The following is a 57,225-nucleotide window of genomic DNA, read 5'->3' on the forward strand; positions in this document are numbered from 1 at the left end:
GCTTGAGGTCTTCGAGCAACGGATTTGGCTTTTTCATGGACGGGCTCTTTTATTATTGGCATCTGCCGATCCCGCCTTTGCCCGGCAACCCGGTGGTGCAGGAATGGCGGAATCAGTGATTAAGGCCCGTTCAGTATGGGTAATCCGGGGCAACTGAAAAATGCACCTTCCAGACCCAAGATTGTACTTTCCACGGTGCGACCTTCACTGCCATGGCGCGCTCGATCAAATCCGCCGGCACGGATGATCAAGACAGGCGCCAGCACCAGGGCTCTTAATAGGGCCATCGCGTGCAGTGTCTTGCGAAGGCGCTTGTCACGGCGTTTCTTTTCACTTTGTCAGGTTGCGTCATGATCAATATCGAAACGCCCACCTATTACACCGCCACCAAGAAATACAACCTCAGTTTCCCAACCCTGGAACAGGACGTGGAAGCCGACGTCGTGGTGATTGGCGGCGGTTTCTCCGGCATCAATACCGCGCTGGAACTCGCTGAAAAAGGCATTACCAATATCGTGGTGCTGGAGGCGCGTTACCTGGGGTTCGGCGGCACCGGGCGCAATGGCGGGCAGATCATGGCCGGCATCGGCCATGACCTGGAAAAAATCAAGAAGGATGTGGGAGAAGACGGGCTGCGGCAGGTCTTCGAGATCAGCGATCTGGGCGCGGACATCATCAAGGACCGCATCGCCAAGTACGACATCGATGCCGACTTCTGCCATGGCTACGGCTACATGGGCTTCAACGCTCGCCAGGAAAAAACCCTGCGGGCCTGGGAAAAAGACTTCAAGTCGATCAACAGCAAGCATGAGATCCGCTTTCTCGGCGGTTCCGACGTGCAGCAAATCATCGGGTCCAAGGCCTACAGCAGTGCATTGCTGCACATGGGCGGCGGGCACGTGCATTCGCTGAACCTGTTGCTGGGCGAAGCCAAGGCACTGGTCAGCCACGGCGTGCGGATTTTCGAGAACAGTCCGGCCCTGGAAGTCAGCTACGGCGAGCGCATCACCGTGCGCACCGGGCGTGGCTCGGTCAAGGCCAGCAAGCTGTTGTGGGCCTGCGACAGCTTCCTCAACAAACTGGAGCCGGAGCTGCATCGCTCGACCATCAATACCTATGCCTTCCAGATGATGACCGAGCCATTGTCGGAGGAGCTGATCCAGCGCATCAGCCCGATTCGCGGCGCCTACAGCGATATTCGCCCGGTGATCGACTACTACCGCGTCACCAATGAAAACCGCCTGCTGTTCGGTGCGGCGACGCCGTTGATAGAACACATCCCCCAGGACCTCAAGGCCTGGAATCGGCGCCTGATGCTGAAGATTTTCCCGTACCTCAAGGACGTGAAGATCGACCTGGCCTGGGGCGGCCCGATGGCGTGCAGCCCGAACCTGTTTCCGCAGATCGGCACCCTGCCCGGCCGCAGCAATGCGTTTTTCGTCCAGGGCTATTCAGGCTTTGGCGTCACCCCCAGCCACATCATCTGCAAGGTGCTGGCCGAAGGCATGAGCGAAGGCTCGGCGCGCTACGACCTGGTCAGCTCCGTCAGGCGTCCGACCATCATCGGCAAGGACGCCATCCGTCCACTACTGCTGACCGCCGGCAAGTCCTGGCACCAGCTGTCGGGTTACTGGAATGGCCGTCGCTGATGGCCATGATGCCAGTCAGTTAGGCGCTCCCACAGATCCCAGCGCCTTCACGGACCGGTACTAGACATACATACCCGCTGTTTTTTTCACTCATCAGGAGTCACTGCCATGCCCCTTATCAACCTCAAGAAAGACATCCAGCTGTCCGACCTGGACGCCTGGGGCACCGTCGCCGATCTCGGTTCGCAGATTCTCGAAGGCGAAGTCAAAGCCTTCGGCAAAATGACCTTCGGCGCCCCCACCGATGCGGTCAGCAGCGCCTACTTCGGCACGACCAAGGGCAAGTTCCGAATGGTTTATCCGTTCGCCGAACAGGCCACCGTGGTCACTGGCGAAGTGGTGCTGACCGATGAAGCCAGCGGCCAGAGCACCCGCTACAAGGCCGGCGACAGCTGGTTCGTGACCAAAGGTACGCCGGTATTGTGGGAAGTGGTCAGCGAAAGTTTTGTCAAACACTACTTCGCGGTAGTCTGACCGGACCCGGCTGCCGGATTCACCGGCAGCCCTCTTGGCGGAGGTTGCGAGCATGTACGTCATCCCCTCCCAGGACATCGCCGGCCATTGCCTGCACGCGTTCACCCAGCTCGTCCCCGCCAGTCGAGCAGCCTTCTATTGCGTCGACCGACAGTTGCAAGCCCATGACTTCAGCCTGCATGGCATGAGCGGCGAGATGCATCGCGACTATCTGGACAATTATCGCCAGTTCGACCCGTTGCAGCCGCGCAACTACGTTTCCAGCGACCTGGCCGTGGTGCCTCTTGGCCTGGCCATGGCCCGCCAGCCAATCCGTGACAGCCATCGCTACCGCCATTTTTTACAGCGCTACGACGTGGTGGATGTGGTGGAAGTCTTCGCCCATCGGGGCAGTCGGCCTCAAGCGGCTATTTCCTTGTTGCGCACCGCCGAGCAAGGCGTCTTCACCAGCGAGCAACTGACGCAGCTCGCAGCGCTGCAAGCGTTACTGCAACTGGCCGTCGCCAACCTGCCGCCGCAGGACGACTCGCTCAGTAGCCTGACCCCCAAGGAACGCCAGATAGCGTTGCTGCTGCGCCAGGGCGTCAGTAACAAAGAGTTGGCCCGAGAGCTGGACGTCGGCCTGCCCACGGTCAAGACGCATCTGATCAACCTGTTTCGCAAGACCGGCGTGAGCAATCGAACCGAGCTGGTCAGCAGCCTGTTCCTCTAAGCCATTGCCTGTGCCGGTTCAACCATTCGGTTGATGGGCCAGCCCCGCGCAAGGCGCCATGATCCGGGTGGTTATCTCATCCAACCGGAGTCTTGCAATGACCACACCTACAGACTGGATCACCGTCGGCGCCCTGGCCGACGGCTTTGCCCCTGAAGCGTTCATCCTGCCGAACCTGGCCGACCTGAACGGTAAGACCTTCACGCTGAATTTCGCCAATGGCTGGCAGATCGAACACCGTTTCGAACAGCAAACCCTGTCATGGAACGCAGCCGATGGTCATTCCAGCGGCACCGCGCCTTATCGGGCCACGTCGGTGCGGCCAGGCCTCTACCTGGTGGATTTCGTCAAGCACGAAGGCGCACAAGCCTGGTCGGTCAGCCTGGTACTTGATACCGCTCACGCGGCGTTCACCGCAGTGATCGGCAGCATGCCCGGGCAAGAACAAACTCGCGAAGGTCTGTACAGCCGCGCGCTGGTCGGCCAGCCACTGACGGGCGTGAAAGTGGAGTTCCTTCACGGCAGTCTCGACCGCCCCTGGCAGCAGGGCCTGTGCCCACATGCACCGACCACCGAACTGGTGGGCCTGCGCAACCTGTATCGCTACAGCCCCAGCGAAGTCTACGAACACATCTATCTCAACGACCGGTTCTATTCCTGGCAGTGCCTCAAGGGTGTCGAACAGGGCCTGTGCGATACCGACCGGTGTGACACCTACAAGATCGCCGATCAGTTGTACCTGTTCGTCTGGCGGGAAAAGATCATCCCGACCCTGGGCCTGGTGCTGATCGACATGCAGCAGCACCGCAGCGACGGCAAGATTTTCGGTTATGCCGGCGCGTCTTTCGATGAGTTTTCCAATTTCCCCGTCAGTTCCTACTGCCAGGTTCTCAACCGGACGGAATATCCCGATGCCTGAATTGCGCACCATCGTGATCACGGGCGCGGGCACTGGCATCGGTGCCGCCTGCGCCCGGTTGTATGCCGCTGACGGCGCCAACCTGGTGCTGATCGGCCGACGCCGCGAACCTCTGGCGCAACTGGCCGAGGAAATAGGCGGCCTGTTGCTGGTGGGCGATGCCGCGTGCCCGACGACCTGGGACGGCTTCGTCGCACAGATCCGCGAGCGTTATGGCCGGCTCGATGTGCTGCTGGCCTGCGCTGGCGGCATGGGCCTGGGCAGCGCCACCCAGACCAGCCCGCAGACCTGGGAAGCGGCCATGCGCAGCAATCTCGACAGCGCCTTCTACAGCGCCCGGGCGTGCCTGCCGCTGCTGCAGGAAAGCGCTGGCAACATTGTGCTGATCGCATCCATCGCGTCGTTGGCGGCAGGCCCGCAAGTTTGCGGCTATACCACCGCCAAGCACGCGCTGCTGGGGCTGAACCGCTCCCTGGCGCGCGATTACGGCCCGCGCGGGGTGCGGGTCAACGCCGTCTGCCCGGGCTGGGTGCGCACGCCGATGGCTGATGAGGAAATGCAGGTCTTGATGCAGTTTCACGGCGAAACGCTGCAGCAGGCCTACGACAGGGTCTGCGCGGACGTGCCATTGCGCAGGCCCGCCAGCGCACAGGAAATTGCCCATGTGTGTCGCTTCCTGGCCTCGGATCAAGCCTCGATCATCACTGGCGCGGCATTGGTGGCCGACGGTGGCTCCAGCATCGTAGACGTACCAACCCTGGCCTTCAGCCGGATGGAGGCCACCGATGCCTGATGACCTGGATTTCAGCGCAAAAACGGTGCTGGTCACGGGCGGTGCCCAGGGTATAGGCCGGGCCATCGTCGAAGCCTTCGCCTGGCGTAGGGGCCGTGTGGTGATCGCTGACCTGGACCTGGCACAGGCCGAGGTGGTGGCGAGCGAGTTGACCGCTGCAGGTTGTCAGGTGCAGGCCGTGGGCGTGGACCTGGCCGATGCAACGGCGATCAGTACGCTGATGGCTGATCTGGAGCAGCGTCTGGGGAGGCTGGATGTTCTGGTGCACAACGCCGGGTACTTTCCCCTGACACCCTTTGCCGGGATCACACCAGCGATGCTTGAGCGCACGCTGGCAGTCAACCTTTCGGCGCTGTTCTGGCTGACTCAGGGAGCATTGCCGATGTTCCGTCGGCAGGGCCAGGGCTGCGTGCTGGTGACCTCCTCGGTCACCGGCCCGCGGGTGGCTTATCCAGGGCTCAGTCACTATGCGGCGTCCAAGGCCGGAGTCAACGGGTTCATCCGCAATGCGGCACTGGAACTGGCGAGTGAGCATATCCGGGTCAACGGCGTCGAACCCGGGATGATCGCGACACCGGCCATGGCGAACCTGGGAGATGATGCGGTCAATCAAGACATCGCCCGTCGGGTACCGCTGGGACGCCTGGGCACCCCGTCCGACATCGCCGGCGCCATGCTCTTTCTGGCATCGGACCTGGCCGCGTATGTGACCGGACAAACCCTGGTGGTGGACGGCGGCTCGACCTTGCCCGAGGTTTGAGCGTGTGGGAGCGGTGCGTCGGCTGGCGATGATGTCGACGCAGCCGTCATCACCGGCAGCCCTGCTCCCACAGCCCCCATCCACTGTGGGAGCGAGCCTGCTCGCGATAGCCGTGGGTCAGCTTGAGCCGACCCTGAATGCGCCCACCACTCAAACCACCCCCTGTACCTGTTGCAGATGGCTGGCACGAAATTCCTTGGGCGATAGCTCGAACTGTTTCTTGAACGAACGGCTGAAATGGGCCGAATCGGTGAAGCCCCATTTGTAGGCGATCGAAGTGATGGATTCGTCCCGCAGGAACGGATTGGTCAGGTCATCGGCGCTGCGCTTGAGCCGGGCCCGCTGGATGTAGCGGCAGACGCTGTCATCCTGTTCTTCGAATAAACGGTACAGGTGGCGCACCGAAATGTTCAGACGACTGGCCAGGCCCACCGGGCTCAAGCCGGGCTGGGCCAGGGACTCGTCGATGACTTTCTGCACATAACTGCGCAAGTGACTGCCTTGCAACGCAACGCCGTCATCCTCCGATCCGGTGCCCTGCTCCAGGGCCGAACCGAGCAGCGAAACAAACGCATTCTGCAAGGCTTCGCCTTCTCCTGTGGCGCCCTCACCGTCGGGAGTGTCCTTGCACAGCTGATCCATCAAGACGTGCAACATGCGCCCACAAGCCTTGCGCGAGGAGATCTTGCCGAAGGTCCGGGTTTCCCCGCCCAGTTTCCTGGACACATCCTGGCGGGACAGAGACAACACCGCGTGTTCAATCAGGCCGAACGGGCTGATCTCGAGCGAGCCCACCGAATCCATCAATAGCAGTTCGCCGGGCGCCAGCTGGATGCTCAGGCCGTTCTGAGTAATGCGTGAATATCCACTGCGCTGACTGACCAGGAAGCAATCCTGGTCGTCATCGTGGTCGGGATTGGGCGAGTGACGCTTGATACAGCCAGCGTTGGTACGCAAGTTGGCGAGGGAAAGACCGCCACGGAAGAAATTCGACACCTCACCGATAAACAGCGCGCGATTAAAGGCCAGTTCCGTCTCGAAATGGCCGCAAGTCGCGCGCAGATCCCGGTTCCAGGTCTCCAGCCCGTCTTGCCCAACCTGATGCATGCTCATGGCGCTCTCCGCAGTGGCTTATTGTTTTTGTACGGCAATAGTTAACATGTTATCTATATGCACGCAACAAGTACCTGATCGCCAGAGCAGTAGCACAATTGATGCCAGGGCAAAGCCCACAAATCAGAGTGTTCCCAGCACCCTTTGCAAGCCGCTCAAGACCGCCCACAAGGCAATCCGTTGCTCGCGGCTCAAAGCAATGTAGCGCCGAAAGGCCGGCATCCGATTCACCACCTCACTGCCGCCCATGTGCTCCAGCCGCACGCACCACTGGTGGTCTTGCAGATCGATGCGCAGGCGTTTGAAGTCTAGCGGCATGAGGGCTTGGTACAGCGCCGGATCGCCCTCTATCGCCGTCTTCAAACGAGCCGACAGCTGATTGTCCCCTTCCTTGAGCCGACAACGAATACCCTGGCGACGCACGGCCCCGCCATGGTGCAGTTCCACGCGTGCCGTGCCCTCTCTCGACGCAGGCACGCGCAGCACGAACTCGGTCATCACCAGGTGCATCAACAACTGCGACTCGGTGCGCTCGACGATCTCCACCTGCAAGCAACCATCATCGGTGACGGCCATCGCCGTCACCGGGCCGGACATCTCGAATCGCGCCAGCCCGAGGTTGCGCCGCAAGTGTTCCAGCGTCACCCCGGGACGATAACCGACCGGGGCGCGGTGGGCACTGAACAGCTCAGACAGTCTTCGCAGCACGTTCGTCAAACTCGCTGACAGGTTGCCCTGGCTCATGGGAAAACTCCTTGGCCAGCACGTCTTCCACCGACGCGGGCTTGAATGGATTGACCTTCTGCACCACCAGGGTCCAGAACAAGGCGTAGGCCGCAGTGCCACCGAGCATCACCGCGAATGGAACGTAAATGTCTGCCGGATTCATGCCTGGTGGAGTGATGAACCACATGCCGATGACGATGCCGACACTGGACAGGATCTGAGGCAGCGGGAAAAACGGTGAGCGATAGGCCCGTGGCAGATCCGGACGACGGATCCGCAGGCTGATCACCGACACGGTCACCAACAGGTAGGCAAAACTCCAGGCACACACTGCAGCCAGCACCAGATGCATGATGTTGTCGGTATTGCCGCCGAGCCACAACGCGTGCAGACAGGGAATCAGCATCGCCACAAGGATGCACAGCACGGGGGTCTTGAAACGCGGGTGCAGATAGGTGAAAAACCGCGGCAGCGCACCATCCACCGCCATGCCATACAGAATCCGCGGCACACCGGCCATCAGGGTGTTGATGGTCGCCGCTCCGGCAAACAGGAAGCCGATCCCCAGCCACATCGGACCGATATCGCCCATGACCTGCTCGGCGAATCGCGGAATCGCCATGGGCGTGTCCAGCAAGTGCACGCCGCTGGAGGCATCGAGCAGTACGTTTTCGACCTGGCGCTTCATCGCCGCGCCATAAATGAACATGCATGTGGCAACGCCGAACAACCCCAGCATCATGGCCCGCGGCATGGTCGTGGCCGAGCGCCGCAGGTCCGGCGCCAGTGGCGTGACGAACTCGCAACCGACAAACATGAACATGGCCATGCCCACCAGCGACAGCACCGTCACCAGATCGGTGCCCACCACGGATGCGCCAAACCACCCCTCCAGCTCCACCGCCGGAGCGGCGATCAAGCCCAATACGCCGAACACCATCAGGGTCGTCCACATGCCGAACGTGAGGATGATCTCGGCCCGGCCGAAGGCGCTGACACCAAACGCGTTCAGCACGCCGAAGACCACGACGAACCCCACGCCCAACAGCCAGGAGCCACCCGCCGATTCGGCCAGGGTGTTGAGGTGCTCGAAATTCACCAGGGCCATGACCCCGGCCAGGATCGTTTCCGCAGTCCCGGCGAACACATGGACAATCAGGTAGGCCGACAGCGTACCGGTGATTGCAAAAAAGCGTCCCATGCCACAGTTGATGTAGTCGTAGACCGAGCCGGTGGTGGGCAGGATCGAGGCGGCTTCGGCGAAGGTGGTCGCCTGGGCCAGCATCATGACCACGGCGATCAACATCGCCACGGCAAAGGCGCTGCCGCCAATACCGAAGCCCATGGTGGCGGTGAGAATCACCGGGCTTGCCATGATCAGGCCAATGGTGCTGGCCAACGCGGTGGGAAAGCCCACCGTACCCCGGTTCAAGTGCTCGGTGAGCCTGTCATTGATCGACATCGTGAAGATCCTCGAAAGCGGATTTTTAGTATGGATGCCACTGCCGTCCAGGAGCCGGCGCTCAAGCCTTCCCCAGCCAGTCCCTGATCGAAACGGCGTCGCGTGCAGGATCACTGTGCGCCGCCCTCGGCCCGAGCGTCTTGCCCGTGTCTGCCGCCGGTTTTGTTGCTGCCTGCCAGCGCTCGCGCCTTGGCGGGCTGGATCAATTATCTGGCAGGCAGGTAAAAGACTTCCCTGCCCCGGTCTCCCCTTAATGGGCGCTCTGATGTCCTATCACACTGGGGAAAACACCATGGAGCACACCCGCAATACACCTTTGCTGCGCAACGCCATCGGCCTTGGAATCGCCCTGCTGGTGGCTGATTCGTCGGCCCAGGCCTATGAGCTTTACACCGACGACGACACCACGGTTACCGGCAACTTCCTGGCGGTCTACGGGATGTTCAATAGTCGCAAGAACTATGACGGCACCCGCGGCGGCTCAAGTTGGCGTGAGGGTTTTATCAAGTATGGCCTGAGTATCGACCAGACACTCGGCGCCATGGGCAGCGTCTACGGGACGGCCAATCTGGTCAGCTCCGGCACCTGGGGCGACGGCGATGCCGCGGGCCTGAGCGACGGATCCGAACGCACCACCAAGTTCGATGAAGCGTTTGCCGGCTGGCGTTCAGGGGATCTGTTCCCGGCGCTGGGCAAGGACGGCGTCGACCTGTCCTACGGTCGCCAGGTCATTACCCTCGGCGATGGCTTCATCATCAATGACGACGGTCTGAATCTGGGCAAAGGCGTGGCCGACGGTGAGTTCAACCGCGGCGGCGCCTATTACCTGGCGGCCCGTCATGCCTTCGACAAGACCGCCGTGCTGCGCCTGGGCGGCCAGGAAGGCGTACACGGCAGCCTGATGTGGATCAAGTCCGACAACCGCGCCCAGGCCAATACCGAAATGGCCGCCGGTACCCTGCAATACAGCGCAGCACCAGGCACACTGGGGCTGACCTACATCCATGGCATCGACGTCGATGATCGCTACGCCAGCGAGTTCCAGAAGCAGCGCGAAGGCATGGACATCTACAGCCTGCGGGGCGCGGGGAATGCCGGCATCGACAATGCCCACTTTGCCTTCGAATATGCCTGGCAGGACAAGGACGCGGGCCCGGAGAAAGCCTGGTACACCGAAGCCGGCTACACCTTCGCTGAGCTGCCCTGGACCCCGGACCTGACCTATCGCTACAGCCGCTACTCCAAGGACTGGGACTCGATGTTCAACGGCACGAGTCGCGGCTATGGCACCTGGTTCCAGGGCGAAGTCACCGGCAACTATTCCGGGCCGTTCAACAGCAACACCGCTGTCCAGCACCTGGGGCTCAAGCTCAAGCCAACAGAGGCAGTGACTATCGGCGCGCTATTCTTCGACTACAAGACCCTGCACACCCGCGACACGCTGAATCTCGATGGACGGGAGCTGGACCTGTATGTGGAATGGGCCGTGAACGAACACCTGATCGTCACGCCACTGGTGGGTCTGTACAAGCCGGAAAAGGACGCGAGCAACGGCGGCAATCAAGTGAGTGGCAACGGCACCAATGTCTACAGCCAACTGGTGGTAGCGGTTCCATTCTGAAGCAACCGGGAGCTGCCCCGAAGGCAGCTCCCGGGCGGATTATTGTTTGTGCTGATGCAACATGGTCTGGATCTGATGAGTCGCCTGGCGAGTGCTTTCTGCCAGTTTGCGCACCTCATCGGCCACCACGGAAAAACCGCGTCCGACCTCGCCCGCCCTGGCCGCTTCAATGGCGGCGTTCAAGGCCAGCAGATTGGTCTGCTCGGCGATGCCCTTGATCACCCCCACCACGGTGGCAATCTGGGCGTAGGTCACCTGGTTCTGCTCCAGCATGCGCTGGTGGGTGGATTGGGCCGAGCGTTCATCGCTGATATCGCGCACCGCACCGATGACCCGAACCAGGCGTGCGTGCGAATCCCGTAACGCGCGACCACGCTCGCGACACCAGATGTAATCCCCGCTTTTATGGCGCATCCGGTATTCGAATACGTACTCGCCGCTGCCCTGGGAGCCAAGGATTTCCCGCTCGAAAATCGCCATGATCTTTGGCAGGTCGTCAGGGTGGGTGATGCTGACCTGGGCATCCCAGCCATCGGGTAACTCATCGGCGGTGTAGCCCAGCAGCGAGCGGAACTGACCGGAAAAACGCATGGCGCTGGCGGGGTGCTGCAGATCGCCATTGACCACCGTGATGTCCCAGCAGCCTTCGGTCAGGGTCGATTGCAGCAGCTCCCAGATGTGCGCTTGCTGCTGGAGTTGCTGCAACTGCTGGCGGTGTTCATCCAGGCGTGCTTCAAGCCGATGCTCGCGCTCCAGGGCCTGTTCCAACTGCTGGCGAGTCACCTCAAGTTCATGCTCACGTTGCCGGCCTCGCGCGCTCTGCTCGCTCACCTGTGCCTGGGCATTGTGCAGGTCTTCGCTTGCCTGCGTCATCTGCCGTGCGTGTTGCTCAAGACAGTCCCGCAGTGACGGATACACCTCCAGCATCGGGGCGTCGCCGCCCTCTCCGGCCAATGCGCGTTGTATTTGCGCGATCAACGCCAGCTTCTGTTTGTTGGTCTGGAGAAACATCGCCCGCCCCTTTGCCCGTCAGTCGAAACACTGATCTGAACGCAAACCGGTCGCGCTGGCTTGTACATGGCTGCAATGGCTTTTGCTCCTGGCTGCCAGCCCCTCCCGGAAACTGGCAGCCACAGACATACCCCGCGGCAGGCACAGTCAAGCCGCATCGGCCCCCAGGGATTAACCTCCAGACTTTCCCTTGCCCGCGATCAGGAAACCCTCATGAGCGATATTGCCCTGCTGCCTCAGGTCGAAGCTTTTCTCGCCCGACACCACGCGCTGTTCATCGACGGTCGTTATGTCCAAAGCCAAAGCGCGCAGACGCTGGACGTCGTCAACCCCGCCACCGGCCAGGTCATCGCACAGGTCAGCGAAGCCTCGCCAGGCGATATCGATGCGGCGGTGGAGTCGGCGCGGCGCGGATTCAAACAGTGGTCTGCGGCGGCACCGGCCGTGCGCGGTCACGTGCTGCTCAAGCTGGCGGACCTACTGGAGCGCCATCGCGAAGAACTGGCGCAGATCGAAACCTGCCAGTCGGGCAAGATCATCCAGATATCCCGCGCTTTCGAGGTCGACCAGGCCGCGCATTTTTTGCGTTATTACGCCGGCTGGGCCACCAAGATCAGCGGCCAGACCATCACCCCGTCGCTGCCCTCCTTCGCCGGTGAACGCTACACCGCGTTCACGCTGCGCGAACCGGTGGGCGTGGTGGTCGGCATCGTGCCGTGGAACTTCTCCACCATGATTGCCATCTGGAAACTCGCCTCGGCACTGGTGACCGGCTGCAGCATCATCATCAAACCCAGCGAGTTCACGCCGCTGACCATCCTGCGCATCGCCGAACTGGCCATGGACGCGGGCCTGCCACCGGGTGCCCTCAACGTGGTGACCGGCGGTGGTCAAGTAGGCAAAGGGTTGATCGAGCACCCTGGCACAAACAAGGTTTCGTTCACCGGTTCCGTGCCAACCGGCCTCGCCGTCGGCCAGAGCGCCATGGGCGCCGGGCTGACCCGTGCCACACTGGAACTGGGCGGCAAGAATGCGGCGGGTTTTCTGCCGGACGTGGCGGCGGACGTGGCGGTCAACGGCATCATCGAAGCGGGTTTTCTGCACTCAGGGCAAATCTGCGCGGCGGCCGAGCGGTTCTTTGTCCATCGTTCGCAGCTTGAACCGATCATGGACAAACTGGCCCAGCGCCTGAGCAAACTCAATATCGGCTCGCCCCTGGACGAAGCCACCGAGTTCGGCCCGGTCACCAACCGCCAGCATCAGCGCAAACTCGGCGAGTTCTTTGCCAAAGCCCGGGCACAAGACAACACCATCATTCACGGCGGCAAGTTGATCGACGGACCGGGCTGTTATGTCGAGCCGACCATCATCCTTGCCAACAGTCGCAGCGATACCTTGCTTCACGAAGAGACCTTCGGCCCGATCGCCACGTTCTTGCCTTACGACAGTGAAGAAGAGCTGCTGGAGCTGATGAACGACACGCCGTTCGGCCTGAGTGCCAGCCTCTGGACCAATGACCTGGGCAAGGCCCTGCGCATGGTGCCCGCCATCGAAGCCGGCACCGTATGGGTGAACATGCACACCCTGCTCGACCCGGCCGTGCCCTTTGGCGGCAGCAAGTCTTCGGGGATGGGCCGGGAGTTCGGCAGCGCCTTCATCGACGACTACACGGAACTCAAGTCCGTGATGATTCGCTACTGAGCCGCGACGTGGCGCTCACCCCAGGTAACGCTTGAACCACTCAAGGGTGCGCCCCCACGCCAGTTCGGCAGCCGCTTCGTCATAGCGCGGGGTCGAGTCGTTGTGGAAGCCATGGTTGACGCCCGGATAGATATAGGCCTGATAGGTCTTCTTCCCGGCCTTGAGCGCTGCTTCATAGGCCGGCCAGCCTTCGTTGATGCGGGTGTCGAGTTCGGCGTAGTGGATCAGCAACGGTGCTTTGATTCGCGGCACGTCCTCAGGTTTGGGCCCGCGCCCGTAGAATGGCACCGCCGCGCCGAGCTCGGGATACGCCACGGCGGCGGCATTGGCCACCCCGCCGCCGTAGCAGAAACCGGTGATGCCGACTTTCTTGCCGCCAATGGCGTCGTGTTTCATCAGAAACTCAACAGCAGCGAAAAAATCGTTCATCAGCTTCTCGGGATCAACCTGCTGCTGAAGCTCGCGCCCCTTGTCATCGTTACCCGGATACCCGCCCACCGAGGTCAGGCCGTCCGGCGCCAGCGCCACGAAACCGGCCTTGGCCACACGCCGGGCGACGTCCTCGATATAGGGGTTCAAGCCACGGTTCTCATGGGCGACCACCACACCGGGCACCGGGCCGCTAGCCTTGGCTGGCCGGACCAGATAGCCGCGCACCTGACCGTGACCCTTGGGCGAGGGATAAGTGATGTACTGCGCCACGATATCCGGGTCGGTGAAGTTCACCTGCATCGCTTGGGCATAGTTGGGGCTCAACGACGCCAGCAGTGCGCCGGCCGTCAGCCCGCCCACCGCAAACTGACTGGCCCGCTCCAGGAAGATCCTTCGGGATATCTGGCCGTGGGCGTAAAAATCGTAAAGCTCGAGCAGTTCGGGGGCAAAGTCCTTGGCGGTCAGGCGAGTCATGGTTTGATCCTCTTCGGGGATCGAAAAATCATAGACGAAAAAAAACGCCGCTCGATGAGCGGCGTTTTTTATTCACCAGACAACGTCCGGTTTACAGCGCCATGTCGGCCGCCGGGTTGCTTTGCGGGGCAGCGGCCGGCGCAGTCGGTGCAGGCGCGGTGCGCTGCTGGCCGATCGTTGGTGGCGTGTCCAGCTGCAGGACTTCGCTGGTGTAAGCCCACTCCTGAGCCACACGCTCAGGGCTTTCGTTGAGCTTGGTGCCGTAGCTTGGCACGATCTGATGCAGTTTTTCCTGCCAGGCCGGGGTGGCGACCTTGTCCTTGAAGACCTTCTCAAGCACCGTCAGCATGATCGGCGCAGCAGTCGAGGCACCTGGCGAAGCACCCAGCAGAGCGGCGATGCTGCCGTCCTGGGAGGCGACCACTTCAGTACCCAGTTTCAGGACGCCGCCCTTCTCTTCATCACGCTTGATGATCTGCACGCGCTGGCCGGCCTGCCACAGGCGCCAGTCTTGTTGCTTGGCGTCCGGGAAGTATTCCTTCAGGGCGTTGAAGCGATCTTCGTCCGACTGCATCAACTGGCCGGCCAGGTATTCAACCAGCGGGTACTGTTCGATACCCACCTTGGTCATCGGCCACACGTTGTGGGTGGTGGTGCTGGTCAGCAGGTCAAAGTACGAACCGTTCTTCAGGAACTTGGTGGAGAAAGTGGCGAACGGGCCAAACAGAATCACACGCTTGCCGTCGAGCACGCGGGTGTCCAGGTGCGGAACCGACATCGGCGGTGCGCCAACCGAAGCCTTGCCGTAGGCCTTGGCCAGGTGCATCTGGGCGACGGTCGGGTTCTCGGTCACCAGGAACGAGCCGCCTACCGGGAAGCCGGCGTATTCACGGGCTTCGGGGATGTCAGCTTCCTGCAGCAGGTGCAAAGCACCGCCGCCAGCGCCGATGAACACGAACTTGGCGTCGGTCTCGGTTTCGCTACCGTCCTTCAGGTTCTTGTACGCAACGCGCCAGGTGCCGTCTTCGTTGCGGGTGATGTCCTGCACTTCGCTGGACAGCTTGAGGGAGAAGTTCGGTTTGGTTTGCAGGTGAGCAGCAAACTGACGGGTGATTTCGCCGAAATTCACGTCGGTGCCCAAGGGACTCCAGGTGGCCGCAACTTTCTGGCTCGGATCACGCCCTTGCATCATCAGCGGTACCCACTTGTTGATCTGCTCGCGATCTTCGGAGTACTGCATGCCGGCGAACAACGGGCTGGCCTGAAGGGCTTCGTAGCGCTTCTTCAGGAACGCGATGTTGTCCTCACCCCAGACAAAGCTCATGTGCGGGGTGGAGTTGATGAACGAGCGCGGGTTCTTCAGCACGCCGTTCTTGACCTGCCAGGCCCAGAACTGACGGGAAACCTGGAACGCTTCGTTGATCTCGATCGCCTTGGCGATTTCGACCTTGCCATTCTTGTCTTCGGGCGTGTAGTTCAGCTCGGCCAGCGCGGAGTGGCCGGTACCGGCGTTGTTCCAGCCGTTGGAACTCTCTTGGGCAACACCGTCCAGGCGCTCGACCATTTCCATGGTCCAGTCCGGTTCCAGCTCATTGAGCCAAACGCCGAGTGTCGAGCTCATGATGCCGCCACCAATGAGCAGGACATCCACTTTTTTTGCCTCGGCGGCGTGCGTGGTCGCAAGACCCATCGCCATCGCCAGGCCCAGCAGCGCCGTGTGTGTTCTCTTCAACATGTGTGTATCCCTAGGGTAGAACGCCATTCCGCCCACCAGTCCTGCAAGGATAGACCACGCCATGGCCGGCATACGGCATGACTGGGGTCGAGACGGGACTGGAGGACGGACCTACAGGGGCCGAGAATCATCGGCCTCGCTTTTATGTCTCTCCGGCGCTGACTTCTTGTAGGTCTTGGCTTCAGCTGGGTGAGGGACACTGCAAAACGCTTGTAATCGGGCCAGACATGGCCGCGCCCGATTGTCGCAGCGGGGGGAGTTTACAGAATGAACTAAACAGACCGAAGCCTCTTTTTTCATTCAAGGCATAAACACCGACCAAATGACGGCGTTTTGATGGCGCACTGGCTGAAAAATGTGGGAGCGAGCCTGCTCGCGATGGCGGTGGCGCATTAGACAGTGATGCAAGCTGACCCAGTGCTATCGCGAGCAGGCTCGCTCCCACAAGGGATTGTTGGTGAAATCTGGCGTCACCTCGCCACTCGCTATCCGAGCAACTGACTCAACACCGCCCGCAATTTGCCGGGCTTGACCGGTTTGTTGAGCAGTGGCGCATTGAGTTTGCGCAAGGCGCGGCGGCACTGGTCGCTGCGATCGGCGGTGATGATCACCGCCGGGATCGTCTGTTGGAAATGCTCGCGCAAGTGCTTGACCACTTCGCACCCGACCACGCCATGGTCCAGGTGGAAATCCGCCAGGATCAGTTCCGGCGCGCGGCCTTGCAGCACGTCAAAGGCACCCGCCTCGTCCGTGGCGGTCAACACGTCACACCCCCACTGCCCCAGCAGCGCGGCCATGCTTTGCAAAATGCTCAGCTCATTGTCGATGACCAGCAGACGGCGGCCAGGCAGCGGGTTACCGGCGACGGCCTGGGCGGGCATCTGGGCCATGGGCAGCAGTCTTTCAGCAGACAACGGCACCTCGATGCTGAATACCGAACCGCGCCCCGGGCGGGAACGTACCTGGACCCGATAACCGAGAATGTGGGCGATACGCTCGACAATCGCCAAACCCAGGCCGACACCCTTGCGATCGGCAGCGCGACCTACGTCCAGCTGGTTGAACTCCAGGAAGATCGACTCCAGGCAGTCGGCAGCAATACCGCGCCCCGTGTCCCAGACCTCCAGGCTCAACCGCTCGCCCCGACGCCGCGCGGCCAACAGGATGCCGCCCTGAGCGGTGTAGCGACAGGCATTGCTGAGCAGGTTGCGCAAGATCCGGGTCATCAGCCGCAGGTCGGTCATCACTGTTTCGTCGCCGAAACGTACCCGTAGCTCCAACCCGGCAGCGCCAGCCACTGATTGAAACTCCGAAGCCAGCGGCGCGAGCAACTCATCCAGCCGATACGGCGCCAGGTCCGGCCTGACTGCAGCCTGGTCCAGCCGGGAGATGTCCAGCAGGTCGGTGAGCAGGTCCTCCGCCCCTTCGAGCGCCTGGTGGGTACGCTCCACCAGCACGTGTTCGGAGGTGGGCAGCGAGCGTTCGCGTAATGTGGCGATCAGTAAGCGTGCGGCGTTGAGCGGTTGCAGCAGGTCATGGCTGGCGGCGGCCAGGTATTTGTCCTTGCTGCGGTTGGCCGCCTGCGCAGCGTCCCGAGCATCGCGCAGTTGTTGTTCGATCAGCTCGCGCTGGGCGATCTGTTGTTGCAGGTTGCGGTTGGCCTCCAGCAGCGCGTCGGTACGTTCGGCCACCCGCTGTTCCAACTGATCGTTGAGCTGTTGCAGGTGTTGCCGAGCCTGTTCCAGCTCATCGAGGCGCGCGGCCAGTTCCGGATAGTGGCTCTTGCGCGTGGAGTGATTGCCCAGTCCCAGCAGCCCGGCCAGGGCTTTTTGCTGTTCGTCAGAGGGCTTCGCCATAGACGACCTCGACATCCCGCTGGCTCGACTCCCGAGGGTTGGTGAGAATGCACGGATCATGCATCGCATGTTGCGACAGGAAAGGAATATCCGAAGTGCTCACCCCGTGCAGCCCCAGGGTTTCGTGAAAGCCGATGGTGCGTTTGAGGGCAATCAGGTGTTCCACCAGCCGGGTACGGATTTGCCGGTGATTGAGGCCTCGGCAATCGATGCCCAGCGTCTGGGCAATCACTTTGAAACGCTCGGGCGCCGAGTTGTAGTTGAACGCCACCACATGCTCCACCAGCACCGCGTTGCACAAGCCATGGGGCAAATCCAGGAACCCGCCCAGGCTGTGGGACATCGCGTGCACCGCACCGAGAATCGCGTTGGAGAACGCCAGGCCGGCCTGCATACTGCCCAGCATGATCTTTTCCCGCAGGGCGACATCCGCCGGGTTGGCGATCATCTGCACCAGATTGCTGTTGATCAGGCGCATGGCCTCCAGCGCATGGGGGTCGGTGAGCGGGCCGTGGCCGGTGGATACAAACGCCTCGATGGCATGCACCAGCGCATCGATGCCGGTGCAGGCGGACAGGAACGGGTCCATGCTCAGGGTCGTTTCCGGGTCGATCAGCGACACGTCCGGCACCGCGGCCTTGCTGACGATGGAAAACTTCATGCGCTCTTGCTGGTTGGAAATGATCACGAACTGCGACACGTCCGCCGAGGTGCCGGCGGTGGTGGGAATCAGGATCAACGGTGGGCTGGGCACGTGCAAGGTGTCCACGCCTTCGAATTCCAGGATATTGCGACCATGGGCAACGACGATGCCGATGCCTTTACCGCAATCCATGGGGCTGCCGCCACCGACCGCGACGATGACATCGCAGTGGTTTTCCCGGTACAGCTCGGCCCCGAGCATGACTTCTTCGACCCGGGGATTGGGCGAGACGGCACTGTAGATGCAATAGTCGATGGCCTGGGCCTGGAGGCTGGCCTCGACGTCGGCGACCCATCCTGCGGCGATCACGCCGGGATCGGTGACGATCAGCACCTTGCGTGCGCCGAACGTCTTGGCGTAATTGCCAACATTGTGCCGGCAACCGGCGCCAAACATGATTTCAGGTGAAACGAACTTGCGCAGCGGACTGAGACTCTGGCTCATCGGTAAGCCTGTTCTTATTGTTCCGGGAATACCCTGAGCCTAAAGCATCCCACCGTGATTGCAATCAGACCAAATGGGTAGCCCGGCCTGAACATCTCAGGCCGGGCCAGCGCTCATCGGTTGGCGAAGTACATCGTCACTTCAAAGCCTATACGCAGGTCGGTGTACGCGGGTTTAGTCCACATGGGTCTTTCCTCTTCTTGTACCGGGCCATTCCGGCAAGGTCATTAATGCACGCTGTACCCGACGTTCGAATGCTACTTTCGAAGCGGTGAGTGGGGTGCGTTGGTAGCAATGCTGCAATCACACAAATCCAAATGTGGGAGCGAGCCTGCTCGCGATGACGCCTGAACATTCAACATAGAGGTTGAATGATCTACCGCTATCGCGAGCAGGCTCGCTCCCACAGGGGGGTGTTTCTGGGTTAGAAGAAGCCCAACGGATTAACGTCGTAGCTCACCAGCAGGTTCTTGGTCTGCTGGTAATGGTCGAGCATCATCTTGTGGGTTTCACGACCCACGCCGGACTTCTTGTAGCCACCGAACGCGGCGTGGGCCGGGTACAGGTGGTAGCAGTTGGTCCAGACACGCCCGGCCTTGATTGCCCGACCCATGCGGTAGGCGCGGTTGATGTCACGGGTCCAGAGACCGGCGCCGAGGCCGAACTCGGTGTCGTTGGCAATCGCCAGGGCTTCGGCTTCATCCTTGAACGTGGTCACGCCCACCACCGGGCCGAAGATCTCTTCCTGGAACACGCGCATCTTGTTGTGGCCCTTGAGCAGGGTCGGCTGGATGTAATAGCCGCTCGACAAATCCCCTTCAAGATGTTCCGCCGCGCCGCCCGTGAGCAGCTCGGCGCCCTCCTCCCGGGCGATGTCCAGGTACGAAAGAATCTTGTCGTACTGCTGCTGGGACGCCTGGGCGCCGACCATGGTTTCGGTATCCAGCGGATTGCCGCGCTTGATCTTGGCGATCTTCTTCATGACCTCGGCCATGAACGGCGCGTAGATCGACTCCTGCACCAGCGCCCGCGATGGGCAGGTGCAGACTTCGCCCTGGTTGAAGAACGCCAGCACCAGGCCTTCGGCGGCCTTTTCGATGAACGCCGGCTCGGCCTGCATGATGTCTTCGAAGAAGATGTTCGGCGACTTGCCGCCCAGCTCCACTGTGGACGGGATGATGTTCTCGGCGGCGCATTTCATGATGTGCGAGCCCACCGGGGTCGAGCCGGTGAAGGCGATCTTGGCGATGCGCTTGCTGGTGGCCAGGGCTTCACCGGCTTCGCGGCCAAAGCCATGGACGATGTTCAACACACCGGGCGGTAGCAGGTCGGCGATCAGCTCGACGAACACGGTGATCGACAACGGCGTCTGCTCCGCTGGCTTGAGCACGATGCAGTTACCCGCGGCCAGGGCCGGGGCGAGTTTCCAGGCGGCCATCAGCAGTGGGAAGTTCCACGGGATGATCTGTCCGACCACGCCCAGCGGTTCGTGGAAATGATAGGCGGTGGTCAGTTCATTGATCTCGGCGGCCCCACCCTCTTGGGCGCGGATGCAGCCGGCAAAATAACGGAAATGGTCGGCCGACAGCGGTACGTCGGCATTGAGGGTTTCGCGCACGGCTTTGCCGTTGTCCCAAGTCTCGCTGACAGCCAGGCGTTCCAGGTTCTGTTCGATGCGGTCGGCGATTTTCAACAGCACCAGGGAGCGATCCTGCACCGAAGTCTTGCCCCAGGCATCGGCAGCGGCGTGGGCTGCGTCCAGGGCCTTGTCAATGTCAGCGGCGTTGGAGCGTGGGAACTCGGCGATGACCTCGCCGTTGACCGGGGACGTGTTGGTGAAATACTCGCCGTTAACCGGCGCGACGAATTCGCCGCCGATGAAATTGCCATAGCGCGGCTTGAAGGTAACGACGGCGCCTGGGGTTCCGGGTTGTGCATAGATCATAATGGGCCTCTGCCTGGTCGATGCCTGTCGCGGGACAGGCGATAGGCCGATGGTAGAGAGACCCGCATGCTGGACGAATGCGTCATTGGCAGGGGGGCTCTCGTTATTTGGTCGTAGGTTTGTGGATTTTTCAGGACACGAAAAGCGGGAACAAGCGCTGCCTTTGTGGCGAGGGGATTTATCCCCGCTCGAGTGCGCAGCGCTCGCAAAGATTTTGGGGCCGCTTCGCAGCCCAGCGGGGATAAATCCCCTCGCCACAAAAGCAGCCCCCGGCTCAATGACAACTCAGCGCTTGGCCACCAACTCTTTCGGCAACTTGAAGGTCCAGAGCATGCCGCCCTGGTTGAAGTCCTTCACGCGCTTGGCCACTTCGCCGCCCCACAACGGCACCGCGCCACCCCAGCCCGAGAGGACGGAGACGTATTGCTCGCCATCCATTTCCCAAGTGATGGGCGAACCGAGCACACCGGAGCCGGTCTGGAACTCCCAGACCTTTTCTCCGGTCTTGGCGTTGAAGGCCTGCAGGAATCCTTCAGGCGTGCCGGTGAACACCAGGTTGCCCTTGGTGGTCAGCACTCCGCCCCACAGCGGCGCGAAGTTCTTGTGACGCCAGACCTCCTTGCCAGTCTTGGGGTCGATGGCCCGCAGCACACCGATGTAGTCCTCGTTCAGCGGCTTGATGGTGAAACCGGCTCCCAGGAACGCCGCGCCCTTCTTGTAGGCGATGCCTTCGTTCCAGATGTCCATGCCCCATTCGTTGGACGGCACGTAGAACAACCCGGTGTCCTGGTTGTAGGCCATCGGCATCCAGTTCTTCGCCCCGAGGAACGCCGGCGCGACAAACACCGAGCTGCCCTTGGCTTCGCTGCCCGGCGCGCCCGGACGGCCGGCCTCGTTGTAGATCGGCCGCCCTTCCTTGTCCAGGCCGCTGGCCCAGGTGATCTTGTCGACAAACGGGAAGCCGCGGATGAACTTGCCGTTGGTGCGATCGAGCACGTAGAAGAAGCCGTTGCGGTCGGCGGTGGCCGCAGCCTTGATGTCCTTGCCCCCTTCCTTATAGTTGAAGGAGATCAGTTCGTTGACGCCGTCATAGTCCCAGCCGTCGTGAGGGGTGCTCTGGAAGTGCCATTTGATGCTGCCGTCGTCTGGGTTAAGGGCCAGGCGCGACGAGGAATAGAGGTTGTCGCCAGGGCGCAGATGGGAGTTCCACGGTGCCGGGTTACCGGTGCCAAACAGCAGCAGATTGGTTTCCGGGTCGTAGTAGCCACCCAGCCAGGGCGCCGCACCACCGGTCTTCCAGAGATCCCCCGGCCAGGTCTTGCCGGCTTCGCCACCGGAAATGCCATTCTCGATAGCCTTGCCGTCCTTGTAGACATAACCCATGTGCCCTTCCACGGTCGGACGGGTCCACAGCAGCTCGCCGTTTTTCGGGTCGTAGGCGCTGATCTTGCCCACCACGCCGAACTCGCCGCCCGCCACGCCGGTAATCAGCTTGCCATTGACGATCATGGGCGCGGCGCTGATGGAATAACCTTCCTTGTGGTCAGCGACTTTCTTGCTCCACACCACCTTGCCGGTGTCCTTGTTCAGGGCCACCAGCTTGGCGTCCAGGGTGCCGAAATACACCAGGTCGCCATACAGCGCCACGCCACGGTTGATCACGTCGCAGCAAGGACGAATGTCATCGGGCAGGCGCGCATCGTATTGCCAGAGTTTCTTGCCGGTGCGTGCATCCACCGCGAACACCCGCGAGTAGGAACCGGTGAGGTACATCACCCCATCCTTGATCATCGGCTGGGCCTGCTGGCCGCGCTGCTTTTCACCGCCGAAGGAGAACGCCCAGACCGGACGCAGATCCTTGACGTTATTCACGTTGAGCGTGTCGAGCGGGCTATAGCGTTGGCCTTGCACGCCGAGGCCGTTGGTCACGACCTGCTGCGGGTTTTTCGGGTCCTGGAGAATTTCCTGATCGGTCACGGCGGCCAAGGCCGAACCGGACAGCAGCATGGCACTGAGCAGCAGGCTCACGGCGAAGGGCTGGCGACGTGCGGGATGAGTCATGACGGCTACCTCTGCGGTTATTGTTATACCCGGGAAATTTTCCCGGTCTGCCGCAGATTCTTGGCCTTGGGGCCGTCGTCAACAATTGCCCGCTGTGTTGAGTTTTCTAGTTCCTTGGTACATGTGAAGACGGGATTGGACCGTTACAACGCTGTTCCCTCAGGAAGCCGATAAGGTGGCGCCAGCCTTGCGTGAACGGCTTGCCGGCTTCAGGGCGAGTCGGCTTGGAAAAAATCGCGCAGGATTCGGGCGAATTCGTCGGGACGTTCGTCGGCCGGCCAGTGTCCGGCACCTTCAATGACGGTGCCGCTCAGGTGCTGCGCCACCGGTTCGAGGAGCAGGCTGGTCTTCTCGGCGAACCCCCATCGACCACCAATGCCGAGCACGGGCATCTGCAGTTTGCCCCGCCGAGCGGTTTCGGAATGATCGTCCATGTCCTGCCAGACCGCAGCGTAGTAATTGAGGCCCGCTCGCAGCGCGCCTGGTTTGATGATCTGCCGGACATATTCCTCGAAGTCCTCGCCGCTCACGCCCTCAGGGTTGGCGGACATCTTCCAGAAGAACCAGGAGAGCAGCTCGCGCTCCTTTCCGCGAATGAACATTTCCGCAACATCGGGCTGGGTGAAGAAGCTGAGTTGCCAGCTGCTGGCAACGTCCCAGTCTCGAGACGGCGTCAGCTTGGCCTCGTAGCCGAACCCCGGCAGCGCATATTCGGCGAGGGCCAGCCGTCGAACGTCGTTGGGGTGCGCGCCGGCATATTGGTAAGCAACGCCAACACCGTGATCGTAGCCCACAAGGAAGACCGGCCCCAGTTTGAGCTTCTCGATGAGGGCTCGTAGATCGCGCGCCATGGTCCGCTTGTCGTAGCCCCCGGGCGTAATCGACGATCCTCCGGCTCCGCGCAGATCCGGGGCAATGATTAGATACTGGTCGGCGAGTTCCGCCATGACCCGATTCCACATCAGAGAGTGTTGTGGCCAGCCGTGGAGAAGGACGATCGGTGCCCCTTGCCCGGTAAACCGATAGTGCATTTCGATGCCATTGGCGTGGATTTTGTCGTGGAGGATTTTTGTGATGGTCATTTCATCGCTGCTCCAGAGTTCTGCCTTGCGTAGAAAGCACTCTGCGGCCATGACATCTTCGGTTCCGCGACTTCGGCTATTTTTTCAGGCACCACACCCCTGCTGTGTCCTTAACAATGACCTTAGACCAAGCCCGGCCTTTTTCATTTTTGGCGCTAGCCGGGGGATTTGCCGGGACTACTCAATCTTGGCATCTACTCGCTTCATCCCTACCCGCTCATAACGCGGATAAAGATGACTGACACTGCGAATCAGCTCATACCGACTCAAGCTGATCCCGGCAAAACGCTCGGGGATGGGGCTGCGGATCATCTCGGCCATGTCATCGCCCCGGGCCGCGCCGTCGCGCATCAGTTGGTCGAGCCAGCTGAGGTAGTCGCGCATTTGCAAGAAAGGCCGGGCATCGCTCGCCACTGGACCATGGCCGGGTACGATCTGCTTCCACGACAGGCTTTGCAGGGTGTCCAGGTCCTTGAGCCAGACCTCCAGACCGGGGCTGTTCGGGGTGGTCAGGGCGCGTTCGTAGAACACCAGATCGCCGGCAAACAACACGCCGGTGGTTTCATCGAGGATCGCCAGGTCCGCCCCGGTGTGCCCGGCCAATGCCAGCAGACGCAACGAATGGTTGCCGACCTTCAGCGGACCGGGAACCAGCACTTGGTTTGGCAATACCACTTCGGTGCCACGCATCCAGTCACCGACCAGCCGGTACATGTTCTCGGCCATGGCATCGCCCTGCTGGCGCAACAGATCCGTGGTCCCCGCCAGCGCGCCGATGGAGACGTCGCTGAAGGCCTGGTTGCCCAAGACATGGTCGGGGTGATGATGGGTCAGCAACACCTGGACTACCGGCTTATCGGTGATCGCGGCAATCGCCTGGCGCAAGGCCTGCCCGTAGCGCCGGGACGGGCCGCTGTCGATGACCACCACGCCGGCCTCGGTGACAATAAAAGCGGTGTTGACGATGTTGCCGCCGTTGGCCTTGGCAAAATTGTCCGTGCTGCCTTCCAGCAGCCAGGTGCCTTCGGCGATCTGCCGGGGCTTGAGTGAATAGTCCGCTGCGGCCCATGTCGGCAGGCACAGGCCCAGCCAGATCAGCAACAACCAACGCATGGCGCGCTCCTTGTGGTCAGGGGACCGTTGCCTCGAATTCATTGCCGCTGTTGTCACGCAACAACAGGCGGGTCTGCCCGGGGCCTTGAATGTCGAAGCTCAGGTTGGGGTTTTCGCTGACGGCCGGGAACAGCTCCAGGCGCGCCAGCACCTGGCCGTCGGCGTCCAGCAACTGCGCCTGGTTGAGGTAAAACTCCGGGATGCCGCTCACCAGCCCATTGTCCATCGGGTGGGCGACTTGCAGGCGCAGGCGGCTGTCTTCACCTCGGGGGTAACGGGCTCCCAGCACTTCGCCCAAGTGTTCTTCCCAGCCCGGCTGGGTCCGCACCACGCTTGGCGCGGTGCAGCCGCCACCGGCTGCGTCGATCAACGTCGAGCCGACGTGCCACAGGCCGTCACGGGTCTGCACGGCAGCGCGCAACGGCGTGGCCTGCTCGATACGAATGCGGATCGACAGCCAGGGCAGCACCCGCTCCCCCGGCTGGAAATCGACGATCTTGGGCAGCGGGTTCAGTTCGGCCCAAACCAGCATGCGCACCACGTCGCCGGTGAATGCGCGGGCATCGATCTGCAATGGCACCTGGCGCGCGTCTTCGGCAAAAGGCGGCGCCAGCAATCGGACCCGGTCATCGAACACGAACGGCGCCTCAGCCAGCAGTTGTTTGTGATAGAAGGCCCACATCACCGAGGGCACCGGGTCCTTCCCGGTCTCGAGCGCCGTCGCCGTCAACGGCAGGCAGCACAACAGCAGACCCCACGCTCGCCAGTTCATCCCTGCGCTCCTATTGATACATCTCGGGCACTTCGTAACGCAGGCCGTAATGGGCATAGATGGTTTTGAGACTACCGTCGCGGATCAACCCCTCCAGCGCTTCTTCCACCGCATAAGCCAGCTGCCGGTTGCTCTCATGCACCGCCATACCGATTTCCCACCGTTGCTTGCCCATGTTCGGGTAAGCATTTTCGGCCAATGCCAGTTGCGGATCGGCTGCCTCATGCAGTTGCCAGTCGATCTCCCCGCGCATGGCCATGACCGCGTCGACCTGCCCGGCCCGCATGGCCTTGAACGCCTGGCCTACGCCGGGGAAGTGATGGGTCCTGGCGCTGAGCATGCCGTTGAACACCGAGGTCAGGTAGAACGACGGCACGCTGTCGACTTCAACGCCAATGGGGTGCTGCTGGAATACCGCGACACTGCCTACACTTTCAAGCCGGCGGCGGTCGTACGCCACTTGCCAGCACTCCTGCTGATAAGGCCCGAACATGGCGACCTGGGCGTTTTCCAGTTCACCGATGTCGTTGCGCTTTTGCACGTAGTCGCGATCGTAAGGCACGCGCATCATCAGGTCGGCCAGTTGCCGACCATGCAGGGCGCTGCTGCGCCAGATGTAATCGCGCAGGTCGTCATCGAGCTTTTCGCCGGGCGGCGCCCAGATCAATCGCAGGCGCACGCCAAGGGCTTTGGCGAGGGCCTGGGCCAGCTCCACATCCACGCCCCGAGGCTGGCCGTGGTCTTCGAAGCTATAGGGGGCAAAATCCTTGTACACCGCCACTTTCAGCTCGCCGGCGGCGATCATTTCGTCGTAGTTGCGCACCTGTGCCTGAACCGTCTGGCCACACAGCAACAGGCTGCAGAATATCCACGCGAACAGGCGCATGGCGATCACTCCTCGACGTGCACGCTGTCGAGATAGGTGCGCACCGCCCACAAGGCTTCCTGGCTTAAGTAGTCCGCCATTTTCGGCATGTAGACCCGGCCGTCGCGCACCGCGCCGTGACGCACGCGCTCGACAAACCACTCATCTCCGGCTTCGGCGGCGTCCAGCATGCGCAGATCCGGCGCGATCCCGCCGGACTTGGCTTCCAGGCCGTGGCACGCGGCGCAGTTCTGGTTGTAGGCCGAGGCGCCGATTTCCACCGCTTTGTCTCGCTCGGGAGAACTGCGGTAAGGGTTTTGCGCGAGCCAACCATCGCCATCTGTTGGCAGGCCGGTGTCCTTGATCGGGGTCAGCCCTTTGGTTTCCACTGCCTGGGGCACTACGTTGCCATGGGCCCACACGGAGCCTGCGCCGGTCAGCCCTATCAGCAATGCGGTAGCGATGATGGCGTTGCGTTTTGTTGTCATTGTTATGCCCTCGAATTTGCACGCAAGACCTCTCTACAGAGGCCGTGCCGTCATCTTAGGAACGCCTGCACCCCAGCCGAATGCTGCTTTGGTGGCCGCACTCTAGTTCCTTGGTAGCGGGTCATCTGGCGCGGTTCGCAAAGACAGCCGGTTCGGGAAGTCTTCCCGGCAAGGGCGGGACTTTTTCCGTATCGGTAGAGCCCTGACGCGACCCAACCTAGTCAGGCCAAAACCTCACTGGGAATGCCCACCATGACAATAAAAACGCTCCCCGCCCTCTCTTCCCTGACCGTTGCCTTGCTGCTGGCCGGCAGCCTGTCCCTGACTCCGCAGGCGAACGCCGCAGTCACCTGGGAAGACATCGCCAACGACCACCTGACCACCCGCGACGTATTGCAATACGGCATGGGCACCAACGCCCAGCGCTGGAGCCCGCTGGCCCAGGTCAATGACAAGAACGTGTTCAAGCTCACGCCGGCCTGGTCTTATTCATTCGGCGACGAAAAGCAGCGCGGCCAGGAGTCCCAGGCCATCGTCAGCGACGGCGTGGTGTACGTCACCGGCTCTTACTCGCGGGTATTCGCCCTCGACGCCAAGACCGGCAAACGCCTGTGGACCTACAGCCATCGGCTGCCGGACAACATTCGCCCGTGCTGCGACGTGGTCAATCGGGGCGCGGCCATTTACGGCGACAAGATCTACTTCGGCACGCTGGATGCGCGGGTGGTCGCCCTGAATAAAAACACCGGCAAAGTGGTGTGGAACAAGAAGTTCGGCGATCACGCGGCCGGCTACACCATGACCGGAGCCCCGGTACTGATCAAGGACAAGACCAGCGGCAAGGTGCTGTTGATCCATGGCAGTTCCGGGGATGAGTTCGGCGTGGTCGGGCAACTGTTCGCCCGGGACCCGGACACCGGTGAAGAAGTCTGGATGCGGCCTTTCGTCGAAGGCCACATGGGCCGTCTCAACGGCAAGGACAGCACGCCGACCGGCGATGTGAAAGCACCGTCCTGGCCCGACGACAAAACCACCGAAACCGGCAAGGTCGAGGCCTGGAGCCACGGCGGCGGCGCACCTTGGCAGAGCGCCAGTTTCGACCCCGAAACCAACACCATCATCGTCGGCGCCGGCAACCCGGGGCCATGGAACACCTGGGCGCGCACGGCCAAGGATGGCAACCCGCAGGATTACGATAGCCTCTACACCTCCGGCCAGGTGGGCGTCGACCCGAGTACCGGCGAGGTGAAGTGGTTCTATCAGCACACGCCCAACGATGCCTGGGATTTCTCCGGCAACAACGAGCTGGTGCTGTTCGACTACAAAGACAAAGACGGCAAGCTGGTCAAGGCCACCGCTCACGCCGACCGCAACGGCTTTTTCTACGTCGTGGACCGCAACAACGGCAAGCTGCAGAACGCCTTCCCTTTCGTCGACAACATCACCTGGGCCAGCCACATCGACCTGAAGACCGGCCGCCCGGTGGAAAATCCAGGTCAGCGTCCGGCCAAGCCACTGCCGGGTGAAACCAAAGGCAAACCGGTGGAAGTCTCACCGCCTTTCCTGGGTGGCAAGAACTGGAATCCCATGGCCTACAGCCAGGACACCGGGCTGTTCTACGTGCCGGGCAACCAGTGGAAGGAGGAATACTGGACCGAAGAGGTTAACTACAAGAAAGGCTCGGCCTACCTGGGCATGGGCTTTCGCATCAAGCGCATGTATGACGATCACGTCGGCAGCCTGCGGGCGATGAACCCCACCACCGGCAAGGTGGTCTGGGAACACAAGGAAGCCTTGCCGCTGTGGGCCGGGGTGCTCGCCACCAAGGGCAATCTGGTGTTCACCGGCACCGGCGACGGCTTCTTCAAGGCCTTCGACGCCAAGACCGGCCAGGAACTGTGGAAGTTCCAGACCGGCAGCGGCATCGTCTCCCCGCCCATCACCTGGGAACAGGACGGCGAACAGTACATCGGCGTGACCGTCGGCTACGGCGGCGCCGTGCCGTTGTGGGGCGGCGACATGGCCGAGCTGACCAAGCCGGTGGCCCAGGGCGGGTCGTTCTGGGTGTTCAAGATTCCGAGCTGGGATAACAAGGTGGCCCGCCAATAACCCTTGCGGGAGCGATCCTGCTCGCGATAGCGGTGGTTCAGTTGGCAGTGATGTTGAATGTGCCGACGGCTTCGCGAGCAAGCCCGCTCCCACTCTTGATCTCATTGGACACAGATTCTGTGTCCAGCAAAGATCCCTTGTGGGAGCGAGCCTGCTCGCGATAGCGGTGGTTCAGTTGGCAGTGATGTTGAATGTGCCGACGGCTTCGCGAGCAAGCCCGCTCCCACTCTTGATCTCATTGGACACAGATTCTGTGTCTAGCAAAGATCCCTTGTGGGAGCGAGCCTGCTCGCGATGGCGGTGGTTCAGTTGGCAGTGATGTTGAATGTACCGCCGCAATCGCGAGCAGGCTCGCTCCCACAGTTAACTCGAGTTCCTGCCATGAACTATCCACTGGTTTTATTGATCGTGTTCGCCGCAAATGCCAGCGCCGCCGATCCCGACATGCCCCTGACCATCAACGGCTGCATCATCGCCGAGTCCAGCCAATGCCCCGGCGCCGACCTTCGCGGCGCCCGGCTGGCCAACCAGGACCTGCGCAAAATGAACCTCAGCGGTGCCGACCTGCGGGGCGCCGATTTGCGCCATGCGCGGCTGGACCTGGCCAATCTGGAAAAAGCCCGTCTGCAAGGCGCCAACCTGACCCGAGCCAGCTTGCAGCAAAGCAACCTGCGCCTGGCGGACTTCAGTGGGGCCACGCTCAAGGCTATCCAGGGCTGGGGCCTGTTTGCCCAGGGCGCGCAGTTCCAGAAAGCCGACCTGAGCGCCGCGTATCTTCAATTCGCCCGGCTGTCCGGCGCCCGAATGCACGAAACCAACCTGCAAGCCGCCGACCTGGAAATGGCCTGGCTGAGCAAGGCAGATCTCAAGGGCGCCGACCTGCGCGACGCCAACCTGCAGGAAGCCAAGCTTGGCGAAAGCAACCTGGAAGACGCCAACATGAGCGGTTCACGCCAGCATTACGGGAATTTTCAGGATGCGAATATGCAAGGGTGTAGGGGTTGCCCAGTGTCCTGGGATCAATGAAGTCTCCAGATACATACAAAGCCTTGTGGCGAGGGGATTTATCCCCGCTGGGCTGCGCAGCAGCCCTAAAACAGCCAGCTCAATAGACCTGGCACACCGAGTCTTCAGGGTTTGGGGCTGCTGCGTAGCCCAACGGGGATAAATCCCCTCGCCACAGTTGAGCATCATTGCGAGGAAATGAGGGGCTCACCCCGCCACCCGCACCACGCCCATGTCGATCCCCAGGTGGACCAGTTCGGCATGGGAACTGACCTGCAGCTTGCTCTTGAGCAGCGTCAAGTGATTGGACACGGTCTTGGCGCTGATGCACAACTGTTCGGCAATGGTGCGAGCCGGGGTGCCCCTGGCGAGCATCACGAAGATCTCCAGCTCGCGCTGGGTCATGCATTGCAAGCGCGGGTCGGTGTTATGCCGGGTACTGGCGCAGGCCAACTGGGTGGCCAGGGCTTGTTCGATGTAGGCATGGCCGGCCAGCACCCGGCGCACGGCCTCCACCAGCACCTGGGGTGCCGAATTCTTGGTCAGGTAGCCCGCAGCCCCGGCGTCCAGCGCCTGGCGGACCAACGGCAGTTCATCGTGCATGCTGAAGAACAACACCCGCAGTTGCGGCAGGCGCTGGCGCAGGCGCCGGGTGGTTTCCAGCCCGCTGATACCGGGCAGGCCGAAGTCCATGATCACTAGGTGAGGCACCTGCTCCAGCACTTGGCTCAACGCCTCCTCACCGGTGGCGGCTTCGCGCACGTGCAGCTCCGGCATCAGCGCCCGCAATAGGCTGGCATAGCCCTGCCGAACCACCGCATGATCGTCGACCAACAAGATGTTCATCACGCCTCCAGGGGAATATTCAAAGCCAGAGCCCAACCGGCACCGGGCTGGCTGATGATGCGCAGTTCGCCACCCAGGCTACGGGCGCGCTCGGACATCGAGTGCAGGCCAACGCCCGCTCGATGGGGCCCGGTCGCTCCCCGGCCGTTGTCACGCACCAGCACTCGCAAACGCCCGGCCCGATGGTGCAGGCGAATCCGCACCTGCGTGGCGCCGGCATGCCGGACGACATTGGTCAGCGCTTCCTGCAACAGGCGATACAGGTGGGTCTTGTTCGAGCCCGACAACGGCGGCAACGGCGCGTTGATCCGCAGCTGACAGGCGATGCCCTGGTTTTGTTGCCACTGAGCCACCAGCAGCTCGATGGCCTCGGACAGCGGCAGGTGCTGAAGCACCACCGGATACAGGTCTTGCACCAGCGCACGGAATCCCTGTTGCAGATGCTCGCAATGACCCTCGAGCTGGCTGACGGTCTGCTCCAGCATCGGCGGCTGATCGATCACCAGCCGCAGCAAGCATGCCCGGGCGCGGATCCCTGCCACGTATTGGCCCAGGTCATCGTGCAGGGTCCGAGCCAGCTGAGTGCGTTCCTGCTCCTGCACAGCCAGCAGGGCTTGAGTAAGCCGGGTGTTATCGGCCTGGGCCTGAGTCAGGGCAGCGGTCATGCGATTGAAATGCACCGCCAATTGCCGGGCCTCCGGGATAGCATCAGCGGCCAGCCGCACCTGCAAATCACCGGCGCAGACCTGACGCAGGGCCTGCAGCAACTCATCGAGCAATCCCATACCCCGGCGCACCGCCCAGCGGATCACCAGCAGGCTGACCAACAGCGCCAGCGCACAGACGCCGAGCAGTTGCACCAGGGAATCGAGGACTTCTTCGATTTCGTCCCGAGGATCGACCGCGATCCAGGCCCGGCGACCGTCGCGCAAATCCACCACCTCGGCAGCCGGAGCGTCGCCCAGTAACCAGCGACCAAGCCAGGCGCTCACCCCGCCCTCGCTGTTCACCGGGTGCATCTGCCCCGCCGCCAACCAGTGCACCCGTACATGACGCAGACTGCCGGTCAACCGCGACTGGAGACTGGCCGGGTTGCGCTCGGCGGTTTCACTCAGGTAATGCACCACGGACTCGGCCGATTGCAGCTCGCGTTTCACATCGGCCATGGCTTGATGCAGCAACAGGACCGCACAAGCCAGGGTGACCACGGCGAAAAACGCCGTCACCCAGAGGTTGATTCGCCAGAGGGCCGACATGGTTAGCGGCCCATTCCCTGGCCGGCACAGAACCCCGGTGGGAGCGAGCCTGCTCGCGATGAGATCGGCACATTCAACAGCGCTGTCGACTGAACCACCGCTATCGCGAGCAGGCTCGCTCCCACAGGGGAACCTCTGTGCTCGCAGGTTTTGTGTTCGCGGCAGCTCTTTGGTTTGCCAGACAACCGATCCACGCCAATCAGACTCAAGATCAGCAACAACGGCAGCAGCAGGGCTTTGAGAATCCGCACGGTCTGTCCGCTCCTGATGAATGACGATGACTGGCATCCTAAAACCCCGGCGTCGACAGCGGGTTACTACCTTGGTACTGGCCCGGCGGTACTTTCTGCATATTTCCCCCTGGACACAGGCTTCCTATGCTGGCGCTACCCGCAAATGGAGGTGTTATGCGCCGGCTCGTCAGTTACGCCTTGATCCCTTTGCTCGCAGCGGCCAGCGCCGGGTTGCCGGTCGCCGCCCAGGCTGGCGACGGCGCGCCGCTGCAAGTGCGCATCGGCTACCTGGGTTACCGCCCCGACCCGGGCCCGCTGCTGTCCAACGTCATTGAAGAGCCCGCCGATGCCGGGCTGCGCGGGGCGCAGTTGGCGATTGTCGACAGCAACAGCACCGGGCGTTTTCTCAAGCACGATTACCAACTGCAAAGCGCCAGCGTCGACAGCCCCGAAGCCTTGCTCCAGGCCGCCCGAGCGCAGCATGACCAGGGTCTGCGGTTGTTTGTGGTCAACGCGCCATCCGCCAGCCTGCGCCAACTCAGTGCCGCCCTGCCCGACAGCCTGCTGTTCAATGCCGGCAGCGCCGACGACAGCCTGCGCACCACCGATTGCCTGGGCAACGTGCTCCACAGCCTGCCCGACCGGGCGATGCTCGCCGATGCCCTGGTGCAGTTCAGCGTCGTACGCAAATGGCGGCGGGCATTACTGATCGTCGGCCAGACGGCCGAGGACCAGGCCTATGCTGCTGCGCTACGACGAGCCATGAAGCGTTTCGGCATGAAGGTCGTCGCGCAAAAAGACTGGCAGTTCGACAACGACCAGCGCCGCAGCGCCCAGGCCGACATGCCTTTGTTCACCCAGACCGCCGAATACGACGTGGTGCTGGTGGCCGACGAGCGCGGCGACTTCGGCGAATACGTGCCCTACCAGACCTGGTACCCGCGTCCGGTGGCCGGCACACAAGGCCTGACCCCCACCGCCTGGCACAAGACCGTGGAAACCTACGGCGCGGCACAGCTGCAAAAACGCTTTGAAGCCCTGGCCGGGCGCTGGATGAATGATCGTGATTTCGCCGCCTGGATCGCCGTGCGCAGCATCGCCAGTGCCGTGAGCAAACTGCGCCGGGACGATCCATTGGCCATCCGCCAACTGGCGCTGAGCGAGCAATTGCCGCTGGACGGTTTCAAGGGGCGCAAGCTCAGTTACCGGCCGTGGAACGGGCAACTGCGCCAGCCGATTCCCCTGGTTCAGCCGCGGGCGCTGGTGAGCACCTCGCCCCAGGACGGTTTTCTGCACCCTACCAACGAAATGGACAGCCTGGGCTACGACCGGCCCGAAGTGAGCTGCCGCTACCCCTGATCCCTTCAAGAACAACAATAAGGAAACCGCCATGCGCCGCCCCCTGCTTGACCCGACCCGGTTCCAACCTGCCCTGCTTTGCCAGACCCTCACCCTGGCGGCGGCGTTGTTGGTCGCCGGCCCCGCCGCCGCCAGCATCGCCTGGGTTTCCAATGAGAAAGACAACAGCCTGAGCCTGATCGACATGCAGAGCCTGGAGGTCATCGAGACCCTGCCGGTGGGCCAACGCCCCCGAGGCCTGTTGCTGTCCCACGACAACCGCCTGCTGTACATCTGCGCCAGCGATTCGGACCGGGTCCAGGTGATGGACGTCGCCACCCGCAAGATCATCAAGGAATTGCCCTCCGGCAAGGACCCGGAACAGTTCGCCTTGCACCCCAATGACCGCTGGCTCTACGTGTCCAACGAAGACGATGCCCTGGTGACCGTGATCGACACCCAGACTTCCGAGGTGCTGGGACAGATCGGCGTCGGCGTCGAGCCCGAAGGCATGGCCGTCAGCCCCGATGGCAAATGGGCGGTCAACACCAGTGAAACCACCAACATGCTGCACTGGATCGACACCAGCACCCAGACCTTGGCCGACAACACACTGGTGGACCAACGGCCGCGTTTCGTCGAGTTCAGTCGTGACGGTTCGCAGCTCTGGGCCTCGGCGGAAATCGGCGGCACGCTGACGATTCTCGATGTCGCCAGTCGCCAGGTGCTCAAGACGCTGACGTTCCAGATCAAGGGCGTTCACCCCGACAAGGTACAACCGGTGGGCATCAAGCTCAGCGCCGACGGCAAACTCGCCTTCGTCGCCCTGGGCCCGGCCAATCACGTCGCCGTCATCGATGCCAAGACCTTCGAAGTGCTGGATTACCTGCTGGTGGGGCGGCGCGTCTGGCAACTGGCATTCACCCCCGATCAACGCCAACTGCTGGCAACCAATGGCGTCAGCGGCGATGTGTCGGTGATCGACGTGCAGAGCCGCAAAGTGCTCAAGTCGGTGAAAGTGGGGCGTTACCCCTGGGGTGTAGTGGTGACGCCATGAACGCCCTGGAAGTCAGCGACCTGAGCTTCGCCTACGGCGCGCGCGAAGCCCTCAGGCAGGTGAGTTTCAACCTCGCAGCCGGGCGCTTCGCCGCGTTGCTGGGCCCCAATGGCGCCGGCAAATCGACGCTGATTGCCTTGCTCACGCGCCTGTATGACGTGCAGCGTGGTGAGGTCCGCGTCGGCGGCCATTCGTTGCAGACCTCGCCGCGGCCGGCCTTGCGCCAGTTGGGCGTGGTGTTCCAACAGAGCACCCTGGACCTGGACCTGAGTGTCGAGCAGAACCTGCGTTACCACGTCGCGCTGCATGGCCTATCGCGGCGCCAGGGCAGTGTGCGCATCGACGCGGAACTGGCCCGCCAGCAGTTGACCGAGCGGCGCCAAGAACGAGTGCGTGCCCTGAATGGCGGCCATCGTCGCCGGGTGGAAATCGCCCGGGCGCTGCTGCATGAACCGCGCCTGTTACTGCTCGATGAACCCAGCGTTGGCCTTGACCCGGCCAGCCGGCTGGCCCTGAACCAACACGTCCGCCAGTTGTGCCACGAGGGCATCAGCGTGCTGTGGACCACGCACCTGCTGGACGAAGTACAGCCCAGCGACGATCTGCTGATCCTGCATCAAGGCCGCCTCGTCGCCAGCGCACGCGCCGACGCCGTCAGTCAGGCACATGGCGGCACCCTCGGTTCGGCCTTCACCCACCTGACCGCAGCGGGAGTTCACCCATGAACGCGTATTGGCAATGCTTCAGCGGCATCGTGGTGCGTGAATGGCTGCGTTTCGTGCTGCAACGCACGCGCTTTCTCAGTGCCCTGGTGCGGCCGCTGCTGTGGCTGCTGGTGTTCGCCGCCGGCTTTCGTGCGGCACTGGGCATCGCCATCATTGCCCCCTATGACACCTACATCCCTTATGAGGTGTACATCGTGCCTGGCCTTGCCTGCATGATCCTGTTGTTCAATGGCATGCAGGGGTCGCTGTCGATGGTCTATGACCGGGAAATGGGCAGCATGCGCGTGCTGCTCACCAGCCCCCTGCCGCGGGCCTTCCTGCTGGCGAGCAAGTTGCTGGCAACCTCGTTGATCTCGTTGTTGCAGGTCTACGCATTTCTCGCCATTGCCTGGCTGTACGGCATCCAGCCACCGGCCATGGGCCTGCTGCTGGCGTTTCCGGCGCTGCTGCTGGTGGCCCTGATGCTCAGCGCCCTGGGCTTGCTGCTGTCCAATGCCATCCGGCAACTGGAGAACTTTGCCGGGGTGATGAATTTCGTGATCTTCCCGATGTTCTTCCTGTCCTCGGCACTGTATCCATTGTGGAAAATGCTGGAGGCCAGCCCTTGGCTGTACTGGCTGTGCGCGGTGAGTCCGTTCACCCATGGGGTGGAGCTGGTGCGTTATGCGTTGTATGAACGGTTCAATCTGCTGGCGATGGTGGTGTGCGCGGGCTTGACCCTGGTGTTCGCGCTACTGGCGGTGTGGACCTTCAATCCGCAGCATGCGGCGTTGCGCAAAGCAGGCTGATTGCACGACGAATAACCCTTGTGGGAGCGAGCCTGCTCGCGATAGCGGTGCGTCAGTCACGTCTCTGCCAACTGAACCACCGCTATCGCGAGCAGGCTCGCTCCCACAGGGGATAGAGCATGACCTAGGTTTGACACTTGTCTTTGAGCCCGAAATTACTACTTTAGTACCGGTTTTCCTGTCTATGGTCGCATTCACAAGACCTCGACCCTGGCATGTAATGGGCGCATAACAAAAAGGATAAATTCCCATGCCCCGTTTGCTGGTGATCGTCTTGCTGGGCCTGTGGCTGAATGTCGCCCAGGCTGACACTGCGCTGTTCTCCGCGCAGGGCTATCGCATTGCCCAGTACCGCAGCCCGACGCCCGCCACCGTCGATGGCGCAAAGACACTCGATACCCAGGCACTGCAACAACTGATGGGGCAAACGCCATCTGCGATCCTGATCGACGTCTATCGCCGCCCCTGGCTCCAGGGACGCTTCATCGACAACGAGCCCCACGCCAACCTCCCCGGCAGCCTGTGGCTGGCCAATACCGGCGACGGCGAACTCGACCCGACCTGGCAGGATTACTTCAACCATCACCTGGGAAAAGCCACGGGCGGGCGAGCGGATCAACCGCTGGTCTTTTATTGCCGCTCTGATTGCTGGTTGAGCTGGAACGCGGTAAAACGCGCCGCCGCCATGGGCTATAAACAGTTGTATTGGTACCGCGACGGCCTCGACGCCTGGGAGGCGGCCCGCCTGCCCTTGCAAGCGGCCCGGCCCGAACCCTTTCCCTGATTTCAATGAGTGCGTGCCCCGCTCCACCCACACGACAATAACGAGGTGAATGGCCATGTATAAGATCCTGATAGCCGACGATCACCCACTGTTTCGCGAAGCCATCCACAACGTCATCAGCGACGGTTTTCCTGGCAGCGAGGTGATGGAAACCGCCGATCTGGACAGCGCCCTGGCGTTGACCCGCGAGCACGACGACCTCGACCTGATCCTGCTGGACCTGAACATGCCCGGCATGCACGGCCTCAATGGCCTGATCAACCTGCGCAACGAGGCGCCGACCATCCCCGTGGTGATCGTCTCCGCCGAACAGGACAAACAGGTGGTGCTGCAAGCCATTACCTACGGCGCGGTGGGGTTCATCACCAAGTCCTCGCCGCGCTCGCAGATGACCGACGCCATCGAGCAGATTCTCAACGGCAACGTGTACCTGCCACCGGACATCATCCGCACGCAGAAAAGCCCAATGGGCCGCCGCCTGAACGAAACCCCGGCCTTTGCGCCCGAGCTGCTGCAGGCACTGACCCGTAAACAATTGCTGGTGCTGGAACGCATGACCAAGGGCGAGTCGAACAAACAGATCGCCTACACGCTGGAGATCGCCGAAACCACGGTCAAGGCTCACGTCTCGGCCATCCTGCGCAAGCTCAATGTGCACAATCGGGTGCAGGCGATTCTCAGTGCCGGGGATATTGATTTCGGGGCTTATCTGCGCCGTTGAACCGCTGACACACATCCCTGTGGCGAGGGGATTTATCCCCGCTGGGGCGCGAAGCGGCCCTAAAACCTAAGAACTCGGTCTGCCTGGCAGATCCAGGGGGGCTGCTTCACAGCCCAGCAGGGATAAATCCCCTCGCCACAACAGCGTTCGGCTCAATGACTCTTGGGCCCACTCAACAAATGACTCATCGCAATCTTCAGTTTCATCGGCCGCACCGGCTTGTGCATCAGGGTGTGGCCGCGTTCGCGGATCTGCTGCTTGAGTTCGTTGCTGTAGTTGGCGGTGATCATCATGGCCGGGATCGCCGAGGCCCGGCGGGCGTTGATCCGGGCCACGGCGTCGACGCCGTTCTGCTCGTTGTCCAGGTGATAGTCGGCAATCAGCAGGTCGGCCTCGGCATGGTAGTTGTCCACCTGGCGCGCCAGGTCCTGCTCCGACAGCGCGGTCACCACCCGACAACCCCAACCTTCGAGCAGCGTACGCATGCCGGCGCAGATGGCCGCGTCGTTATCCAGCACCCAGACCCGGGCCCCGCGCAAGCGCTCAAGCATCGGCTCGCTCATCTCCAGGCTCGGCAACGGCTTGGGCGCGGTGGCGCTCAGGGGCACGTCGATGGAGAACACCGAGCCCTTGCCCGGCCATGAACGCACCTGGATCCGGTGCCCAAGGATCCCGGCGATTTTCTCGACGATCGCCAGTCCCAGGCCCAACCCTCGATCCTGATCCGGGCGCTGCACATCGCCGCGCTTGAACTCCTGGAAGATCTCTTCAAGACGGTTTTCGGCAATGCCGATGCCACTGTCCCAGACCTGGATGGACAAGCGCTGACGGTGCCGGCGACAGCCCAGCACCACCCGCCCGCTGGGGGTATAGCGAATGGCATTGCTCAGCAGATTGCGCAGGATCCGCGCCAGCAACTGCATGTCGCTGCGCACCAGGGCCGAACACGGCACAAAGTGCAGTTCCAGCCCCTCACTGCGCGCCACCTGGACGTATTCGGCGGCCAGGTTGTCGAGCAACTCGCTGAGGGCGAACGGCGCGATATCGGCCTTGATCACCCCGGCATCGAGCTTGGAAATGTCCACCAGCGTGCCCAACAGGTTTTCCACGTCCTGCAGCGAGTGGCTGACGTTGCGCACCAGTTGCGCATTCGCCACCGGCTCACGGCGCTCGAGCAAAGCGCTGGTGAACAGCCGCGCGGCGTTGAGCGGTTGCAACAGGTCATGGCTGACCGCCGCAAGGAATTTGGTTTTCGACAGGTTGGCCTGCTCGGCCTCGCGCTTGGCCTCGCGCAAGCGCAGCTCCACCCGGCTGCGCTCGTCGATTTCGCGCAATAGCTGGTCATTGAGGGTGGTCAGTTCGGCGGTGCGTTCCTGGACGCGCTGTTCCAGGTTCTGATAGGCCTGGTGCAGCGCCTCGGCGGTGCGACGCCGCTCGGTGATGTCGCGGATCAGCACGAAGATCCCCACCACTTCACCATTGGCCAGCCGATTGGGCACGTAGGAACGCAGCATATAGCGTTCCTGGTTGTTGATATTGGTCTCGGCAAACTCGAACGTCACACTCTCACCGGCCAAGGCCCGGGCCACGTAGGCCTCCAGGCGCTGGTAATGCTGTTCGCTGTGGGCCTCGCGCAGGCTCTGGCCGAGCATCACGCCACGGGGCCAGCAATACCATTGCTCGTAGACTTTGTTGGTAAATTCGTAGACCAAGTCGGCATTGAGGTAGGCGATCAGCGCCGGCACATGGTCGGTGATCAGGCGGATCCAGCGTTCGCTTTCACTCAGGGCCTCGGCGTGCTGGTAGCGCTCGGTGATGTCGGTGAAGGTGTTGACGTAGCCGCCGGTGGGTAGCGGATGGGTGCGAATCTCCAGGACCCGGCCATCCGACAGGCGCTGCTCGCTTTCGTGGATGAGCCGGCCATTGCTGTCGCGACTGGCCGGGGTCAGCAGTTGCAGTTCACTGTCGGCGATCACCTCGGAAAACGGCCGATGGGCCGCCACTGGCGCCAGACCGCTGAGTTCCAGGAAGCGACGGTTCCACAACTCCAGCACACCCTGGGCATTGACCATGGCCACGCCCTGGGAAAGGTTGTCCACGGCCCGTTGCAACAAGTGCGATTTCTGCGCGATGGCCTGTTCGCGACGCACGGTTTCACTGAGTTTGACGTCGGTGATGTCGGTAAACAGAATCACTCGACCGCCTTCCTGGGTTGGTCGTTCGCTGACTTGCAGCCAGCGCCCGTTCTGCAAGCGGTAAAGCACATGCTCGTCGGCCTGGCCACGCGGTTCTTCGCTGAACAACCCGTTGGCGGTCATCAGTCGCTTGACCTCGGAAATGCGCATCCCGGCGATGATACGCACGCGGCTGTGGGCCCAGAATGCCTTGAAGCGGCTGTTGAACAGGACGATGCGCTGTTGTTCGTCGAACAGCACAAATGCATCGGAAATGCTCTCAATGGCATCGATCAGGTGCCGGTGGGCGGTTTCCGCGCGCAGCCGCGCTTCGCCCAGCAGGTGATTGCCGGCCTTGAGCTCGGCCATGGCCTGGTTCAGGGCGTCGGTGCGCTCGCGAACCTGCTCGGCCAGCACCACTGAATGCTGGAACGCCGCATACGGGTCGTTGCCCCGGGTCACGCCGGACTCCACCCGTTCGATCAGTGCGTCGTTGATCCGCCGCAGTTTGCGGTTTTCGTGCTGCAGGCTGGCGATCTGCGCCTGCAGGTCAGCGATGGCCGGGGACGCGATGGCGGGCAATGGCAACTCCGGTGAAGGTCTGGTTGATGTGCATGCCATTGAACTGCTCTCCGTAGGTGTTGAAGCCCATCACGCGATGGTCGCGCAGGAACTGGCCGATCTGCTCCAGGCCACCGCGATCTTCCAGTTCCATGCGCCTGAGAAAACAGTCACAGCCGATGGTCAGCAGCAAGTCACCCAGACGCCCCTGCAAGCCGCTGAACAGCTCTTGCAGGTTGTGCAGCAAAGGGCCCGGGGTCATCGCCGTGAGCACGATGCCGTTCTCCACCGCGCAGTAAAAACTCAGGCTCAGGTCTGGGTGCACCTGCTGGATCGCCCGCACGTAATACTGGTCGTTGATGCGCACCGCCAGCGGATGGGCGGCGAAGACCCGGTAGTTCAGCGCATTCACCGGCACGCCGATGTGCCGGGCATATTCCTCGGCGGCGGGTTCGGCATTGAGCTCGTAGACACGCCGTGAGGTGCTGTCGGCCCCGGTCACGACCAACTTCTCCTCCCGAGGCAGGATGTGATGGGTGGTGAACACCTCGAAATCCAGCCAGGTGTTGATCAGCACCACCACGGCCGCGCCGCTGTGGAACTGACCTTCGTAGTACACGTGGGTGTGAGTCAGGTAGTTGTCGTCGCCGGCCGAACCGCCGAAATGCGGAATGTCCCCCAGCGCCGCGCTCAACGCCGCCAGCACCATCTCCTCGCGACTGGACAACCCATCGAGCAAGGTCAGGGCAAAGCTGTCGCCCTTGATCGGCGCCAGCGCATTGCTGCGGCAACCGCTGGCCAGTCGTTCGACCATTTGCTGGGCGTCGATCAAGCTGAAGTGCTCCATTTCCCCGATCAGCTCGGCGGCAATGGAAAAATGCCGATGATCGAAACCCACCGCTGTGACGCAGTTGCGGCCATAGCCTTGACTGGTGATTTCTCCGGCGCTGGTGCAGCCCACCAGGCGAATCCCGCCGAAGCTCTGGGAGAGCGCCTGGCCAAGAGCCGGCAAGTCGTATTCGGCGGAGCAGAAAAACAGCACGAAACCCAAGTGCGGGTGCAACAACTGCCGCGCCAGCTCCTGGGCAACCTGCTGGACGTTCGTTGCCTGGGACATGGCGCTTATCACACCTTCGCTCTGGGCCTTTAGCATCTTCGCCTCCGACGGGTGCGTGACAGGAACCTTGAGTGTACGAAGCGGCGCCCGACTCACGAATGCTACTTGGGTAGCGGGTAGACGCTTCCATGGGAGGAGAACAGTGGCGGCCCCTGCCGCGATGCGCACGGCAGGGACCACCACAAAAAACCCCGGGCTTCGGCTGGAATGCTCCTGTGGTGAGGGGATTTATCCCCTCACCACAGGGTTGGGCATTGCCCCGATGGATCCTCTTTACCAGGTCAACACCGCCCCCACCGCAAAGGTGTCGGTGTCTTCGTTCTGGGCGCTGGTGTCATGGCCGTTGATTTCGAACTGGTTGTATTCGGCCACGAGCTTGAGGTTGTCGTTGACGTCATGGAACAGCGCTATGCCACGGGTTTCATAGTCGGCGCCGCTGCCCACCACGCCATTGCCGTCGTCCTCGGTCTTGCCGTAGGACAGCGCCAGGCGGTTCTTGCCCAGTTTGTAGGAGCCCTGCAACAGGTAGCCGGTACTGTCGACATTGCGCAACGTCGCTTCGCCGGCGTTGTTGGTGAAGAACGGGTTGATACCCTTGGCCTGGAACCCGGAACCGGTGAGCGACAGGCCGCCCATCTTCGCCTGTACGCCATAGCCCAGGCCTTTGGAGGTCACTGAATCGACCGTGGTGTCGGTGTTGTCCGAGGTCTGGTAGCTGCCGTTGAGCCAGCTGTAGATCTTCGCCCCACCCAGGTCGAACTGGTAGGTCACCTCACTTTCAGTACGCGGATTTTCCTGGTAGGCCTTGCCGGTGGCACTGCTGTCGTTGGTGTCCACCGGGTCCATGATGCCCACCGCCACCCGCAGCCCATCCATCACCGGCGTGCGGTAAGTGATCTGCGAAGTCGGGAACGGATACGGGTAGCCGCTGCCGATGTTGCCGAACGACACCCCGCCGCCGTCCACCAACCCGAGGGTGTCGCTGACCTGCCCGTAACCGGCCAGTAACTCGTCCAGCAGAATGTTGGAACGGGCGAACAGACCGAAGTCCTTGCCGACCAGCACTTCACCCCACTGCGGATTGGCGACGGTGCCGTAGAACTGCCGCACGTCGATGGCGGTGTCGGTGCCGTTGGTTTCGCTGTCGTTGATGGTCACCCAGAACGAGGCACGGGCGCCAAGCTTGAGGTCATCGACCTGCTTGCCCATGTTGAAACCCAGGTAGTTGGGCAAGAAGCCCATCTTGACCCGCGCCTGCCGACGGTCGAACTGCTCCCCTGCCCGGTCAACATCGCTGTTGACGTAAAAGGCGTTGATATAGCCGTCGGTGGAAAAGGTGGTCTGGTCCTTGTCGTACAGCATGATTTCAGCCTGGGCCCACGACGTCAGGCCAAGGCTCGAAAGGCCGGCGATGACCGCAGGCAAAAAACGGTGGCGAGTATTTTTATTGTTGTGCATGGCGCGCTCCGCAACATGAGACGGGATGTCGGAGGCGATTATCGAAAGGCGACAGGCCGCGTCATACGCTGCCTTGGAGGCAATTGGCGGATGCTTTGGAGGCGCCGGCCCGGCGCGGCAGTTTGGGTGTAAGACTGCGATGTGACGGAGGGGCAATACTTAGGGCCTAACCCTGAAACTAAGGTGGGAGCGAGCCTGCTCGCGATGGCGGTGTGTCAGCCACCCTAAATGCTGCTGACCCAACGCCATCGCGAGCAGGCTCGCTCCCACAGGATCCTTGACTCAGAACCTCGGTTTGACGGTTTTCCAGTCCGGCTTGTAGCGCTGCATCTGCCGCACATCGTCGCGCTGGCGGATGCCGCAACTGAGGAACTGCTCATGCAGCTTGCCCAGTTGATCGCGGTCCAGCTCCAGTCCAAGCCCCGGCGCACGGGTGATTTTCACGCAACCATCGACAATCGGCAGCTTGCCGCCCTTGATCACCTCTTCATCCGGTTCCTGCCACGGGTAATGGGTGTCACAGGCGTAATCCAGGTTCGGCACCGAAGCCGCGACGTGGGCCATGGCCATCAGGCTGATGCCCAAGTGGGAGTTCGAATGCATCGACACGCCCAGGCCAAAGGTGTCGCACATTTTCGCCAGCGCCTGGGTGTCTCGCAGCCCGCCCCAGTAATGATGGTCGGCCAAGACGATCTGCACACTGTTGAGCGCCACGCTGCGACGGAACTCGTCGAAATCGGTGACCACCATATTGGTCGCCAGCGGCAGGCCCGTGCGCCTGTGCAGTTCGGCCATGCCTTCGAGCCCTGGTGTGGGGTCTTCGTAATATTGCAGGTCATCGCCCAGCAGCTCGGCCATGCGAATGGAAGTTTCCAGCGACCAGTTACCATTGGGATCGATGCGCAGCGGGTAGCCGGGAAACGCCTGTTTCAACGCCTTGATGCAGGAAACCTCGTGTTCCGGCTCCAGGGTGCCAGCCTTGAGCTTGATACTCTTGAAGCCGTAGTCCTGGATCATGCGCCGGGCCTGGGCGACGATCTGCTGTTCGTTGAGCGCCTCGCCCCAGCTGTCCGGCGGATACGGCGAACCGACGTGCTCGGCGTACTTGAAAAACAGATAGGCGCTGAACGGGATCTCATCCCGAATCGCCCCGCCCAGCAGATCCACCAGCGGCACGTTCAGGTAATGGGCTTGCAGGTCCAGGCAGGCCACCTCAAACGCTGAGTAAGCATTGCTCACCGCCTTGCTCGCATGGGAACCCGGCGCCAGCTCCGCACCGGCAACGCTGGCGGGCCGGTGGGCGGCCACGGTGGCCTGGACGATGGCCCGCAACTGGTTGAGGTTGAACGGGTCCAGCCCGATCAACTGGCTTTGCAGTTGCTGCTGGATCGCCAGGGCCGGCGCATCGCCGTAACTCTCTCCCAGGCCGATGTAACCGTTGTCGCTCTCGATCTCGATGATCGAACGCAACGCGTAGGGCTCATGAATGCCGCTGGCGTTGAGCAACGGCGGATCGCGAAAGGCGATGGGTGTGACGGTGACGCGGGTGATCTTCATGCAGCGGCTCCGATCATTGTTTTTGTAGAGAACGGGCCGATGATGGACGGAGGGTATTGTTCCCGTCTAATCTAACTTGGCACTTGATTGATACCTGGATTGAATCAATGTTTGAACTGGCCCAGCTACGCTGCTTCACCACGGTGGCGACCGAACTCAACTTCCGTCGCGCCGCCGAACGTCTGAACATGACCCAGCCTCCGCTGAGTCGGCAGATCCAGTTGCTGGAACATCACCTGGGTGTCGAACTGTTCACCCGCAGCACTCGCAGCGTGGCGCTCACCGCCGCCGGACGGGCGTTTTTCATCGAAGCGCAGAACCTGCTGGAGCAGGCGCAACAAGCCGCCGTGGCCGCCAAGCGGTTTGCCCAGGGCGACATCGGCTCAGTCACCATCAGCTTCGTCGGCAGCGCGGTGTATGAGTTTCTACCCAAAGTCATCGCCGAAGCCCGCTTGAAGCAACCCCAGGTAAAAATCGTTCTGTCGGAGATGAACACCTACCAGCAACACGAGGCCCTGCGCGCTCGCCGCATCGACCTGGGGATCGTCCGCTCGCCACTGCTGGAAACCGGCTACGCCACCGAGTGCCTGGTGCGCGAACCGTTCGTCCTGGCCGTGCCCGTCGGGCATCCGCTGGCCAGTGCCGATTCGGTGGGCGTCGAAGATCTCGACGGTGAACCCTTCCTGATGTACTCCCACTCCGCCTACCCACCTTTCAACGAACTGCTCACCGGCATGCTGCGCTCGGCCCGCGTTGCACCGCAGTTCGTGCAATGGCTGGGTTCCTCACTGACGATCCTGGCGCTGGTCAACGCCGGCATGGGTCTGGCACTGGTGCCCCGGTGTGCCACCAGCGTGGTGTTCAGGCAGGTGGTGTTTCGTGAAATCGATCTGGGTGAAGGGGTACAAAGCGAGTTGCACCTGGTATGGCGCCAGGACAATGACAACCCGGCGTTTGCCATGTTGCTGGAGGGCATTCGCGGGGCGGTTCGCGAGGGTCTCTGAATCTGAAGCCTACCGATGTCGCCCTCCGCAGTGACCAAACTTGACGACCTATTCCCGTCACCCCAAACAAGTTGTACGATGACAGACGAGATCAGCCGAAAACGCTAATCCGCTCCGATACCTACAAAAATAAGGAAATACCCATGAAAAAAGCCACATTGGTCATCAGCTTTCTGTGCCTGTTCAGCGGCTACGTCGCGGCTGCCTCTTCATCGGCCGAGCAGGAAGTGGCCCAGGCCGTCGACCACCTGACCCAAGCCATGCTGCACAAAGACATCCCACAACTCCAGGCACTGGCCGCCGAAAACCTGACCTACGGGCACTCCAGCGGGAAGATTCAGGACAAGAAAGCCTTCATTGCCGACATCGAAACCGGCAAGAGCGCGTTCAAGACCCTGGAGATGAAGGACCAGAAAATCACCCTGTCAGGCGATGTGGCCCTGGTGCGTCACCACTTCTCCGCGCAAGCGCTCAAAGGCACCGAAGTGGTTCCGACGGAAATTGAGAACTTTCAGATCTGGCAGAAGCAGAAGAATGGCAAGTGGCTGCTGATTGGGCGGCAGGCGTTTCGGTTCTGAGCTAAAAATCTCCGTGGGCGCCGTTAGTTAACTTGAAGCGGCAGGGATTCAATGTGGCGAGGGGATTTATCCCCTCGCCACAGGTCACCGTTACTTCAATCCGCCGCCCACTGCTCCCGGTACTGCAGCAGGAAATCGACAAAGGCGCGCACCCGCTGCGGCACGTACCGACCGTGGGGATACAGCAAGGTGAACGGACGTGAGCGCCCCGCGAAAGGCGCAAGTACCTCCACCAATTGCCCGTTGGCCAGCTCCTGCTCCACGATGAATTTGTAGGTCTGGAACAAGCCGGCGCCATGTTTGGCCAGCGTCACGCCGCCGAGCACATCGTCCGAACAGCAATAACCCCCTTCGCCGAACACCTCCTTTTCCTTGCCGTCGACATTGAACAACCAGGAAATCCGCCGCCCGCTGCTGGGCAGCTCGAACTGGATGCACTCGTGATCGTCCAAGTCTTCAAGGACCTGCGGCGTGCCGGCCTTGCGCAAGTAATCCGGGGACGCAACCACCACCAGTTTCGCGTCTTCCAGCAGCCGAGCGATCATCGATGAGTCGGGTTGCGCTCGCACCCGGATGGCGAGGTCATAACCTTCGGCAACGAAATCGATGTTTCGATTGCTCAGGTGCAGGTCCACCGTCACTTGCGGGTACAGCGCCCGAAAGGCCGGCAGCAAGGGCAGGATGCGGTGATGACCGTAGGTGGTGGGCAGGCTGATGCGCAGTTGCCCGGACGGCACCGATTGCGCGCCCATCATTTCCTGTTGCGCCTCCACCAGTTGCGTCAGCGCTTGCCGGCATTGCTCGAAATAGGTCCTGCCGGCTTCCGTCAGCCGAATGCTGCGTGTGGTGCGCACGAAAAGACGCGAACCCAGGCGCTCCTCCAGACGGAAAATCGAGCGACTCACCGCCGCCGGAGTCACACCGGCAAGCTGGGCCGCCGCGGTGAAACTCCCTGCCTCCGCCGCCAGGCAGAACAGTTCTATGCTGCCCAACTGCAAGTCTTCGAAATGACGCTTCATGATTCGTTACACCGCGTATCAACTGAAAGTTCCAGACACCTGTTTATCAGCCGCAGGCGTATAAATATAGTGGCCCCCGTGGCGCGGGAACCTCCTGCGCTCATTTCCCATCAGCAGGAGTGCATCATGCCTTTCGTCAATGTGCGTATTACCCGCGACGGCGTCACTCGCGAGCAGAAAACCCAGGTCATTTCCGAGATCACCGAAACCCTGCAGCGGGTGCTGGGCAAGGACCCGCACTTGACCCACATCGTGATCGAGGAAGTCGACACCGATAACTGGGGTTACGCGGGTATGACGACGACGCAATACCGAAGCTTGCCCAAAGAGTGACGGTTCTACCTTCCCGAGCCCGGTCCAACTGACCGGGCTTTTTTGTGCCTGATGATTAACCCTGTGGGAGCGAGCCTGCTCGCGATGGCGATGGACCCGTCACATTGATGTTGGCTGGAATACCGTCATCGCGAGCAGGCTCGCTCCCACATTGAATTAATTACATGACGTATCAACTCAAGTACCAGCCCCCGTATTTATCAAACCCAAGCGCATCAATACCCTGATCTCAACCACCGCCAACATCGGCGCAACGGTTTCAATTCAATTGATCAGGAGTTCAATCATGAGCCTCAACAAAACCGTCATCATCACCGGCGCCTCCAGTGGCATCGGCCTGGGTCTGGTCCAGGCGTTCCTGGATCGGGGTTATAACGTGGTGGGCAATGCCCGCTCCCAGTCCGGCCTGGACAGCGCGGCGCAACAGCTCGGCCATCCGGCGAACTTCATTGGCGTGGCCGGTGATATCGCTGACCCGGCGACTTCAACCCGTCTCATCAACAAAGCCATCGAAACCTTCGGGGCCGTGGACGGGCTGGTGAACAACGCCGGCTTCTTCCTGCCAAAACCTTTCATCGAATACAGCCCCCAGGACCTGGAAGCGCTGCTGGACACCAACCTCAAGGGTCTGGTCTACGCCAGCCAGGCGGCTGCCGCACACATGATCGGTCGTCAGCAGGGTTTCATCATCAACATCTCCGCCGCCGTGGCCCTGCAACCGAACATCCAGGTGCCGGCGGCGCTGCCGGTGTTGATCAAAGGCGGGGTCAACCAGATGACCCGTGCCCTGGCGCTGGAGCTTTCGCCGCACAACATCAAGGTCAACGCGGTCGCCCCCGGCATCATCGACACGCCCATGCATGACCCGGCGCACCGCGACTTCCTCAACAACCTGGCCCCGTCCGGTCGCGTGGGCACCATCGAGGAAATTGCCGAGGCCGTGTTGTACCTGGCGCGCGCTGATTTCACGACCGGCGCGATACTGCCGGTAGACGGCGGGATGAGCACGGGCAAGTGGTAAAAAGAAAAACCCCGGAGGCACAACCTCCGGGGTTTTCATGACGCCTGGAGTTCAGAGCGTATAGGAGATGCCGGCCTGCACGGTTCGCGGTGCGCCTGGGTAGGCATAGACGTTACCGAAAGCGCCTTCTTCGTAGTCGGCGTCGAACAGGTTCTTCAGGTCCAGGTTGAGGCGGATCCGCTCGTTGACCTTGTAGTAGCCGAGCAGGTCCACCACCGTGTAGCTGTCCATGGAGAACGCAGTCGCCGCCGTCTGGCCGGCCCGTTCATCCACATACTTGGCGCCTAGTCCCAGGCCCAGCCCTTTGAGGCCGCCATCCTGGAACTCATAGACGTTCAACAGGCTGAAGGTGTTTTTGGGCACGTTGAGCAAGCGGGTGCCGGACGGGATATTGATGTCCTTGGTCACTTCGGCATCCACATACGCGTAACCACCAATCACGCGCCACTCCGGCGTCAAATTGCCCGCCATGTTCAGGTCAAAACCACGGCTGCGCACTTCGCCAGCGGCCACGCTGAAGGTGGAATCCACTGGGTCAGTGGTGAGCACGTTACGTTTTTCGATCTGGTACACCGCCGCATAGACACTCAACTGACGATCCAAGGCTTCCCACTTGATCCCCATCTCATAAGACTTGCCCTCTTCCGGCTTGAACCCGCCGCCTTCGCGACTGGCACCGTTGTTGGGTTTGAACGAGCGCGCGGTATTGGCATAGACAGCCAAGGTGTCGGTCAAATCGTAGATCACACCCAGGCGCGGGGTGACCGCGCTGTCGGTGACGTCCCAGTTCCGACTACCAGGCGGGGTCTGAGGGACGAAACTCTCGTACTGATGCTCGAACCGCTCAAAACGTGCCCCGGCCAACAGCTTCAAGCGCTCAGTCAGCGCCACCTGATCCTGCACGAATACGCCAAACGTCTTGAGGTTTTCCTGATCATCGGTGGGCGTGCGTGTCAGCGCCGGGCGTGGCTGGCCATACACCGGATCGAAGATATCGATTGGATAAGCACTGCTCCCCGCGGCGGAACGTTTGATGATGGACTGGTAGTCGTAATCTTCATACTCGATGCCGGTCAACAGTGTGTGCTCGAACCCACCCGTGGAAAAACGCCCGGTGAGGTTAAGTTGGGTGTCCCGGTCAGTCCACTCCAGTTTGCGATAGTTGAAATTGCGCCCCAGGGTACGCCCGTCGGCGGCGATGCCGTTGCCTTCCACCGCGTTGCCCTGCAGGGTGCCGTCCAGCCATTGGGTGCCGCCGGCCAAGGTCCAGTCGTCGTTGAGCATGTGCTCGAAACGCACCTGCAGCATGTTGTTGTCGTTGTGCAACTTGCCGGCGTCTTTCTCGCCGAAGAACGTATCGCGCGAGGCGGTGCCGCGCTGGCCGGCGTAATGGGTCAAGCCACGGTCCAGCGGCGCATTGTTGCGCATGAAGTCGCCTTCGAAGGTCAGGCGCGTGGTGTCGTTGACCTGCCAGGTCACCACCGGCGCAATGCCATAGCGTTCGGTCTCGACGTGGTCGCGGAACGTATCGCCGCCCTCGCCGATCACGTTCAGGCGATACGCCAGGCGCCCTTCTTCGTCCAGCGGGCCCGAGGCATCGAGGGTCCCGCGACGCATGCCCTGGTCGCTGACCTGGCTGCCCAGGGTCACCGTGCGTTCGGCCAATGGCTGCTTGGACACCACGTTGAAGGTGCCGCCTGGATCGCCGCGACCGTACAACATCGTCGCCGGGCCGCGCAGCACTTCCAGGCGCTCGATGGTGTTGGCATCTGGCATGTTCGGGTAACCGCGGTTGATCGGGAAACCGTTGCGGTAGAACTCGCCCGTGGTAAAGCCGCGGACCGTGAACGTGGTCAGGCCCTGGCCACCGAAGTTGTTCGCCCTGCCGACCCCGCCGGCGTAATCGAGCGCGTCTTGCAGCCGGGTGGCGCTGAGGTCTTCCACCACGTCGCGCGAAACCACGGAAATCGACTGTGGGGTTTCATGAATCGCGGTGTCGGTACGTGTCGCGCTGGCCGAACGGGTCGCGTGGTATCCCTTGACGGGCCCTTGCGCGGACTCGATCTCCGAAAGACCCACGATGTCCGTGGCTTGCAGTTCCAACGGTGCGGAGGTTGCGGCCATGGGCTCGTCTGCCCACGTGGATACGGAATAAGCCTGGAGCACACACAGTGAAACGAGAATCCGACGCATCGATGCACAATCCTAACGAAAATACGTCAGCCCCCAGAGGCCGACAAGAATGTGTCGCGAAAGATACAGCAACTCATTCTTGTTTGACACAAATTCCCATTCACAACCCAGCAAAATGCCCCTTCCTGGCACGTGCCAACTGCACAACGCGACTGCTGGCAAAGTCGTATACCATATCCCCAACCAAGCCAAACGACCGCCGCCGTGACCTTATCCAAGTTCAATCTGCCTGATCTGGGCAACACCCCTTCCACTTCGGAAATCATCACCCGTCATCTGCGCGAAGCCATCGTGGCCGGGCATTTTGCCGAGGACGAGCCCATTCGCCAGGACGACATCGCCCGGCAGTTCAACGTCAGCAAGATTCCCGTGCGCGAAGCCCTCAAGCGCCTGGAAGCCGAGGGGCTGGTGATGTTCCAGCGCAATCGCGGGGCGATGGTCACGCGCATTTCCGAGGCGGAGCTGGCGCAAATGTTCGAGGTGCGGATGCTGCTGGAAGACAAAGTGCTGCGCCTGGCGATTCCCAACATGACTGAAGAGACCTTCGCCCGCGCCGAGAGCATCTGCCGTGAGTTCATCGGTGAAGACGACGTGGGTCGTTGGGCTGAACTGAACTGGCAATTGCATGCCTGTCTCTACGAGCCGGCGCAGCGCCCCTTTCTGGTGGGTTTGATCCGCTCGGTGCACGACAAGCTGGAGCGCTACCTGCGCATGCAGATGAGCCTTTCGGCCGGCAAGGAACGCGCCGACCACGAACACCGGGAAATTCTTGCGGCCTGCCGCGCCGGTGATGTGGAGCGGGCGGTGAAGTTACTGGACGAACACATCGCCGGCGTTTGCAAGACGCTGTTCGAGTTCCTGCCTTCGAGCCATTGATGCGTCGCTGCTGTGCCGATTTCGTCATGAGTGACAGATAAATCCATCAAGCCGTCACCCCCCAGCGCGGGCCACGCTTGCCGTCACTCATCTGAACGGACGTGGCCCCCCATGAAACGCATCACCGTGATCGATTCCCATACCGGCGGCGAACCGACCCGTCTGGTCACCGACGGTTTTCCCGACCTGGGCCAAGGCAGCATGGCCGAGCGCCGCCAGCGTCTAGCGACACAGCATGACGCCTGGCGCACCGCCTGCGTGCTGGAACCACGGGGCAGCGATGTGCTGGTGGGGGCGCTGCTCTGTGAGCCGCAGGACCCGAGCGCCTGTGCCGGGGTGATCTTCTTCAACAACAGCGGCTACCTGGGCATGTGCGGCCACGGCACCATCGGCCTGGTGACGTCACTGGCACACCTGGGCAAGATCGGCCCTGGCGTGCACACCGTCGAAACCCCGGTGGGCACGGTGCAAGCGACCTTGCATGAGGACCGTTCGGTCAGCGTACGCAATGTGCCGGCCTACCGTTACCGCAAGGCCCTGAGCCTGGAGGTGCCCGGTATCGGCCCGGTGGTGGGCGATGTGGCCTGGGGCGGCAACTGGTTTTTCCTGATCGCTGACCATGGCCAGCGCGTGGCGGGCGACAACCTCGACGCGTTGACCGCCTATACCTACGCCGTGCAGCAGGCCTTGGAACAGCAAGGTCTGCGGGGTGAGGACGGGGGCCTGATCGATCACATCGAACTGTTCGCCGATGACCCGCACGCCGACAGCCGCAACTTCGTGCTCTGCCCCGGCAAGGCGTATGACCGCTCCCCATGCGGCACCGGCACCAGCGCCAAACTGGCGTGCCTGGCCGCTGACGGAAAACTGCAACCCGGGCAGATCTGGCGCCAGGCCAGTGTCATTGGCAGTGAATTCGAAGGCTCCTATGAGTTCGACGGCGAGCGCATCGTGCCGACCATTCGCGGTCGCGCCTACATCAGCGCCGAAACCACGCTGGTCATTGAGCCGGATGATCCGTTCGCCTGGGGCATCGTCCCGTGAACGCCGGCCACGTCGCCGATGTGATCATCATCGGTGCCGGCATCATCGGCGCCGCCTGCGCCCGGACGTTGGCCCGGCGAGGCTTGAAGGTCCTGGTACTCGATGCCGGTTGGCACGGCGCCACGGCTGCCGGCATGGGCCACTTGCTGGTGCTGGACGACAACCCGGCGGAACTGGCCCTCAGTCAATATTCCCTGCAGCGCTGGCGCCAGTTGGCCCCGGCCCTGCCCGACGCCTGTGCCTGGCGCAACAACGGCACCCTGTGGCTGGCGGCCAATGCCGAGGAAATGGCCGTTGCCCATAGCAAGTACCTGAACCTGCTGGCTCATGGCGAAGACTGCGAGCTGATCGGGCGTGCGGCCCTGCAGCAGCGTGAGCCGCAACTGCGCGAAGGCCTGGAGGGCGGCCTGCTGATCAAGGGCGACGGGATCCTGTACGCCCCGGCTGCCGCGCGCTGGATGCTGGAGGAGGCCAATATTGCTCAGCAACGCGCCCAGGTCGTTGAAGTGGATGGCCATCGAGTGCGTCTTGAGGATGGTCGCTGGTTGAACGCAGAAGCGGTGATTCTCGCCAATGGCATCCAGGCCACCGAGCTGTGCCCGGAGTTGCCGATCGAAGCCAAGAAGGGCCATTTGTTGATCACCGATCGTTACCCCGCCACCGTCTCCCACACCCTGGTGGAGCTGGGGTATGTCACCAGCGCTCACAACGCCAGCGGTCCATCGGTGGCGTGCAATATCCAGCCGCGTCCGACCGGGCAGCTGTTCATCGGTGCCTCGCGACAGTTCGGCACCGTCGACCCGCAGGTGGAAGGCTGGATGCTGGCAAAGATGCTCAAACGTGCTGTCGACTACATGCCAGGCCTGGCACACCTCAACGGCATCCGCGCCTGGACCGGTTTTCGCGCCGCCAGCCCCGACGGCCTGCCGCTGGTGGGGCAACATCCGCAACGCCCTGGCCTGTGGCTGGCGGTGGGTCACGAAGGCCTGGGCGTGACGACGGCACCCGCAACGGCCGATCTGTTGGCCGCGCAACTGTTCAACGAAACCTCGCCGCTGGCGACGCAACCGTACCTGCCACAGCGTTTTCTGGGAGAACCGGCCCATGCCTGATCTGTTTCTCGATGGTCGCCCGCTCACTGTCGTCAGCGGCACCAGCGTCGCCGCCGCCCTTGCCCTGGGAGCCGACGGTTGCGGCCGCACTTCGGTCAGCGGCCAGCGCCGCGCGCCTCTGTGCGGCATGGGCATTTGCCAGGAATGCCGGGTGATGATCGATGGCCATCGACGCCTGGCCTGCCAGACACTGTGTCGCGATGGCATGCAAGTGCAAACACGACCATGAACGAAACCACCGACCTGTTGATCATCGGCGCCGGCCCCGCCGGCATGGCTGCCGCCCTGGCCGCGGCAAGCAGCGGCATGCGCATTGTGCTGCTGGACGATAATCCATTTCCGGGCGGGCAGATCTGGCGCGACGGCCCCCAAGCTCACCTCCCCGCCGAGGCCCGACGTCTGCGCAACTCATTACAGGCCTGCGCCAATGTGCGCTGCCACGCCGGCACCCGCGTCATCGCCTGCGCCGCCGATAAAACCTTGCTGGTGGAAGATGCCGAACGCGGCTGGCAGATCACCTACCAGCGCTTGATCTTGTGCACCGGCGCGCGCGAACTGCTGCTGCCCTTCCCCGGCTGGACGCTGCCGGGGGTGACCGCCGTCGGTGGTTTACAAGCATTGATCAAGAGTGGCCTGCCAGTGCGCGGCGAACGGCTGGTGATCGCCGGCAGCGGTCCGTTGTTGCTGGCCAGCGCCGCCACCGCCAAACATCAAGGGGCGCAGGTATTGCGGATCGCCGAGCAGGCCAATCATCGCGCCGTCGCCGGTTTCGCCGCGCAGTTGCCGCGCTGGCCGGGCAAGTTTTTGCAGTCGTTCAGCCTTTTCGATCCCCACTACCGCACCGGCACGCATGTGCTGGAGGCCCTGGGTCGCGAGCGGCTTGAGGGCGTGCGCCTGCTACAACAGGGCAAGACACTTGAACTGGCCTGCGACCGTCTTGCCTGTGGGTTCGGGCTCATTCCCAATACTCAGCTCGGCCAGGCCTTGGGCTGTGGTCTTGAAGGCCAGGCGCTAGCTGTTGACGCCTGGCAAGCGACTACCCGCCACGACCATTACGCCGCCGGTGAATGCACCGGGTTCGGTGGCAGCGAACTGGCGCTGGTGGAAGGCGCCATCGCCGGCCACAGCGCCGTTGGCAATAGTGTCGCCGCTCAACGCTTGTGGCCTCGCCGGGCACGCTGGCAAGGTTTCGCCCGGGCGTTGAACAAGGCCTTCGCCTTGGACGCGCGACTCAAGACCCTCGCTCGGGACGACACACTGGTGTGCCGCTGCGAAGACGTGCCGTATGGCGAGCTGGTCGACCACCAGGACTGGCGCGCCGCGAAACTGGCGAGCCGGTGCGGCATGGGGGCCTGCCAGGGGCGGGTCTGCGCTGCCGCGCTGGAACATCTGTTCGGCTGGCCCTCACCCACGCCGCGCCCGCCCTTCAGCCCGGCGCGGATCGAGACTTTGCTGCACCTGGAAGAAACCCCGCCCACTTGAGCCCGTGCAAGCCCAACCTGTGGGAGCGAGCCTGCTCGCGATAGCGCCGGTTCAGCAGCATTGATGTTGACTGACACTCCGCTATCGCGAGCAGGCTCGCTCCCACAGTTGCTTCGGGTCATTCATAAAGAACTGTGCGAACCAGCGTGCGATTGCGAGGTGACAGGTCCCGTATTTTCGATCGACACTGCGCTACCGCGAGCACGCTCGCTCCCATCAGAAGGCGATGCTGGACCATGTACCCCACGCTCACTTCCTTCGCCCCCTGCGATTTACCGACCCTGCTCAACAGCCTGCAACCCATCGCGCCGTTGCTCGACACCCTGTCGGACGTGGTGTTTTTCATCAAGGACAGGCAAGCCCGCTATGCCTTCGTCAACCAGACCCTGGCCCGGCGTTGCGGCTTCAAACAAAGCGCTGACCTGCTGGGCCTCACTGCCGAGCAGGTTTTTCCCGAGCGTTTCGGCCCGCTGTACACCGAGCAGGACCGACGGGTGCTGGCCAGCGGCCGGGAACTGGCCGACCAGCTCGAACTGCACCTGTACTACGGCAACCAGCCGGTGTGGTGCCTGACCCATAAACTCGCCCTGCATGCGCCCAACGGCCAGATCGTCGGCCTGGCCGGGATTTCCCGGGACTTGCAACTGCCCCAGTCGAGTCACCCTGCGTTCCACAAACTGGCGGCGGTGGATGCCCATATCAAACAGCACTTCGCCCACCCCATCAGCCTTGCCGACCTGACCGCTATCGCCGGGTTGTCGGTGGCGCAGTTGGAGCGCCACTGCAAGCGCATCTTCCAGCTCACGCCCCGGCAGATGATTCACAAGGCGCGGCTGGAAGAAGCCTCGCGGTTGTTACTGGACCACGACCTGCCCATCACCGAAATCGCCCTGCGCTGCGGCTACACCGATCACAGCGCGTTCAGCCGGCAGTTCCGCGCCTTGACCAGCCTTTCACCCAGTCAGTATCGCGAAAATCAGCGCTGACCTGTGTTCCCTGGTGGGGCATGGGGACTGCGATTGCTCCTATCTGTAACACCGCACGCAAGCGTTGTTCGGCGTCTGACGCAGCTCCACGTCTTTTAATGCATGCACATCAAAGCCTTACCAATGACCACTGACTCAACCTCAAACCGGCACGCTGCTTGCTTTATTTAATATCGTATACGAAATCCTCAATACGATATTTCATCCGCATTTATTCGACAGCGAGGCATTTATGAAAAACCCTGCATTGGCTGTAGCCCTGAGCGTTGCCCTCACGCCCCTTTTCATCGCCCCCGCTCACGCCGACAAACTCGACGACATCATCGGCTCCGGCAAACTGCGCTGCGCCGTGACCCTGGACTTCCCGCCCATGGGTTTTCGTGACGCTGGCAATAAACCCGCTGGTTTTGACGTGGACTATTGCCACGACCTGGCGAAAGTCCTCGGCGTGGAACCCGAAGTGGTGGAAACACCGTTCCCGGACCGGATCCCGGCGCTGGTTTCCGGCCGTGCGGACGTGATCGTCGCCTCCACCTCCGACACCCTGGAGCGGGCCAAGACCGTGGGCCTGACCGTGCCCTACTTCGCGTTTCAGATGGTGGTGCTGACCCGCGACGATACCGGCATCAACAGCTACGACGACCTCAAGGGCAAGCCTCTGGGTAACACCAGCGGCACCTACGAAGCCATCGCCCTGGAAAAAGACCAGAAAAGCTGGGGCAGCGGCAGTTTCCGCGCCTACCAGTCGCAGAACGACACGCTGCTGGCCGTCGCCCAGGGCCACATCGATGCGACCGTGGTGACCAACACCGTGGCGGCCGCGACCATCAAGTCGGGCAAGTACAAGAACCTGAAAATCGCGGGCAACGCGCCCTATGTCATCGACTACGTGTCCCTTGGCGCCAAGCGCAACGAGTACGGGTTGATCAACTACCTC

The 57,225-nt window shown here is 62.0% G+C and carries 52 protein-coding genes (2 of these 52 only partly in view); 27 read left to right on the forward strand and 25 right to left on the reverse strand.

All coding sequences use genetic code 11. The annotated features are described in order from the left end of the window. Window positions 1–37, reverse strand: partial view of a p-hydroxyphenylacetate 3-hydroxylase oxygenase component gene (locus BW979_RS19050; protein ID WP_047229910.1) — the 5' portion only. Its footprint begins 1,133 nt before the window's first position; only the first 37 of its 1,170 coding nucleotides appear in the window; the start codon lies at window positions 35–37; the stop codon falls past the left edge of the window. Between the two features lie 313 nt (window positions 38–350). Here BW979_RS19050 and BW979_RS19055 point away from each other — a divergent pair, with 313 nt between their 5' ends. The 6 genes from BW979_RS19055 (at window position 351) to BW979_RS19080 (ending at window position 5,307) form a co-directional block, all read left to right on the forward strand. Then, complete coding sequence (locus BW979_RS19055) at window positions 351–1,649, forward strand: NAD(P)/FAD-dependent oxidoreductase (protein ID WP_047229911.1); 1,299 nt, start codon at window positions 351–353, stop codon at window positions 1,647–1,649. 108 nt (window positions 1,650–1,757) lie between these two features. Further along, complete coding sequence (locus tag BW979_RS19060) at window positions 1,758–2,123, forward strand: cupin domain-containing protein (protein WP_047229912.1); 366 nt, start codon at window positions 1,758–1,760, stop codon at window positions 2,121–2,123. Between the two features lie 52 nt (window positions 2,124–2,175). Continuing rightward, window positions 2,176–2,835 (forward strand): helix-turn-helix transcriptional regulator, encoded by a 660-nt coding sequence (locus BW979_RS19065; RefSeq protein ID WP_047229913.1) that lies wholly within the window; start codon window positions 2,176–2,178, stop codon window positions 2,833–2,835. Window positions 2,836–2,932: 97 nt separating this feature from the next. Continuing rightward, entirely contained in the window at window positions 2,933–3,754 is an 822-nt protein-coding gene (locus tag BW979_RS19070; protein ID WP_047229914.1) for a molybdenum cofactor biosynthesis F family protein, read from the forward strand. Beyond that, a complete protein-coding gene (locus tag BW979_RS19075; RefSeq protein ID WP_076385129.1) occupies window positions 3,747–4,547 on the forward strand; it encodes an SDR family NAD(P)-dependent oxidoreductase in 801 nt (266 codons plus the stop codon). The genes BW979_RS19070 and BW979_RS19075 overlap by 8 nt, the downstream gene beginning before the upstream one ends. After that, a complete protein-coding gene (locus tag BW979_RS19080) occupies window positions 4,540–5,307 on the forward strand; it encodes an SDR family oxidoreductase (RefSeq protein ID WP_076385131.1) in 768 nt (255 codons plus the stop codon). Before BW979_RS19075 ends, BW979_RS19080 begins: the two co-directional genes overlap by 8 nt. Window positions 5,308–5,457: 150 nt before the next feature. Here the strand turns inward: BW979_RS19080 and feaR are convergent, their stop codons facing one another. The 3 genes from feaR to BW979_RS19095 all read right to left on the reverse strand — a co-directional run bounded on the left by feaR (window position 5,458) and on the right by BW979_RS19095 (window position 8,608). Beyond that, complete coding sequence (feaR, locus tag BW979_RS19085; protein WP_076385133.1) at window positions 5,458–6,420, reverse strand: transcriptional regulator FeaR; 963 nt, start codon at window positions 6,418–6,420, stop codon at window positions 5,458–5,460. Between the two features lie 123 nt (window positions 6,421–6,543). Continuing rightward, on the reverse strand, window positions 6,544–7,164 hold the full coding sequence (locus BW979_RS19090; RefSeq protein ID WP_076385135.1) for a DUF3156 family protein: 621 nt from the start codon (window positions 7,162–7,164) through the stop codon (window positions 6,544–6,546). Beyond that, window positions 7,109–8,608, reverse strand: a complete 1,500-nt coding sequence (locus tag BW979_RS19095) for an APC family permease (protein WP_076385137.1) — start codon at window positions 8,606–8,608, stop codon at window positions 7,109–7,111. The genes BW979_RS19090 and BW979_RS19095 overlap by 56 nt, the downstream gene beginning before the upstream one ends. Window positions 8,609–8,900: 292 nt before the next feature. On the opposite strand from BW979_RS19095, the gene BW979_RS19100 reads away from it, so the two are divergent. Next, window positions 8,901–10,229: an alginate export family protein gene (locus tag BW979_RS19100; protein WP_076386686.1), complete on the forward strand. Its 1,329-nt coding sequence runs from the start codon at window positions 8,901–8,903 to the stop codon at window positions 10,227–10,229. 39 nt (window positions 10,230–10,268) lie between these two features. Here the strand turns inward: BW979_RS19100 and BW979_RS27970 are convergent, their stop codons facing one another. Then, complete coding sequence (locus tag BW979_RS27970) at window positions 10,269–11,240, reverse strand: methyl-accepting chemotaxis protein (protein ID WP_076385139.1); 972 nt, start codon at window positions 11,238–11,240, stop codon at window positions 10,269–10,271. 213 nt (window positions 11,241–11,453) lie between these two features. On the opposite strand from BW979_RS27970, the gene BW979_RS19110 reads away from it, so the two are divergent. Then, the gene (locus tag BW979_RS19110; RefSeq protein ID WP_047229921.1) at window positions 11,454–12,941 is read left to right on the forward strand and encodes an aldehyde dehydrogenase family protein; all 1,488 of its coding nucleotides are present in this window, start codon (window positions 11,454–11,456) and stop codon (window positions 12,939–12,941) included. Between the two features lie 15 nt (window positions 12,942–12,956). Here the strand turns inward: BW979_RS19110 and yghX are convergent, their stop codons facing one another. The 12 genes from yghX to pedF form a co-directional block, all read right to left on the reverse strand. Continuing rightward, window positions 12,957–13,847 (reverse strand): YghX family hydrolase, encoded by an 891-nt coding sequence (yghX, locus tag BW979_RS19115; RefSeq protein WP_076385141.1) that lies wholly within the window; start codon window positions 13,845–13,847, stop codon window positions 12,957–12,959. Between the two features lie 91 nt (window positions 13,848–13,938). Beyond that, complete coding sequence (gene mqo, locus BW979_RS19120) at window positions 13,939–15,582, reverse strand: malate dehydrogenase (quinone) (protein WP_047229923.1); 1,644 nt, start codon at window positions 15,580–15,582, stop codon at window positions 13,939–13,941. A 485-nt stretch (window positions 15,583–16,067) separates the two neighbouring features. After that, entirely contained in the window at window positions 16,068–17,438 is a 1,371-nt protein-coding gene (locus BW979_RS19125) for an ATP-binding response regulator (protein ID WP_076385143.1), read from the reverse strand. Further along, on the reverse strand, window positions 17,422–18,585 hold the full coding sequence (gene ercA / locus BW979_RS19130; RefSeq protein ID WP_076385145.1) for an alcohol dehydrogenase-like regulatory protein ErcA: 1,164 nt from the start codon (window positions 18,583–18,585) through the stop codon (window positions 17,422–17,424). The genes BW979_RS19125 and ercA overlap by 17 nt, the downstream gene beginning before the upstream one ends. Window positions 18,586–18,698: 113 nt before the next feature. Beyond that, the gene (pqqA, locus tag BW979_RS19135) at window positions 18,699–18,770 is read right to left on the reverse strand and encodes a pyrroloquinoline quinone precursor peptide PqqA (RefSeq protein WP_003243383.1); all 72 of its coding nucleotides are present in this window, start codon (window positions 18,768–18,770) and stop codon (window positions 18,699–18,701) included. A 239-nt stretch (window positions 18,771–19,009) separates the two neighbouring features. Then, window positions 19,010–20,530, reverse strand: a complete 1,521-nt coding sequence (gene exaC / locus BW979_RS19140) for an acetaldehyde dehydrogenase ExaC (protein WP_076385147.1) — start codon at window positions 20,528–20,530, stop codon at window positions 19,010–19,012. A gap of 285 nt (window positions 20,531–20,815) precedes the next feature. Beyond that, entirely contained in the window at window positions 20,816–22,591 is a 1,776-nt protein-coding gene (locus BW979_RS19145) for a PQQ-dependent methanol/ethanol family dehydrogenase (RefSeq protein WP_076385149.1), read from the reverse strand. A gap of 209 nt (window positions 22,592–22,800) precedes the next feature. Next, window positions 22,801–23,673, reverse strand: a complete 873-nt coding sequence (locus BW979_RS19150) for an alpha/beta fold hydrolase (protein ID WP_076385151.1) — start codon at window positions 23,671–23,673, stop codon at window positions 22,801–22,803. A gap of 177 nt (window positions 23,674–23,850) precedes the next feature. Next, window positions 23,851–24,786, reverse strand: coding sequence for a quinoprotein relay system zinc metallohydrolase 1 (locus tag BW979_RS19155; protein ID WP_076385153.1), 936 nt, complete (start codon window positions 24,784–24,786; stop codon window positions 23,851–23,853). Between the two features lie 16 nt (window positions 24,787–24,802). Next, complete coding sequence (locus tag BW979_RS19160; RefSeq protein ID WP_047229005.1) at window positions 24,803–25,558, reverse strand: quinoprotein dehydrogenase-associated SoxYZ-like carrier; 756 nt, start codon at window positions 25,556–25,558, stop codon at window positions 24,803–24,805. A 10-nt stretch (window positions 25,559–25,568) separates the two neighbouring features. Further along, complete coding sequence (locus tag BW979_RS19165; protein WP_047229004.1) at window positions 25,569–26,444, reverse strand: substrate-binding periplasmic protein; 876 nt, start codon at window positions 26,442–26,444, stop codon at window positions 25,569–25,571. A 5-nt stretch (window positions 26,445–26,449) separates the two neighbouring features. Further along, on the reverse strand, window positions 26,450–26,911 hold the full coding sequence (pedF, locus tag BW979_RS19170; protein ID WP_076385155.1) for a cytochrome c-550 PedF: 462 nt from the start codon (window positions 26,909–26,911) through the stop codon (window positions 26,450–26,452). Window positions 26,912–27,163: 252 nt separating this feature from the next. Here pedF and exaA point away from each other — a divergent pair, with 252 nt between their 5' ends. Together exaA and BW979_RS19185 are read left to right on the forward strand one after the other, a co-directional pair. Beyond that, complete coding sequence (exaA, locus tag BW979_RS19175) at window positions 27,164–29,020, forward strand: quinoprotein ethanol dehydrogenase (RefSeq protein WP_047229002.1); 1,857 nt, start codon at window positions 27,164–27,166, stop codon at window positions 29,018–29,020. Window positions 29,021–29,401: 381 nt separating this feature from the next. Continuing rightward, the gene (locus BW979_RS19185; protein ID WP_076385159.1) at window positions 29,402–30,046 is read left to right on the forward strand and encodes a pentapeptide repeat-containing protein; all 645 of its coding nucleotides are present in this window, start codon (window positions 29,402–29,404) and stop codon (window positions 30,044–30,046) included. A gap of 186 nt (window positions 30,047–30,232) precedes the next feature. On the opposite strand, the gene BW979_RS19190 is transcribed toward BW979_RS19185, so the two are convergent. Continuing rightward, window positions 30,233–30,871, reverse strand: a complete 639-nt coding sequence (locus BW979_RS19190) for a response regulator (protein ID WP_076385161.1) — start codon at window positions 30,869–30,871, stop codon at window positions 30,233–30,235. Further along, window positions 30,871–32,127, reverse strand: coding sequence for a HAMP domain-containing sensor histidine kinase (locus BW979_RS19195; RefSeq protein WP_076385163.1), 1,257 nt, complete (start codon window positions 32,125–32,127; stop codon window positions 30,871–30,873). Before BW979_RS19195 ends, BW979_RS19190 begins: the two co-directional genes overlap by 1 nt. 407 nt (window positions 32,128–32,534) lie before the next feature. Between BW979_RS19195 and BW979_RS19205 the strand changes: the two genes are divergently transcribed. The 6 genes from BW979_RS19205 to BW979_RS19230 all read left to right on the forward strand — a co-directional run bounded on the left by BW979_RS19205 (window position 32,535) and on the right by BW979_RS19230 (window position 37,773). Then, window positions 32,535–33,719 carry an ABC transporter substrate-binding protein gene (locus BW979_RS19205; protein WP_076385167.1) on the forward strand — a complete coding sequence of 395 codons (1,185 nt, stop codon included), beginning with the start codon at window positions 32,535–32,537 and terminating at the stop codon, window positions 33,717–33,719. A gap of 31 nt (window positions 33,720–33,750) precedes the next feature. Next, window positions 33,751–34,755: a YVTN family beta-propeller repeat protein gene (locus BW979_RS19210; RefSeq protein ID WP_047228996.1), complete on the forward strand. Its 1,005-nt coding sequence runs from the start codon at window positions 33,751–33,753 to the stop codon at window positions 34,753–34,755. Next, on the forward strand, window positions 34,752–35,480 hold the full coding sequence (locus tag BW979_RS19215; RefSeq protein ID WP_076385169.1) for an ABC transporter ATP-binding protein: 729 nt from the start codon (window positions 34,752–34,754) through the stop codon (window positions 35,478–35,480). Before BW979_RS19210 ends, BW979_RS19215 begins: the two co-directional genes overlap by 4 nt. Next, a complete protein-coding gene (locus BW979_RS19220) occupies window positions 35,477–36,268 on the forward strand; it encodes an ABC transporter permease (protein ID WP_076385171.1) in 792 nt (263 codons plus the stop codon). Before BW979_RS19215 ends, BW979_RS19220 begins: the two co-directional genes overlap by 4 nt. A 250-nt stretch (window positions 36,269–36,518) precedes the next feature. After that, complete coding sequence (locus tag BW979_RS19225) at window positions 36,519–37,052, forward strand: PQQ-dependent catabolism-associated CXXCW motif protein (protein ID WP_076385173.1); 534 nt, start codon at window positions 36,519–36,521, stop codon at window positions 37,050–37,052. Between the two features lie 55 nt (window positions 37,053–37,107). Continuing rightward, window positions 37,108–37,773: a response regulator transcription factor gene (locus BW979_RS19230; RefSeq protein ID WP_047229013.1), complete on the forward strand. Its 666-nt coding sequence runs from the start codon at window positions 37,108–37,110 to the stop codon at window positions 37,771–37,773. A 152-nt stretch (window positions 37,774–37,925) separates the two neighbouring features. On the opposite strand, the gene nahK is transcribed toward BW979_RS19230, so the two are convergent. The 4 genes from nahK to BW979_RS19250 form a co-directional block, all read right to left on the reverse strand. Beyond that, window positions 37,926–40,568, reverse strand: coding sequence for a hybrid sensor histidine kinase/response regulator NahK/ErcS' (gene nahK, locus BW979_RS19235; protein ID WP_080962912.1), 2,643 nt, complete (start codon window positions 40,566–40,568; stop codon window positions 37,926–37,928). Beyond that, a complete protein-coding gene (gene nosP / locus BW979_RS19240; protein WP_076385175.1) occupies window positions 40,498–41,661 on the reverse strand; it encodes a nitric oxide-sensing protein NosP in 1,164 nt (387 codons plus the stop codon). Before nosP ends, nahK begins: the two co-directional genes overlap by 71 nt. A 237-nt stretch (window positions 41,662–41,898) precedes the next feature. Next, a complete protein-coding gene (locus BW979_RS19245; protein ID WP_076385177.1) occupies window positions 41,899–43,083 on the reverse strand; it encodes a porin in 1,185 nt (394 codons plus the stop codon). Window positions 43,084–43,365: 282 nt separating this feature from the next. Continuing rightward, window positions 43,366–44,640, reverse strand: a complete 1,275-nt coding sequence (locus BW979_RS19250; protein ID WP_076385179.1) for a glucarate dehydratase family protein — start codon at window positions 44,638–44,640, stop codon at window positions 43,366–43,368. Between the two features lie 107 nt (window positions 44,641–44,747). Between BW979_RS19250 and BW979_RS19255 the strand changes: the two genes are divergently transcribed. Together BW979_RS19255 and BW979_RS19260 are read left to right on the forward strand one after the other, a co-directional pair. Beyond that, a complete protein-coding gene (locus tag BW979_RS19255; protein WP_047228988.1) occupies window positions 44,748–45,644 on the forward strand; it encodes a LysR substrate-binding domain-containing protein in 897 nt (298 codons plus the stop codon). Window positions 45,645–45,787: 143 nt separating this feature from the next. Then, a complete protein-coding gene (locus BW979_RS19260; RefSeq protein ID WP_047228987.1) occupies window positions 45,788–46,222 on the forward strand; it encodes a nuclear transport factor 2 family protein in 435 nt (144 codons plus the stop codon). A 95-nt stretch (window positions 46,223–46,317) separates the two neighbouring features. On the opposite strand, the gene BW979_RS19265 is transcribed toward BW979_RS19260, so the two are convergent. Beyond that, the gene (locus BW979_RS19265) at window positions 46,318–47,241 is read right to left on the reverse strand and encodes a LysR family transcriptional regulator (protein WP_076385181.1); all 924 of its coding nucleotides are present in this window, start codon (window positions 47,239–47,241) and stop codon (window positions 46,318–46,320) included. 126 nt (window positions 47,242–47,367) lie between these two features. Here BW979_RS19265 and BW979_RS19270 point away from each other — a divergent pair, with 126 nt between their 5' ends. Both BW979_RS19270 and BW979_RS19275 read left to right on the forward strand, forming a co-directional pair. After that, window positions 47,368–47,574, forward strand: a complete 207-nt coding sequence (locus BW979_RS19270) for a tautomerase family protein (RefSeq protein ID WP_047228985.1) — start codon at window positions 47,368–47,370, stop codon at window positions 47,572–47,574. Window positions 47,575–47,860: 286 nt separating this feature from the next. Further along, window positions 47,861–48,595, forward strand: coding sequence for an SDR family NAD(P)-dependent oxidoreductase (locus BW979_RS19275; protein WP_047228984.1), 735 nt, complete (start codon window positions 47,861–47,863; stop codon window positions 48,593–48,595). Window positions 48,596–48,646: 51 nt separating this feature from the next. On the opposite strand, the gene BW979_RS19280 is transcribed toward BW979_RS19275, so the two are convergent. Continuing rightward, window positions 48,647–50,788 (reverse strand): TonB-dependent siderophore receptor, encoded by a 2,142-nt coding sequence (locus BW979_RS19280; protein WP_076385183.1) that lies wholly within the window; start codon window positions 50,786–50,788, stop codon window positions 48,647–48,649. 204 nt (window positions 50,789–50,992) lie between these two features. On the opposite strand from BW979_RS19280, the gene BW979_RS19285 reads away from it, so the two are divergent. From BW979_RS19285 to BW979_RS19315, 7 genes are all read left to right on the forward strand, one after another. Then, the gene (locus tag BW979_RS19285; RefSeq protein WP_076385185.1) at window positions 50,993–51,664 is read left to right on the forward strand and encodes a GntR family transcriptional regulator; all 672 of its coding nucleotides are present in this window, start codon (window positions 50,993–50,995) and stop codon (window positions 51,662–51,664) included. Window positions 51,665–51,775: 111 nt separating this feature from the next. After that, window positions 51,776–52,708, forward strand: coding sequence for a 4-hydroxyproline epimerase (locus BW979_RS19290; protein ID WP_047228981.1), 933 nt, complete (start codon window positions 51,776–51,778; stop codon window positions 52,706–52,708). Next, complete coding sequence (locus BW979_RS19295) at window positions 52,705–53,820, forward strand: NAD(P)/FAD-dependent oxidoreductase (protein ID WP_047228980.1); 1,116 nt, start codon at window positions 52,705–52,707, stop codon at window positions 53,818–53,820. Before BW979_RS19290 ends, BW979_RS19295 begins: the two co-directional genes overlap by 4 nt. Next, window positions 53,813–54,049 (forward strand): 2Fe-2S iron-sulfur cluster-binding protein, encoded by a 237-nt coding sequence (locus tag BW979_RS19300; RefSeq protein WP_076385187.1) that lies wholly within the window; start codon window positions 53,813–53,815, stop codon window positions 54,047–54,049. Before BW979_RS19295 ends, BW979_RS19300 begins: the two co-directional genes overlap by 8 nt. Further along, on the forward strand, window positions 54,046–55,302 hold the full coding sequence (locus tag BW979_RS19305; RefSeq protein ID WP_076385189.1) for an NAD(P)/FAD-dependent oxidoreductase: 1,257 nt from the start codon (window positions 54,046–54,048) through the stop codon (window positions 55,300–55,302). Before BW979_RS19300 ends, BW979_RS19305 begins: the two co-directional genes overlap by 4 nt. Window positions 55,303–55,538: 236 nt before the next feature. Then, the gene (locus BW979_RS19310; protein ID WP_076385191.1) at window positions 55,539–56,288 is read left to right on the forward strand and encodes an AraC family transcriptional regulator; all 750 of its coding nucleotides are present in this window, start codon (window positions 55,539–55,541) and stop codon (window positions 56,286–56,288) included. A 232-nt stretch (window positions 56,289–56,520) separates the two neighbouring features. Then, window positions 56,521–57,225: the 5' portion of an ABC transporter substrate-binding protein gene (locus BW979_RS19315; RefSeq protein WP_047228976.1), read on the forward strand. Its footprint extends 114 nt past the window's final position; only the first 705 of its 819 coding nucleotides appear in the window; the start codon lies at window positions 56,521–56,523; its stop codon lies off the right edge, out of view.

This window comes from Pseudomonas sp. A214 (genome assembly GCF_900156295.1).
Lineage (GTDB): Bacteria > Pseudomonadota > Gammaproteobacteria > Pseudomonadales > Pseudomonadaceae > Aquipseudomonas > Aquipseudomonas rhizophila.

Bases quoted from the DNA above. Each gene is read 5' to 3' on its own strand.
- BW979_RS19055 (WP_047229911.1), top strand. From the start codon at position 351: ATGATCAATATCGAAACGCCCACCTATTACACCGCCACCAAGAAATAC.
- BW979_RS19060 (WP_047229912.1), top strand. From the start codon at position 1,758: ATGCCCCTTATCAACCTCAAGAAAGACATCCAGCTGTCCGACCTGGAC.
- BW979_RS19065 (WP_047229913.1), top strand. From the start codon at position 2,176: ATGTACGTCATCCCCTCCCAGGACATCGCCGGCCATTGCCTGCACGCG.
- BW979_RS19070 (WP_047229914.1), top strand. From the start codon at position 2,933: ATGACCACACCTACAGACTGGATCACCGTCGGCGCCCTGGCCGACGGC.
- BW979_RS19075 (WP_076385129.1), top strand. From the start codon at position 3,747: ATGCCTGAATTGCGCACCATCGTGATCACGGGCGCGGGCACTGGCATC.
- BW979_RS19080 (WP_076385131.1), top strand. From the start codon at position 4,540: ATGCCTGATGACCTGGATTTCAGCGCAAAAACGGTGCTGGTCACGGGC.
- feaR (WP_076385133.1), bottom strand. From the start codon at position 6,420: ATGAGCATGCATCAGGTTGGGCAAGACGGGCTGGAGACCTGGAACCGG.
- BW979_RS19090 (WP_076385135.1), bottom strand. From the start codon at position 7,164: ATGAGCCAGGGCAACCTGTCAGCGAGTTTGACGAACGTGCTGCGAAGA.
- BW979_RS19095 (WP_076385137.1), bottom strand. From the start codon at position 8,608: ATGTCGATCAATGACAGGCTCACCGAGCACTTGAACCGGGGTACGGTG.
- BW979_RS19100 (WP_076386686.1), top strand. From the start codon at position 8,901: ATGGAGCACACCCGCAATACACCTTTGCTGCGCAACGCCATCGGCCTT.
- BW979_RS27970 (WP_076385139.1), bottom strand. From the start codon at position 11,240: ATGTTTCTCCAGACCAACAAACAGAAGCTGGCGTTGATCGCGCAAATA.
- BW979_RS19110 (WP_047229921.1), top strand. From the start codon at position 11,454: ATGAGCGATATTGCCCTGCTGCCTCAGGTCGAAGCTTTTCTCGCCCGA.
- yghX (WP_076385141.1), bottom strand. From the start codon at position 13,847: ATGACTCGCCTGACCGCCAAGGACTTTGCCCCCGAACTGCTCGAGCTT.
- mqo (WP_047229923.1), bottom strand. From the start codon at position 15,582: ATGTTGAAGAGAACACACACGGCGCTGCTGGGCCTGGCGATGGCGATG.
- BW979_RS19125 (WP_076385143.1), bottom strand. From the start codon at position 17,438: ATGGCGAAGCCCTCTGACGAACAGCAAAAAGCCCTGGCCGGGCTGCTG.
- ercA (WP_076385145.1), bottom strand. From the start codon at position 18,585: ATGAGCCAGAGTCTCAGTCCGCTGCGCAAGTTCGTTTCACCTGAAATC.
- exaC (WP_076385147.1), bottom strand. From the start codon at position 20,530: ATGATCTATGCACAACCCGGAACCCCAGGCGCCGTCGTTACCTTCAAG.
- BW979_RS19145 (WP_076385149.1), bottom strand. From the start codon at position 22,591: ATGACTCATCCCGCACGTCGCCAGCCCTTCGCCGTGAGCCTGCTGCTC.
- BW979_RS19150 (WP_076385151.1), bottom strand. From the start codon at position 23,673: ATGACCATCACAAAAATCCTCCACGACAAAATCCACGCCAATGGCATC.
- BW979_RS19155 (WP_076385153.1), bottom strand. From the start codon at position 24,786: ATGCGTTGGTTGTTGCTGATCTGGCTGGGCCTGTGCCTGCCGACATGG.
- BW979_RS19160 (WP_047229005.1), bottom strand. From the start codon at position 25,558: ATGAACTGGCGAGCGTGGGGTCTGCTGTTGTGCTGCCTGCCGTTGACG.
- BW979_RS19165 (WP_047229004.1), bottom strand. From the start codon at position 26,444: ATGCGCCTGTTCGCGTGGATATTCTGCAGCCTGTTGCTGTGTGGCCAG.
- pedF (WP_076385155.1), bottom strand. From the start codon at position 26,911: ATGACAACAAAACGCAACGCCATCATCGCTACCGCATTGCTGATAGGG.
- exaA (WP_047229002.1), top strand. From the start codon at position 27,164: ATGACAATAAAAACGCTCCCCGCCCTCTCTTCCCTGACCGTTGCCTTG.
- BW979_RS19185 (WP_076385159.1), top strand. From the start codon at position 29,402: ATGAACTATCCACTGGTTTTATTGATCGTGTTCGCCGCAAATGCCAGC.
- BW979_RS19190 (WP_076385161.1), bottom strand. From the start codon at position 30,871: ATGAACATCTTGTTGGTCGACGATCATGCGGTGGTTCGGCAGGGCTAT.
- BW979_RS19195 (WP_076385163.1), bottom strand. From the start codon at position 32,127: ATGTCGGCCCTCTGGCGAATCAACCTCTGGGTGACGGCGTTTTTCGCC.
- BW979_RS19205 (WP_076385167.1), top strand. From the start codon at position 32,535: ATGCGCCGGCTCGTCAGTTACGCCTTGATCCCTTTGCTCGCAGCGGCC.
- BW979_RS19210 (WP_047228996.1), top strand. From the start codon at position 33,751: ATGCGCCGCCCCCTGCTTGACCCGACCCGGTTCCAACCTGCCCTGCTT.
- BW979_RS19215 (WP_076385169.1), top strand. From the start codon at position 34,752: ATGAACGCCCTGGAAGTCAGCGACCTGAGCTTCGCCTACGGCGCGCGC.
- BW979_RS19220 (WP_076385171.1), top strand. From the start codon at position 35,477: ATGAACGCGTATTGGCAATGCTTCAGCGGCATCGTGGTGCGTGAATGG.
- BW979_RS19225 (WP_076385173.1), top strand. From the start codon at position 36,519: ATGCCCCGTTTGCTGGTGATCGTCTTGCTGGGCCTGTGGCTGAATGTC.
- BW979_RS19230 (WP_047229013.1), top strand. From the start codon at position 37,108: ATGTATAAGATCCTGATAGCCGACGATCACCCACTGTTTCGCGAAGCC.
- nahK (WP_080962912.1), bottom strand. From the start codon at position 40,568: ATGGCATGCACATCAACCAGACCTTCACCGGAGTTGCCATTGCCCGCC.
- nosP (WP_076385175.1), bottom strand. From the start codon at position 41,661: ATGCTAAAGGCCCAGAGCGAAGGTGTGATAAGCGCCATGTCCCAGGCA.
- BW979_RS19245 (WP_076385177.1), bottom strand. From the start codon at position 43,083: ATGCACAACAATAAAAATACTCGCCACCGTTTTTTGCCTGCGGTCATC.
- BW979_RS19250 (WP_076385179.1), bottom strand. From the start codon at position 44,640: ATGAAGATCACCCGCGTCACCGTCACACCCATCGCCTTTCGCGATCCG.
- BW979_RS19255 (WP_047228988.1), top strand. From the start codon at position 44,748: ATGTTTGAACTGGCCCAGCTACGCTGCTTCACCACGGTGGCGACCGAA.
- BW979_RS19260 (WP_047228987.1), top strand. From the start codon at position 45,788: ATGAAAAAAGCCACATTGGTCATCAGCTTTCTGTGCCTGTTCAGCGGC.
- BW979_RS19265 (WP_076385181.1), bottom strand. From the start codon at position 47,241: ATGAAGCGTCATTTCGAAGACTTGCAGTTGGGCAGCATAGAACTGTTC.
- BW979_RS19270 (WP_047228985.1), top strand. From the start codon at position 47,368: ATGCCTTTCGTCAATGTGCGTATTACCCGCGACGGCGTCACTCGCGAG.
- BW979_RS19275 (WP_047228984.1), top strand. From the start codon at position 47,861: ATGAGCCTCAACAAAACCGTCATCATCACCGGCGCCTCCAGTGGCATC.
- BW979_RS19280 (WP_076385183.1), bottom strand. From the start codon at position 50,788: ATGCGTCGGATTCTCGTTTCACTGTGTGTGCTCCAGGCTTATTCCGTA.
- BW979_RS19290 (WP_047228981.1), top strand. From the start codon at position 51,776: ATGAAACGCATCACCGTGATCGATTCCCATACCGGCGGCGAACCGACC.
- BW979_RS19300 (WP_076385187.1), top strand. From the start codon at position 53,813: ATGCCTGATCTGTTTCTCGATGGTCGCCCGCTCACTGTCGTCAGCGGC.
- BW979_RS19305 (WP_076385189.1), top strand. From the start codon at position 54,046: ATGAACGAAACCACCGACCTGTTGATCATCGGCGCCGGCCCCGCCGGC.
- BW979_RS19310 (WP_076385191.1), top strand. From the start codon at position 55,539: ATGTACCCCACGCTCACTTCCTTCGCCCCCTGCGATTTACCGACCCTG.